The 56,922-nt window shown below is 41.9% G+C and carries 45 protein-coding genes (1 of these 45 cut by a window edge); 18 read left to right on the forward strand and 27 right to left on the reverse strand.

Annotated elements, in window-relative coordinates; translation table 11 throughout:
• The 3 genes in view from EZV76_RS13050 to EZV76_RS13060 are tightly spaced (at most 11 nt apart) and all read left to right on the forward strand, a layout consistent with a single transcriptional unit that may run on beyond the window.
• Positions 1-929 carry the 3' portion of a hypothetical protein gene (locus tag EZV76_RS13050; protein ID WP_136567005.1) on the forward strand. 100 nt of this gene lie to the left of the window's left edge, so the window shows 929 of its 1,029 coding nt (coding positions 101-1,029); its start codon lies off the left edge, out of view; the stop codon is at positions 927-929.
• An 11-nt stretch (positions 930-940) separates the two neighbouring features.
• A complete protein-coding gene (locus tag EZV76_RS13055) occupies positions 941-2,137 on the forward strand; it encodes a hypothetical protein (protein WP_136567006.1) in 1,197 nt (398 codons plus the stop codon).
• 5 nt (positions 2,138-2,142) lie between these two features.
• Positions 2,143-3,378 (forward strand): hypothetical protein, encoded by a 1,236-nt coding sequence (locus EZV76_RS13060; protein WP_136567007.1) that lies wholly within the window; start codon positions 2,143-2,145, stop codon positions 3,376-3,378.
• A gap of 8 nt (positions 3,379-3,386) precedes the next feature.
• Here EZV76_RS13060 and EZV76_RS13065 read toward each other — a convergent pair whose 3' ends face one another.
• Positions 3,387-5,561, reverse strand: coding sequence for an outer membrane protein assembly factor BamB family protein (locus tag EZV76_RS13065; protein WP_201741863.1), 2,175 nt, complete (start codon positions 5,559-5,561; stop codon positions 3,387-3,389).
• Between the two features lie 265 nt (positions 5,562-5,826).
• Between EZV76_RS13065 and EZV76_RS13070 the strand changes: the two genes are divergently transcribed.
• Together EZV76_RS13070 and EZV76_RS13075 are read left to right on the forward strand one after the other, a co-directional pair.
• Positions 5,827-7,092 carry an amidohydrolase/deacetylase family metallohydrolase gene (locus EZV76_RS13070; RefSeq protein WP_136567009.1) on the forward strand — a complete coding sequence of 422 codons (1,266 nt, stop codon included), beginning with the start codon at positions 5,827-5,829 and terminating at the stop codon, positions 7,090-7,092.
• Positions 7,093-7,095: 3 nt separating this feature from the next.
• Positions 7,096-8,328 carry an amidohydrolase/deacetylase family metallohydrolase gene (locus tag EZV76_RS13075; protein WP_136567010.1) on the forward strand — a complete coding sequence of 411 codons (1,233 nt, stop codon included), beginning with the start codon at positions 7,096-7,098 and terminating at the stop codon, positions 8,326-8,328.
• Between the two features lie 27 nt (positions 8,329-8,355).
• Here the strand turns inward: EZV76_RS13075 and EZV76_RS13080 are convergent, their stop codons facing one another.
• The 6 genes from EZV76_RS13080 to EZV76_RS13105 form a co-directional block, all read right to left on the reverse strand.
• Positions 8,356-9,195, reverse strand: coding sequence for an endonuclease/exonuclease/phosphatase family protein (locus tag EZV76_RS13080; protein ID WP_136567011.1), 840 nt, complete (start codon positions 9,193-9,195; stop codon positions 8,356-8,358).
• Positions 9,196-9,291: 96 nt separating this feature from the next.
• Positions 9,292-10,767, reverse strand: a complete 1,476-nt coding sequence (locus EZV76_RS13085; RefSeq protein WP_136567012.1) for a potassium/proton antiporter — start codon at positions 10,765-10,767, stop codon at positions 9,292-9,294.
• Between the two features lie 69 nt (positions 10,768-10,836).
• Entirely contained in the window at positions 10,837-12,249 is a 1,413-nt protein-coding gene (locus tag EZV76_RS13090; RefSeq protein WP_136567013.1) for a TolC family protein, read from the reverse strand.
• Positions 12,233-13,585, reverse strand: a complete 1,353-nt coding sequence (locus EZV76_RS13095) for an HlyD family secretion protein (RefSeq protein WP_136567014.1) — start codon at positions 13,583-13,585, stop codon at positions 12,233-12,235. The genes EZV76_RS13090 and EZV76_RS13095 overlap by 17 nt, the downstream gene beginning before the upstream one ends.
• A 5-nt stretch (positions 13,586-13,590) precedes the next feature.
• Positions 13,591-15,258 (reverse strand): peptidase domain-containing ABC transporter, encoded by a 1,668-nt coding sequence (locus tag EZV76_RS13100; protein ID WP_136567015.1) that lies wholly within the window; start codon positions 15,256-15,258, stop codon positions 13,591-13,593.
• Positions 15,251-15,937, reverse strand: a complete 687-nt coding sequence (locus EZV76_RS13105; protein WP_136567016.1) for a TetR/AcrR family transcriptional regulator — start codon at positions 15,935-15,937, stop codon at positions 15,251-15,253. Before EZV76_RS13105 ends, EZV76_RS13100 begins: the two co-directional genes overlap by 8 nt.
• Positions 15,938-16,227: 290 nt before the next feature.
• Here EZV76_RS13105 and EZV76_RS13110 point away from each other — a divergent pair, with 290 nt between their 5' ends.
• The 3 genes from EZV76_RS13110 (at position 16,228) to EZV76_RS13120 (ending at position 20,328) form a co-directional block, all read left to right on the forward strand.
• Positions 16,228-17,025: a ThuA domain-containing protein gene (locus tag EZV76_RS13110; RefSeq protein ID WP_136567017.1), complete on the forward strand. Its 798-nt coding sequence runs from the start codon at positions 16,228-16,230 to the stop codon at positions 17,023-17,025.
• Positions 17,026-17,038: 13 nt separating this feature from the next.
• Positions 17,039-18,823: a PQQ-dependent sugar dehydrogenase gene (locus EZV76_RS13115; protein ID WP_136567018.1), complete on the forward strand. Its 1,785-nt coding sequence runs from the start codon at positions 17,039-17,041 to the stop codon at positions 18,821-18,823.
• A 293-nt stretch (positions 18,824-19,116) separates the two neighbouring features.
• On the forward strand, positions 19,117-20,328 hold the full coding sequence (locus EZV76_RS13120) for an Nramp family divalent metal transporter (protein ID WP_262709764.1): 1,212 nt from the start codon (positions 19,117-19,119) through the stop codon (positions 20,326-20,328).
• Between the two features lie 6 nt (positions 20,329-20,334).
• Here EZV76_RS13120 and EZV76_RS13125 read toward each other — a convergent pair whose 3' ends face one another.
• The 3 genes from EZV76_RS13125 to EZV76_RS13135 form a co-directional block, all read right to left on the reverse strand.
• Positions 20,335-20,967: a bifunctional 4-hydroxy-2-oxoglutarate aldolase/2-dehydro-3-deoxy-phosphogluconate aldolase gene (locus tag EZV76_RS13125; RefSeq protein WP_136567020.1), complete on the reverse strand. Its 633-nt coding sequence runs from the start codon at positions 20,965-20,967 to the stop codon at positions 20,335-20,337.
• A complete protein-coding gene (locus tag EZV76_RS13130) occupies positions 20,964-21,974 on the reverse strand; it encodes a sugar kinase (protein ID WP_136567021.1) in 1,011 nt (336 codons plus the stop codon). The genes EZV76_RS13125 and EZV76_RS13130 overlap by 4 nt, the downstream gene beginning before the upstream one ends.
• Before the next feature lie 161 nt (positions 21,975-22,135).
• Entirely contained in the window at positions 22,136-22,597 is a 462-nt protein-coding gene (locus EZV76_RS13135) for an Lrp/AsnC family transcriptional regulator (protein ID WP_136567022.1), read from the reverse strand.
• Positions 22,598-22,761: 164 nt separating this feature from the next.
• On the opposite strand from EZV76_RS13135, the gene EZV76_RS13140 reads away from it, so the two are divergent.
• The gene (locus tag EZV76_RS13140; RefSeq protein ID WP_136567023.1) at positions 22,762-23,730 is read left to right on the forward strand and encodes an NAD-dependent epimerase/dehydratase family protein; all 969 of its coding nucleotides are present in this window, start codon (positions 22,762-22,764) and stop codon (positions 23,728-23,730) included.
• Between the two features lie 138 nt (positions 23,731-23,868).
• Here EZV76_RS13140 and EZV76_RS13145 read toward each other — a convergent pair whose 3' ends face one another.
• The 5 genes from EZV76_RS13145 to EZV76_RS13165 form a co-directional block, all read right to left on the reverse strand.
• Positions 23,869-26,136, reverse strand: a complete 2,268-nt coding sequence (locus EZV76_RS13145; RefSeq protein WP_136567024.1) for a xanthine dehydrogenase family protein molybdopterin-binding subunit — start codon at positions 26,134-26,136, stop codon at positions 23,869-23,871.
• A 24-nt stretch (positions 26,137-26,160) separates the two neighbouring features.
• Entirely contained in the window at positions 26,161-28,431 is a 2,271-nt protein-coding gene (locus EZV76_RS13150; RefSeq protein ID WP_136567025.1) for a xanthine dehydrogenase family protein molybdopterin-binding subunit, read from the reverse strand.
• Positions 28,432-28,451: 20 nt separating this feature from the next.
• Complete coding sequence (locus EZV76_RS13155; RefSeq protein ID WP_136567026.1) at positions 28,452-28,913, reverse strand: (2Fe-2S)-binding protein; 462 nt, start codon at positions 28,911-28,913, stop codon at positions 28,452-28,454.
• A gap of 78 nt (positions 28,914-28,991) precedes the next feature.
• A complete protein-coding gene (locus EZV76_RS13160; protein WP_201741865.1) occupies positions 28,992-29,768 on the reverse strand; it encodes a hypothetical protein in 777 nt (258 codons plus the stop codon).
• 57 nt (positions 29,769-29,825) lie between these two features.
• The gene (locus EZV76_RS13165) at positions 29,826-30,299 is read right to left on the reverse strand and encodes a cupin domain-containing protein (RefSeq protein WP_136567027.1); all 474 of its coding nucleotides are present in this window, start codon (positions 30,297-30,299) and stop codon (positions 29,826-29,828) included.
• 163 nt (positions 30,300-30,462) lie between these two features.
• On the opposite strand from EZV76_RS13165, the gene EZV76_RS13170 reads away from it, so the two are divergent.
• The 3 genes from EZV76_RS13170 to EZV76_RS13180 are packed head-to-tail and all read left to right on the forward strand — an operon-like array spanning position 30,463 to position 32,384.
• The gene (locus tag EZV76_RS13170) at positions 30,463-31,365 is read left to right on the forward strand and encodes a helix-turn-helix domain-containing protein (RefSeq protein ID WP_136567028.1); all 903 of its coding nucleotides are present in this window, start codon (positions 30,463-30,465) and stop codon (positions 31,363-31,365) included.
• A gap of 10 nt (positions 31,366-31,375) precedes the next feature.
• Positions 31,376-31,951, forward strand: coding sequence for a DapH/DapD/GlmU-related protein (locus EZV76_RS13175; RefSeq protein WP_136567029.1), 576 nt, complete (start codon positions 31,376-31,378; stop codon positions 31,949-31,951).
• Positions 31,952-31,961: 10 nt separating this feature from the next.
• Positions 31,962-32,384 (forward strand): putative quinol monooxygenase, encoded by a 423-nt coding sequence (locus EZV76_RS13180; protein ID WP_201741866.1) that lies wholly within the window; start codon positions 31,962-31,964, stop codon positions 32,382-32,384.
• A gap of 115 nt (positions 32,385-32,499) precedes the next feature.
• Here EZV76_RS13180 and EZV76_RS13185 read toward each other — a convergent pair whose 3' ends face one another.
• Positions 32,500-33,816: a PQQ-dependent sugar dehydrogenase gene (locus EZV76_RS13185; RefSeq protein WP_236640924.1), complete on the reverse strand. Its 1,317-nt coding sequence runs from the start codon at positions 33,814-33,816 to the stop codon at positions 32,500-32,502.
• Positions 33,817-33,933: 117 nt separating this feature from the next.
• Complete coding sequence (locus tag EZV76_RS17085; RefSeq protein ID WP_161594420.1) at positions 33,934-34,095, reverse strand: hypothetical protein; 162 nt, start codon at positions 34,093-34,095, stop codon at positions 33,934-33,936.
• Between the two features lie 87 nt (positions 34,096-34,182).
• On the opposite strand from EZV76_RS17085, the gene cls reads away from it, so the two are divergent.
• From cls to deoD, 4 genes are all read left to right on the forward strand, one after another.
• Positions 34,183-35,589, forward strand: a complete 1,407-nt coding sequence (gene cls, locus EZV76_RS13190; protein ID WP_136567030.1) for a cardiolipin synthase — start codon at positions 34,183-34,185, stop codon at positions 35,587-35,589.
• Positions 35,590-35,767: 178 nt separating this feature from the next.
• Positions 35,768-36,172 (forward strand): hypothetical protein, encoded by a 405-nt coding sequence (locus EZV76_RS13195; RefSeq protein ID WP_136567031.1) that lies wholly within the window; start codon positions 35,768-35,770, stop codon positions 36,170-36,172.
• 1 nt (position 36,173) lies between these two features.
• A complete protein-coding gene (gene deoC, locus EZV76_RS13200) occupies positions 36,174-36,812 on the forward strand; it encodes a deoxyribose-phosphate aldolase (RefSeq protein ID WP_136567032.1) in 639 nt (212 codons plus the stop codon).
• A gap of 8 nt (positions 36,813-36,820) precedes the next feature.
• Positions 36,821-37,525 (forward strand): purine-nucleoside phosphorylase, encoded by a 705-nt coding sequence (deoD, locus tag EZV76_RS13205; RefSeq protein WP_136567033.1) that lies wholly within the window; start codon positions 36,821-36,823, stop codon positions 37,523-37,525.
• A 54-nt stretch (positions 37,526-37,579) separates the two neighbouring features.
• Here deoD and EZV76_RS13210 read toward each other — a convergent pair whose 3' ends face one another.
• From EZV76_RS13210 to EZV76_RS13235, 6 genes are all read right to left on the reverse strand, one after another.
• A complete protein-coding gene (locus EZV76_RS13210; protein WP_136567034.1) occupies positions 37,580-38,680 on the reverse strand; it encodes an SGNH/GDSL hydrolase family protein in 1,101 nt (366 codons plus the stop codon).
• A 79-nt stretch (positions 38,681-38,759) separates the two neighbouring features.
• Positions 38,760-40,262, reverse strand: a complete 1,503-nt coding sequence (locus tag EZV76_RS13215; RefSeq protein WP_136567035.1) for a sialate O-acetylesterase — start codon at positions 40,260-40,262, stop codon at positions 38,760-38,762.
• 3 nt (positions 40,263-40,265) lie between these two features.
• Positions 40,266-42,875, reverse strand: coding sequence for a sodium:solute symporter family protein (locus EZV76_RS13220; protein WP_136567036.1), 2,610 nt, complete (start codon positions 42,873-42,875; stop codon positions 40,266-40,268).
• A complete protein-coding gene (locus tag EZV76_RS13225; protein ID WP_136567037.1) occupies positions 42,872-44,872 on the reverse strand; it encodes a family 20 glycosylhydrolase in 2,001 nt (666 codons plus the stop codon). Before EZV76_RS13225 ends, EZV76_RS13220 begins: the two co-directional genes overlap by 4 nt.
• 3 nt (positions 44,873-44,875) lie before the next feature.
• On the reverse strand, positions 44,876-46,444 hold the full coding sequence (locus EZV76_RS13230) for a sialidase family protein (protein WP_236640925.1): 1,569 nt from the start codon (positions 46,442-46,444) through the stop codon (positions 44,876-44,878).
• Between the two features lie 30 nt (positions 46,445-46,474).
• Entirely contained in the window at positions 46,475-47,641 is a 1,167-nt protein-coding gene (locus tag EZV76_RS13235) for a n-acyl-d-glucosamine 2-epimerase (RefSeq protein WP_136567038.1), read from the reverse strand.
• Between the two features lie 144 nt (positions 47,642-47,785).
• Between EZV76_RS13235 and EZV76_RS13240 the strand changes: the two genes are divergently transcribed.
• Positions 47,786-48,514, forward strand: a complete 729-nt coding sequence (locus tag EZV76_RS13240) for a FadR/GntR family transcriptional regulator (RefSeq protein ID WP_136567039.1) — start codon at positions 47,786-47,788, stop codon at positions 48,512-48,514.
• A gap of 147 nt (positions 48,515-48,661) precedes the next feature.
• Here EZV76_RS13240 and EZV76_RS13245 read toward each other — a convergent pair whose 3' ends face one another.
• From EZV76_RS13245 to EZV76_RS13255, 3 genes are all read right to left on the reverse strand, one after another.
• Positions 48,662-50,167, reverse strand: coding sequence for a RagB/SusD family nutrient uptake outer membrane protein (locus EZV76_RS13245; protein WP_136567040.1), 1,506 nt, complete (start codon positions 50,165-50,167; stop codon positions 48,662-48,664).
• An 11-nt stretch (positions 50,168-50,178) separates the two neighbouring features.
• Complete coding sequence (locus tag EZV76_RS13250; RefSeq protein WP_136567041.1) at positions 50,179-53,511, reverse strand: SusC/RagA family TonB-linked outer membrane protein; 3,333 nt, start codon at positions 53,509-53,511, stop codon at positions 50,179-50,181.
• Between the two features lie 87 nt (positions 53,512-53,598).
• Positions 53,599-54,522 carry a dihydrodipicolinate synthase family protein gene (locus EZV76_RS13255; RefSeq protein WP_136567042.1) on the reverse strand — a complete coding sequence of 308 codons (924 nt, stop codon included), beginning with the start codon at positions 54,520-54,522 and terminating at the stop codon, positions 53,599-53,601.
• A 495-nt stretch (positions 54,523-55,017) separates the two neighbouring features.
• Here EZV76_RS13255 and EZV76_RS13260 point away from each other — a divergent pair, with 495 nt between their 5' ends.
• A complete protein-coding gene (locus EZV76_RS13260; RefSeq protein WP_136567043.1) occupies positions 55,018-56,073 on the forward strand; it encodes a PAS domain-containing sensor histidine kinase in 1,056 nt (351 codons plus the stop codon).
• Between the two features lie 127 nt (positions 56,074-56,200).
• On the opposite strand, the gene EZV76_RS13265 is transcribed toward EZV76_RS13260, so the two are convergent.
• Positions 56,201-56,719: a DUF5004 domain-containing protein gene (locus EZV76_RS13265; RefSeq protein WP_136567044.1), complete on the reverse strand. Its 519-nt coding sequence runs from the start codon at positions 56,717-56,719 to the stop codon at positions 56,201-56,203.
• Between the last annotated feature and the right edge of the window lie 203 nt (positions 56,720-56,922).

Below are 56,922 nucleotides of genomic sequence, written 5' to 3' on the forward strand. Positions count from 1 at the left end.
CCCTTTCATTGCAGACCCATAACAACAAGCTTCGCTTTGGGATACAGGACGAGTATTTTGTAAAAGCCGATGGTACCTATGTAAGTTCCAAAGCTGAAAATTACTTTGAGGTGGACAAAAAATCCAGCCACAACCGGGCCAGTAGACACGCTTTGCTGGAACTTTTGAAAATCCGTTTTAAAGCGGACATGTTCAGTGCCATGGATCGTAATCTTTTTACGGAACGCACCCAATCCATGTTTGAAAAGGATTTGAAATCCTACACGGCCCAACAACATGTGCTGGCCTTGGCCAATGCCCTATCCTCGAAGAGTGAATTAAAACGGTTTTTCTGCAATGAAAAAGAAGAAGATTGTGCTTCCATCTTTAAAGAAGATGGGTACTACAACGAACCGAGGAACATCCGCTCCTGGGGTGGTCGGGGAGCTTCCGAGTTTCAGCAGTTAAGGGCCTACACGGCTTTTGTGAACGAACTGTTACCAAAATTGGAAAAATGGGGCAACTCACTATACCCCAACAACACCATTGACGGGTATTATGTGGCAAAGACCCAGCTTGGCACCTACAGCTTTAAGGATGGCGGATATTGGTTACACACCCACCAAATGCACCAAAACGATTTTTTATTGCGATGGTGGGAGCTACAACCCTCCAATTCCGCAGAGCGAAAACTGGTGCATCCCAACGGCTCATCAATCTTGCTTAAAATGTCACCGGAAAAAGCCGAGGCCTTTTCGGAAAACCATCAAACCATATTTCTGGTGCTTGACATCACTGCATTTATCAACGGATTGGAAAACTATAGGGCGGACCAATTGAAAACCACATTTACCTTGAACAGCCCCACGATCATGATCTATTCCGATGACAGTCTCACCCAAAAAGTAGGTGAAATCGATATCAACACCATGGTATCCAAAACCAGATAATCCAAAAAAGCATGAAAAAGATGAACATCAAAATACACTATATCCTGTTCGTTATCCTGTTGGGGATGGCTGCCCCTACCCATGTGCAGGGACAGTTCCTGAAAAAATTAAAGAAAAGTGTTGAGGAAAAGATTGCCCAAAAAGCGGACGAAAAGACCGATGAGATCCTAAATGGCACAAACGGGAATACCTCCTCAACCAAAAAAGAAACGGAAAAGTCCACCAATACCCAAAGTGAAACAAAGACACCGTCATCGGTACCCAATCAAAAGAAAACCTCCACAACCTATCCTGTTGGCACGGAAGGTTCCGTAATCACCTATACATCGCCCAGTTCGGATTTTATTGATATCACCATACAGTCCCATAAGGGACTTCCTAGGTATGGTGCGCTTTATTTTGTGCGGGGGACTACAAAGCCTACCGACAACAAAGCGTATGAAAAACTCATGGAACTCCAATTTTTAAAGGAAACCTATGCGGATATCAATCGCTCCAAATTGACAAAGTCCAACTCTTCCCAACAAGAAAAGGGGCAGGAATTCAAAAATTCCGAGTTTGCCCAACACCATTTACTACAACTTGCCGGATATGTTTCTTCGGATAAGGTGCTCATGGAATATTTTTGCGACCCAGAGGCAAAATCGCCATGCAATTTCTATACTCCTGCCGGGGAAAGAAAACACGTAGCCTATTGGGGCGGGGCCGGAAAAAATGAATTTGCCCAAAACCGTAGCTATACAAGTTTCGTCAAGAACTATTTGGAGCCTTTACAAGAATGGAGCCGAACGTTTTATGCCAACGGCAGTGAAACGGTCTATTATGTGAACAGGGCACTCGTTTCGGAGAAATACGATTTTAAAAACAAGGGGTACTGGATAAACAACATTTTCTCCTTGGTGGGTAGCAGTTTTATGCTCCACCATTCCGAGTTTTTACCCTTCACTGAAAATGAAAAGACATTGGCCAACAACGCCAAGAAACACTTTGTACCCATTGATCCTTCCATGGCGAAGACCTTGAACCTTCAACAACGGTCCCCTGTATTTGCCGTTCTTAAAGTAAAGGTATCCCCAAAGCTCAGCAATCCAACCCATGTGGCTTGGGAGTATGAACTGGAAGATTCGATCATTGAAATTTATCGTGATGTGGCCCTTACCAATAAAATGGGGGAAATCGACCTAAAGACATTGCAATCCAAATACTAGAAACCATGCGAACCACATATATTTTTCTTGTAATAATTCTCTGTTTCTTTTCCCAGACCACGGATGCAAATGCCCAATTTTTAAAAAAATTGAAGCAAAAAGCCGAAGAAAAACTATTGAAAAAGGCCGATGAGCAAGTGGATGCTGTTTTTGAGGGCACAGATCCACAACCCGAAAAACCCAAGAAAGAAAAAAGTCCTACAACTGGAAAAGAACACTCCCAACCACAAAAGAAACAGGAAAAACAGACATCTCCTTCTCCTGACATTTCTGAATTTATGGTATTGCCGTCCCCAAACCCTGCATTCAAGGATATTGTCCTCCAAAAGCATAAAAATCTTCCCAGATTTGGGGCCATAGATTCTTATATGATGCGCGACAATCCAAAAAAAGTGGACCTTTCCAAAGAGGCAGCCGAGAAACGAAATTTGACTGGTTTGGGATATACGGGTTTTATACATCTGGCCCGAATCCATATTTTAAAGGACCATTTTAAAGTGATGGACAGAACTGCTCTTACCCAAAGAACCAAAGGAGCCATTGTGGAAGAGGAAGCCAAATCGAGCCTCGCCCAAAAAACCTTGTTGGAATTTGCATTCAGCATGGGGACCGATGCTTTGAAAAAAGAGTATTTTATGAACGATTGGAGTGGTGACGGTAAAAGCCCATTTGTTAGAAAATGGGGTGGACACCAATCTGATGACTTCACTGAAAATGAGCGATACGTGTCTTTTGTTGAGAAATACTTGGATATCATCTTAAAATGGAGCGAAGACTTTTTTGCTGATGGCACCCATGATTTCCAACTCGTGTACGCCATTAAATTTCAAGGTCAATATGATTTTGACCATGGAGGTTTTTGGTTACGACTTCCCATAAAGAGACCTCCTTTAGGGGTTTCAGCTTTGGAATACTTCAACACCTTTTCACCAGAAACAACGTATGGGAATCAATTCTATGGTAAAACGGAGCAAGTGGACTACATCAATGCCGAAGTACTCTTCAAAATGAATCCGGAAAAGGCTGAAGCCCTTATCAATGACAAAAGTGTTCTACTACAACTGACCATGAAGGTAAAGTCTGTTTTCAAGGACTTTGATACCGCCAACCCTTTTGTTTACAGTCCTAACTTTACCTTTCATTTCTTGGACCCCGTGATGGAACTTTATGCAGACGCCCAACTGACCAGAAAACTGGGTGAAATCCGTTTGGACCAACTGATCTACAAGGGACCCCAATAAAAACCATCTTATTCAGGAAGGGCAAAGGCCATAATATATCCACCAGGTTCTTGTTCGTTTCCGGCCATGGCAACGGCCAAATATTGTTTGCCTCCACTCATATAAGTGCTGGGCGTAGCAGTCCCCGATGTTGGTAACAGCGTTTCCCAAAGCAGTTGTCCATTATCCTTGTCAAAAGCAAAGAGTTTATCATCATGGGTCCCTGTTAAAAAAACAATTCCACCAGCAGTCACAATGGGTCCGGCCGAACCTCCCGTTCCGGTTATGGGCATTCCTTCTTCCTGTAGATCAGGATAATTTCCCACAGGAACTTTCCATTCATATTCCCCAGTATTCAGGTTGATGGCATTCAAAGTACCCCATGGCGGCTTAATTCCCGGTCTGCCCTTACTGTCCCTAAAATACCCATAAGCCCTTATGTTCAAAAACCTTGGCAAGGTATCCTGCTGTGTTTCCGTATTGGCTTGTTCATTGGCCTGAACTTCCTTGAGCCAACGGTCCTCTCGCCTAGACCTTGTATTTCTTTGTTCGAACAAGTATGCCAAAATAGCTTCTTCCTCCCCCGGAAGTACACTGGAAAATGAAGGCATCTTTCCTACACCATCCGCTATTTTCTTCAAGATTTCCTTTCCATCCATCTGGGCTTCCAATCCCAAAAGTGAAGGATAATCTGGTTCCTGACCATTCTTATCAGCACCATGACAGCTTGCACAAAAGTTTTTATAAAATTGTTCTCCTTGCTCATACAAAGAGGTATTCCCTCCATGGTTTTTATTGTTGTTGACTTTTTTCAGCAAACTGATTTCGGGAGAGTCATTCGATTTCACATATAGTACCCCTGTATTGGGGTCATAAGCACCTCCACCCCAACTAGAGCCTCCCCTGCTTCCCGGAAACATAAAGGTCCCAATAGTATCGGGGGGTGTAAACACCCCTTCGTAACGATACGAATTAAACGCTTTCAACAAGGAGTCATGGGATTCTTGGGAGTAAAAACTCAAATCATCCGCAGTGATGGATTGTCTAGCATATGGAGCTGGTTTAAGAGGGAAGGGTTGTGTAGGCCAAGCATGTTCCCCGGGGGTGTTGGATGCAGGTACTGGCCTTTCTTCCACAGGGAACAAAGGCTCCCCAGTTTCCCTATCCAATACATACAAAAACCCTACCTTGGATGTTTGGGCAACCGCATCCACTTTTTGCCCATCCCGTTCCAAGGTCACCAAATTTGGAGGTGCAGCCAAATCGTAATCCCATAAATCGTGATGCACAGTCTGAAAGTGCCATATATATTTGCCTGTTCCTGCATCAAGGGCCACAACACAGTTTCCAAACAGGTTCATGCCTTCTCTATCGGCGCCATAATAATCATAAGTCGGGGACCCCAATGAAACAAAGACCATTCCCCGTTCTTCGTCAATACTCATTCCTGCCCAATTATTGGCTCCTCCCGCATATTTCCATGCGTCTTTGGGCCAAGTGTCATACCCAACTTCCCCGGGTTTGGGAATGGTATGAAACTTCCACTTAAGTTCTCCTGTCCTAATATCATATGCCCTGATATATCCCGGTTCGGCCCCATAAAGTTCGGAAACTTCGGTCCCCATGATCAACAAATCATTATAAACAATCCCAGGGGATGTTGGGATGACCGAAATGGCGTCGGGGTTTCCCCTAAGCCCTACATTCATGCTTGCCCTACCGCTTACGCCAAAGGAAAGTATGGGTTTCCCGGTAAGGGCTTCCACTGCAAAAAGTTCATCACCGGCCGTAAACAATATTCTTTTATCATCCCCATCCTCCCAATAGGTCACTCCCCTACTAACTCCTCCCCCGGTTCCTCCATCGAAAGGGTCAAAGGACCATACTAACTTTCCAGTACTTGCTTCCAGCGCATATAATCTGTGTCTAGCCGAAGTAGTGTACATTACCCCATCCACTACGATTGGGTTGGACTCATTTCTGGAAAATCTGGTGCCCTCTCGGGCATCGTTGGGCCTAAAGGTCCATGCAGGCTGTAGTTTGGCAACGTTTTCCTTACTTATCTGCTTTAAAGGAGAAAAACTACTGCTATGCTTATCCGCTTTGTAAATGCTCCATGTTCGTTCCATGTGAGTATTTTCCCCACATCCCACACTCAACAATTGTGCGCAAAGGATAAATCCAATGATTCTCTTAGTTTTCAATTTAGCTCTTTTTAAAAATGGTCGCTTAAATATAAAGCTCATATCCTGAACATTAATTTAAATTTTGTATGCTGATATCACAAATCGAATCATCAAATATGTATCTTGTTTCCAACGATATAGCATGGTAAGAGTATAGGGTTATTACTTCCTTAAGTGTATTTATATATGAGCCGTTAGAACAAATGAGCCATTTATTGTTTCTCAAACATTTTTTCGGTCCAAAAGCCATAAATTAAATATATCCACTAAACCAACTAAACCGATGGACATCCGCACCAACCTAAACCGACTACGCTTCTCAGTTCTAATTGTTTTATTAACCCTTGGTTTGGGGTTACATGCCCAAGAATATGATCTTGTTCTAAAGGGAGGTCACCTTATTGATACGAAAAATAATATCAATACCCCTATGGATATAGGCATTAAGGATGGAAAAATAAAAACCGTATCCAAGAGCATTTCTGTGAAAAAAACTGAAAAATCCATCGATATTTCCGGGTATTTTGTAACACCTGGCCTTATAGATATGCACGTTCATGTGTTTATGGGCAACGAGTTGGATGACTATATTGCCAATGCCCAGACCAGTGTAATGCCGGATGGGTTTACCTTTAGGTCCGGGGTAACCACGGTTGTGGATGCAGGTTCATCCGGTTGGAGGAATTTTCCCTTGTTCAAAGAGCAAACCATTGACAAGGCCAAAACGCGGGTGTTGGCAATGCTCAATATCGTGGGTCATGGCATGAAAAGTAGGTTCGATGAGCAAAATTTAAGCGACATGAACCCCGAAATGACGGCTTACTCCATCACAAAACTCTATCCCGAAGTTTTAGTGGGAATAAAGGCGGCCCACTATTGGGGCGGTTTTGATCAAGTGGATTTAGCGGTTGAAGCCGGTAAAAGGGCCAACGTCCCCGTAATGGTGGATTTTGGCGAACATGATCCACCCAACTCCATAGAATCGCTTTTTATGGAACATCTTCGTCCCGGGGATATCTTTACCCATACCTATTCCTATGGACCAACACAACGTGAAACCATCGTAGATGAAAACGACAAAGTGAAGCCCTTTGTCTTCAAGGCTCAGGAAAGAGGTATTGTTTTTGACGTGGGCCACGGGGGTGGTGCATTTTCTTGGCGTCAGGCCGTACCAGCTTCGGAACAAGGATTTAAAGCCAATGTAATCAGTACAGATCTGCACACCCAAAGTATGAATGCCGGAATGAAGGATTTAAGCAATGTTCTTTCTAAATTTATGGCTATGGGATTTTCCTTGGAAGATGTTATTGCCAGGGCAACTTGGGGCCCTGCAAAGGTCATTGGCAGGACGGACTTGGGACATTTGGACGTTGGGGCCGAAGCGGATATCGCCGTATTCAGCCTACGTGAAGGAGATTTTGGTTTTTTGGATGTGCGAAGGAACACCCTTAAAGGAAAAAAGAAGCTGGAGACCCAACTCACTCTTAGAGCCGGAAAAGTCGTCTGGGACCTGAACGGATTGGCTGGAACTGAGTTCAACAATAAATAACATATGCAAAAAGTCCATTACAATTTATTAATTGGGCTATTCACAGCTCTTCTCAGCTCTGGCATCTATGCCCAAGAGATAGATTTACTCCTCAAAAATGGTCATGTGTTCGACCCAGCAAACCAAGTGGACACCATTGTCGATGTATCCATTATTGATGGAAAAATAGCGGAAGTTTCCCAAAATATTTCCAGTGAAACGGCCAAAGTGGTCGTCGATGCAACGGGATTATATGTGGTACCAGGCTTGATCGATACGCATACCCATGTATTTGTTGGTCCTGAAGCGAAAAAATTTGCCAATGGGATAAACAGCCTATCCCCTGATGATTTCAGTTTTAAGGCAGGAGTCACTACAGTAGTGGATGCCGGAACCTCAGGTTGGCGAAATTTTCCCCAATTCAAGGAACAGGTCATTGACCAGTCAAAAACGCGTATACTGGCCTTTCTCAATATTGCAGGTCATGGTATGACCGGCGATGAACTTGAAGGCGACATCAGTGAAATGAATGTGGCCAAGACCGTGGAAATGATCAACCAATATCCCAACACTATTGTTGGTATCAAAATTGGGCATTACAATGGTAAGGATTGGACACCATTCAATCGCACTATTGAAGCTGGAGAAAAAACCAATCGACCTATTTTTGTGGAATGCCATCTCCCCGAATATACCTTGGAAGATCAGTTGGCCCATATGCGGCCCGGGGATATCATCACCCATACTTTTGAACACATCTCGGAACGTAAGCCCGTTGTAGATCAAAATGGTACCGTTTTGCCTGTGGTAATGGAAGCCAAGGAACGTGGTATTCTCTTTGATGTGGGACACGGAGGTGCCGGCTTTTGGTTTGATCAAGGTATTCCAGCCATTGAACAGGGATTTTGGCCCAATTCGTTTGGTACGGACCTACACAGGTTCAGCATGAATGCCGGCATGAAGGATTTCCTCAACGTCATGTCCAAGTTCCTGAATATGGGCATTCCTTTAAAAGAAGTGTTCAAACGTGGTTCTTGGTACCCTGCCAAAGCCATGGGGCGTAATGACTTGGGCCATTTGGGTGTGGGTGCCGTCGCCGATATAGCCGTACTCCGACTTAGAAAAGGCTCGTTTGGCTATATCGATGCCCGCAACAATTTGCTCAAGGGCGACCAAAAACTGGAAGCGGAACTCACTATAAAAAACGGTAAAATTGTGTGGGACTTAAATGGACTGTCCGCAAATCCTATTGATTAGCATACCTATACCTCCCTAAAGACCAATCTATTCATTATTAAACTCCAATCGCGAAAATACCGGTAAGTGGTCGGATGGATACCTAAGGTCTTTTGAATCGCTTAGGATAGCACTCTTAAGGACTTTAAGCCCATTGGAAACAAAAATGTAATCGATTCTTTTGTCCACAGGTTTGCTAAAATCAAACCCATTGAAGGTTCCGTTTGGACCAAAGGCATTGGAACCCGCCTCAACATGAGTGTCCTTCATCTGCTGAACAATCAGTTGGATGCCTTTACTATCGCTTTCCAGATTAAAATCGCCCATCAATACTGTTGGATGATTATCAGGATTCAACTCTTTAATCTTTTGTAGGATGAGTTGGGCACTTTCTTCCCGCGCCTGCATACCTACATGATCAAAATGGGTGTTGAACACGAAAAACCGGGCTCCATTCTCTTTATCCTTAAAAAACCCGTAGGTGCAGATTCTGGGCAATGCGGCATCCCAATCCTTGGAAGGGACTTCCGGTGTAGTGGACAACCAAAATGTGCCTTCTTTGAGCAATTCCATATTCCCTTGATTGTAAAAAATGGCAGTAAACTCCCCTCTTTCGTCCCCATGGTCACGCCCTATTCCAAAATAGGTGTAATCTTCAAGACCATTGTCCATATCCTTAAGTTGATTGATAAGCCCCTCTTGTATCCCAAAAACATCAGGTGCATAGAAATTCAATTGGGAAATGAGAAAATCTTTTCGATTGTCCCAGTGGTTAGGGTTGTCATTAGGATTATCGTAGCGGATGTTATAAGTCATCACATCTATAGTTTGTGCTTGGATCCCGTAAAGGACTCCTAGCATAAAGACAAGGCCAATGTACTTTTTCATAGTTTGGTTATCTGTTCTATTGTTTTGCGGTCTCAAATGAAATGGCAAGCTACTTTTTTCTGGGTAATTGCCACATTATTCCATGTTATTAAAAAATTAGGTGTGCTCTTGCTCCCCTTTTAAGGTTTTGTCCACTTCATTAAAAATTTCAGGTCTATCGGCCAGGACAACCAATTTGTCCCAAGCCTCTATTACCGTTGAACCGTGTGGGGTAACGTAGCCGTCATCCCTTTTGATCATGGCAATAATAGCGTTCTTGGGAAAACCCAATTCCACTATTTTTTTATCTGCAGCGAAGCAATTCGGGGACACTAAAATCTCTTTCATTTCCGCTTTTGGGTTTTCCGCCAACAATAAATCGGTTGGGCTGGCTCTTTTTACTTTTTCCGGCAATGCTACATGCAACCATTTTGCTACAATGGAAAGTGTGGTTCCTTGTATAAGTATTGAAGTCACCGAAATAAAGAATACAATATTGAAGATCATATTGGCCTTATCGATTCCCGCCAACAAAGGATAGGTTGCAAATACAATAGGTACTGCCCCCCTAAGACCTACCCAAGAAATATAGAACCGCCTTCTGAGCTTCATTCTGTAGGGCAAAAGGCTCAGGAAAACACCCACAGGGCGAGCTACCATAATCAAGAAAAGTGAAATGAGCAGACCTATACCCATAAAAGGAATCACCTGTTTTGGGAAAACAAGCAACCCCAAAGTCAAGAAGAGTACAATTTCCATTAACCACGCCAAACCATCATACATTTTTAAAATGGTCTTTTTGTGGATCAAGTCTTGGTTACCCAAGTACACGGCACATATATAAATAGCCAAAAACCCATTTCCGCCCACAAAATCTGTAGCCGAAAAAGTGGTAAACATCAAAGCAATGACCAAAACAGGGTAAAGTCCTTCAAAATCCAGTTTAATCTTATTGATGATAAACTTACTGAGCTTTCCAAAGGCAAAACCACTAAGTCCACCCAAAACCATTTGCAGGAAAAACATGGGAACAATCGACATAAAACTCTGGTCTTGATTGACCACCAAGGTCAAAAAAGCGATGGTAAGGACATAGGCCATTGGATCATTACTACCACTTTCCAACTCCAATGTAGGCCTAAGGTTAGCCTTTAGTGCCAAACTCTTTGACCTTAAAATGGAGAATACCGCAGCCGCATCCGTGGAGGACACAATGGAACCCAGCAACATACTTTCATAAAACGTAAAATCCGTAATATACCATACAAACAATCCCAAGGTCAACGCAGTGAGCAAAACTCCCAAGGTAGATAGTGTCACCCCTTCCTTGAGTATGGGTTTTACAGCTTTCCAGTTGGTATCGAGACCACCTGAGAAAAGAATAAAATTTAGGGACACTATGCCTATGAACTGAGCAATCTTGGGGTCGTCAAAATGAATTCCCCCAATCCCATCCGAACCGGCCAACATGCCTATGGCCAAGAAAAGCAACAAGGTTGGCACTCCAAACCTATACGAAGTCTTTCCCGCAAATATGCTCAATAGAAGTAATAGGGAGCCTACCAGCAAAATGTTCTCAATGGTCAAGTTCATTAGTGATTATTCAAAAAATACTGCGTCTAACAAATGTATTGCTTCCTAAAATGAAAATACGCAAAAGGCCTACAATATTTTAGGGTTGATAGCCAAGCTCTTGAACAATTTTGCCTTTGTATGGAAAAACTTGTTCTCCATTTCGTTACGCTTTAAGTAGGTATCTATAAGTCTGCTCTCTCTGGAATTGATCAAGAAAAGAGAACTTTCCCCAAAACTGAATTTTCGTTCTTCAGCTTTTAACAATGTGGTATAATCCGTTACAATATCTGCGATCAATTGGTTTTGGACTTCATAGGATTCCAATTCCCCATAAATGGCAATTACCTTGTTTTGTAGTGACACCTGTGCATTGTCCCGCTCAAACTCGGCATCCATAAGTTTAAATTTGGCCAATTTTAAATCACCTCTTTCTTTTCTTAAAAAAAGTGGGAACTGAAACGTAACGCCGCCTTTAAAATTATCCACGAGAAGGGAGTTTATCCTATCCGGTGTTTCAGTAATGAAATTATACTCTACATCCAGTTTGGGGAGCAGTTTGTTGGCTTTTAGCCGTTTATCCACTAAAAGCTGTTCTATTTTAAATTCCAAGGAACGTAGCTTGGGATGGTTTTCCATACTGAAACTGTCCAAGGGTTTGCCCAAAATCTCCAATACATCATCTATCTGGCTTGCGGTTTCCAAGTCTGGTCCCACTTCGGGTTGTAATTCCACAGGAACCTCGTTTATCCATAAAAAATTAGAGAGTTCAAGCGATTTTTTCAATAACTCCACCTTACTCTGCTCATATCCCAAAGCGCGGTTTCTTACCGCTATTTTGGCTTCCACAGTATCTATCATAGCCACATCGCCAGCCAAGGCACTTTGGCGAACGCCTTGAAACCGGGTTTGGGCGTTGCCCAAAAAATCCTTGAAAACCAATGCATCCCGATATGCCTTCAACCAATCAAAATAAGCAGCTGACGCATGGTAGAGTACCTCATTGACCATAATATCCTGATCTGCCTTGGTCTGCTCCCTATACAGTTTGGCCTTTCGCAAGGTGGCCATACGTTCGTTGATCCAAAATCCTTTTCCCAAAGACATGGATATACCCGCACTGTACAAGCCATCTTCGGGAAGGGTTTCATCAGGGTTTAGGTAAGCCCCTTCGCGTTGATCAAAACTTCCTTTTAACTCAATGCCAAACCATGTAGGTATCTTGAAAGTTGTGTTGAGACGGTCCCAATATTCGGTTCCCTTGAACTCTTTCCGGTCATAATCCACTTCAATCTTTGGGTCAAAGCCTCCCCTAGCCTTCATTAAATTGGCCTGACCTACGTTTAATGTCAATTGGGCTTGTTTTGCAATGGGGTGGTACTTTTTAACATACCCTAAATATTCTTTGAACCCTAACACCAAGCTATCCTGCTGTGCAGAAGCTCCAAAAACCATGAAGAAACAAATACCTATAAAAATCCGTATTTTACTTCTTTTCTCCATCCTTGTTTGTGTTTTGGGGTTGATAGTAATTTGGCGGGAAGCCGTTGAGCTGCCTCCACAGTTCAAACCAAATGGGGACATCTTCCAAAAGAGCCATGGTCATGGCGCCCGACCCTACCCTAATATCCTTGGGCCATGGAACATCTTCCTCATCCGGCGCCAACAACACACGATATTTTCCATTGGTACTTATAAAAGTCTCTATGGCCACTATCTTTCCACCGAAAGTACCATAGGAGACATTGGGCCAACCACTGAAAACCAAGGCAGGCCACCCATCAAACTGAATACGCACCTTTTCTCCCAAGTTGACAAGCGGTAGGTCTATGGGATTCACATAGGTTTCAACCGCCAGATCGTATTCCGAAGGCATAATTCCCACCAAACGGTCACCTTCCTTAAAAGTTTCCCCTATTCCGGATTGGATGGCTTTATTGATATAGCCATTTTGTGGGGCCCTTATATAAAGTAGGCTGTTCCGCATTTCGTAGTTGGTGTACTCATTTTCCAATTTCGTCACTTGGGCCTCGGAGTCAAATTGGTTGGATTGGGCCGTGAACAGATCGCTCTGCGCCTTGGAAATCTTATCGGTATATTCTGCCTGTACCCTGTTGATTTCGACCTGGGCATTAATGACCTCATTCTTGCTGGCCAACCATTTATTTTCCTGTGAAACCAACTTTGCTTGTGTTTCTTGGAGCTTCAACCGCTTTTCTTCCAAATCGGTCACTGCTTTCAACCCTTCATTTTCCAACTGTACCACCCGATCATATTGTCTTTGGGCAATAGCGATATTGGTCTTGGCTGCTTCAAGGTCAATACTATCGCTTTTTACCTTTAATTTAGATTGTTCCCATTTGTTCTTTGCCTGCTCCAGTTTTAATCCGCGCTCTTGGGTCAAGGCCCTGATCTGTGTTTCTAAAGCCTTTACCTTTTCTTGGTACGAGGTCACGGCCATTGACTTTGCCTTGATCTGTTTTCCGGTGCGCTCTACCAAACTGGGGTCAAAGTATTCACTCTTTACTTCGGAGATGTGGAGAATCGTGTCTCCTTTTTCCACATAGTCCCCTTCCCGAACATACCATTTTTCTATACGCCCCGGGATTGGAGATTGAATGGTCTGCGGTCGTTGATCTGGGGTCAATGTGGTTAGATAGCCCCGACCAGATATCGTCTGGGTCCATGGGAGAAAAAGAATCCCCAAAAGGATTATGGAAAATACAGCCAAAAACCTATTGAACTGCTTGTAATGTCGTTTGTGGATAACCTTGGCACCTGCCCGGAATCTGGATAAGTCCACTTTTTGATTCAACTTGTTATGTGAAATGTTCAGCATGGTCCTTAACTTGGATTGATCAATTTTCCATTTTCTATGGTCAATATCCTATTGCATCGACCTACCCATTTTGGGTTCTCACTTACAACCACCAAGGCCCATCCATTCGAAGGATCAGTCAGGAAATCCATTACTTGTTCTGCTTCTTTTTCTTCAAATTGGTCCAATGGGTCCTTAAGGATCAAGAGCTTTGGTCGGTGCACTACACTACGGGCCAAAACAATTTTCTTTGAAATGGTGTGGGGAATCTTTTTCCCTTCGGGATAAAGCATGGTCTGGAGTCCATGGGGTTGTTCCTTTACAAATTGTGTAAGGCCTGTTTTCTCCAATACCCAGTATACATCTTCCATGGGAATACTCTTGTTGTCAAAAGTGATATTCTCCAAAATGGTACCTTCAAACGGATATTCTTCTGTTAACGATTGCCCTAAAAGTGAGCGATATTCGTTAAGATATATCCCTTGGAGCGCTACATTGTTCACATAAATCTTGCCTTCATTGGGTTCATGAATCCCCGCAATTAATCGAAGTAGTGTAGATCGCCCCGATCCGCTGGTGCCTTTTAGCAAAATAGCACATTGGGGAGTTATGGTAAACGATATGCCGTTCAAGATTTTCTTGTCCCTTCCCGGAACTCTGAAGGTCACATCCTGAAGTTCTACCGTGAGCCCATTAGTACCATCAAAGGGTGTTTCGCCCTGTTGCGGTTCCATTTCCTTGTCCACTACCTGTCCCATTTTTTCAAGGGAGGTCAATAGATCATAAAAGGTCTCCAGTCCTAAAATGAGTTTCTCAACCGAGCCAATTACCAACAGAATGATAATCTCTGCCGCTACAAACTGACCTATGTTCATTTGTTGGTCCAATACCAAAAGTCCTCCAATCAACAGCAAACCTGCCGTAACCAGCACTTTAAATCCTATCATCTGGATGAATTGCAGCACCAATATCCTAAAGTGACTTTCCCGTGCATCCAAATAATGAGCCACTAGATGATCATTCCTGTCCATGGCGTGCGACGTCTTCCCGGAAAGTTTAAAGCTGATGATCGATCGGGAAATTTCCTGGATCCAATGGGCCACTCTATACTTATGTTGGGACTCCTCCAAACTGGTCTCCAAACCCTTTTGGGCCGTAAACTTGAGCACCACATATATTAAGAGTACCAAGAGTAATCCATATAGAATAAAAAATGGGTGGTAAAAAGACAGTAACAAAAGACCAAATACAATTTGTAACAATGCAGCGGGAAAATCAATCAGTATTTTGGAGAGTGATTTTTGAATCGTGAGCGTATCAAAAAAACGATTGGCCAATTCTGGCGGATAATGGTTGCTGAATTCGCTCATCTTGATTTTCGGAAACCGATAGGCAAACTCAAATGAAGACCTAGTAAATATCTTTTGTTGAACGTTTTCTATGATTCTGATCTGCATTAGTTGCAAGGCGCCGACAAAGGCTACCCCAACGGTCACCAAAACTACAAGAACCACCCATGAGGTACTTATCTGAGCACCTTGTATGAGATTGATGATTGCTTGAATTCCCAATGGAAGGGAAAGATTGACCAATCCAGCAAAAATTGCATAGTAAAATACCTGAAAGATATCCTTCTTATCCAAGGTAAGCATGCCCATCAGTCGTTGCCATGCCGTTAGAATGTTCTTAGCCATTGGGCTTTGCTTTTAAAGTTCTAAAAATCAAGTCTGTAAAATATTCGGTTGGGGTTACCGTTTCGTTGCAATTGGTAAGTGCAGGGAAGTGTTCTTTCAAAAAAAACTGGTGCAAGGTTCCTTCCATGACCATACTGGCCAAACTGGATGGATATGGGTATTCTGAATCTACAGCAATAATCATCTCACTGAGCCTATCCACCAATCGTTTATAAATGGCAAAATACCCTTGTTTGTTTTCATTGTCTACCTCTTTGGTAAGATATGATTTGGAGTACTCATTAATTACGATTTTGTTCAATATCACTTCATTGATGTGGGTAAATGATTCATCTTCCTCAACAGTCTGGGCAAGTATTTCCATAGCTTTTTGCAATTTTTCAACACTATCCGAAATACCATGCGTTGCAAATACCAACTTATATTCTGTCCAACCCCAATACCATGAAGCCAAATAGAGCAACAACTTGTGTTTGTTCTCAAAATAACGATAAATGGAGCTTTCATTGGAGCCAATCTTTGTTCCCAACTTTTTAAAGGTGAAACTTTCAAAACCAACTTCATCTATCATGAGAATACCCTGTTCAATGATTTTTTTTCCCAAGGAAGATGATTCAGGGTCCTTCACATAGAGTTTTTCATTGATTCCCATCTTAAGCGACTGCATCAACCTATCCATACTTCATATTTTAAACCTAATAATCGCAAATATAATAGTATTACTATCATAATATAATAGTTTAACTTTCAATTAACTTTATGTAGTGAGTACAATAAGAATCCCATGTGATAACCTAATACCCAAATAAGGGTAGTGAAAATAGAACGCGTTTTAAAACACCTTTTTAATCAGTTTTGGTTATCCATAGCCTATCAGAAAAAAGCATTGAAGTGTCAATATTTTTTTAAAGGGAAAGTTCGTATAATTGTATTTGTGTATTTTTAACACAAAAAGTCAAGCTGAACAATATGCGCACAAATAGACCAACTGATAAAACCCTTGTAGACGCTTTCAAATCTACCTCCCATGAACCAAAAAGAGCCCTATTGTTGCTCTGCATGCTTTGTTTTGTGCCATTTTTGGTATGGTGCCAAGATGCTCCTACCAAAAAGTTACTTGTTTTTTCCAAAACCAAAGGCTTTCGCCATGAATCCATTGAGGTGGGCATTGATGCCTTACAAAAACTGGGGAGTGAGAATGGCATCAAGGTTGAAGTGACTGAAAAATCCAAATGGTTCAACTCCAAAAAACTCAAGGAGTATGATGCCGTCCTCTTTCTAAGCACTAGTGGAAATGTATTTAACCGAAAGCAAGAGACCGCTTTCAAGAACTTCATACAATCTGGTGGAGGTTTTATGGGAATCCACGGGGCATCCACAACAGAATATGAATGGGATTGGTATGGCAAACTGATCGGTGGTTATTTTGATGGGCATCCAGAACCCCAGGAAGCCACACTCATTGTGCATGACAACACGCATTTGTCTACCCAACATTTATCCGAAACCTGGGAACGTTTTGACGAATGGTACAATTTTAGGTGGATGGATGAGAATTTCAATCTCCTTATTTCTGTGGATGAGTCCACCTATACAGGCGGAAAGCACAAAAACGTGCATCCCATATCATGGTACAAGCCCTTTGAAGGTGGACGAATGTTTTATACCGCTTTGGGCCACACCAAGGAATCCTATTCTGATGAACGTTTTTTAAATCATGTTTTAGGAGGTATCCTTTACGTTATGGGCAAATCCGAAAGTGAATAAAACTCCTCCCAGTATGTCGACCCAAATGCAACCAATCCCTGCAAAAGATAACTCTGTCTATCCATGGATGACTTTTGTGTTGCTCATTGGAATTATTTTTGCCTCAGGATGCAAATCTGAAAAGGAACCTAAATGGAACGGAGACATCATCCAGGGTAAAGCCTTATTTAATCAATATTGCGCTTCTTGCCATGATTTGAGGATGAATGGCATGGGACCAAAGTTGGGAGGAATAACCGCAGTAGTTGAAAAAGATTGGCTTCTGCAGTTTGTACAGAATCCCGAAAAACTTATTAAAGACAAGGATGAACGGGCAACAAAGCTGTTCGATGAGTATAAAAGTTATATGCCATCCTTTTCCTTTCTGCCGCAAGAAGAGGTGGAATCCATACTTACCTATATCCATAAAACATCGGATAGTTTGGGATTAACCTTTGACAGCAGTGAAGCAGAGATTTCAAAAAGTGAAGATTCCTCCCAAAGAACCGAACCGGACTTAAGTACGATTCCAAAAGTACAACACTCCAACTTATCCATTGTGCTGGAGGATTTCATGAAAATGCCCAAAACTGGGGAAAACCCACCTTCCAGATTGGCCAGTATGCGCTCCGTTCCCTTGGAGAATGGAGAGTCACTGCTTTTTCTCCATGATCAAAGAGGAAGTATCTACCAATTGCAAAACGGAAAGGCCACCGTTTTTCTCAACCTAAAGGATAGAACAGACAACTTTATAGATGGTCCGGGGCTTGCATCGGGGCTTGGCAACTTTACCTTCCACCCAGAGTATTTAAAAAATGGGAAGATCTATACCATACATACTGAAAAACCGCAAGGTATTGCACCTGACTTTCCATTGGGAGAAGGAATGGAAGTGGCCATGCAATGGATTCTTACCGAATGGGTGAACAGTGATCCCGCACAACCCATTTTCCAAGGAAGCAGGAAAGAACTGCTCCGAATTGATGTACCCACCCGATTGCATGGTATGCAGGACATTATTTTTTCAAACGTCACTGATCAAAACGACCCAGATTATGGTATGTTATATCTGGGCATTGGAGATGGGGGTGCTACTATTGCAGGCTATCCAGAGTTATGTCATAGCATCCACTCCCCTCTTGGTACCATCCTTAGAATAGACCCCAAAGGGAACAATTCCAGAAACGGAAAATATGGAATCCCAAAGGATAATCCTTATGCCAACAGTAACGACGGTGAAGTATGGAAAGAAATATATGCTTACGGGTTTAGAAATCCGCATCGGATTACCTGGATCGGGAAGGGAGAAAACGCTCGCCTTGTCGCAGCAGATGTGGGAGAATTGACCGTGGAAGAAATCAATGTGGTAAAGCCGGGCAGTGATTATGGATGGAACGAACGTGAGGGGTATTTTGGAATCAATCCGAAAAAAATGAAAGAACTTTATACCCTTTCCCAAAGCGATATGAGGTATGAACTTCCTTATGCACTCTTTGGCCATGAAACCGGGAATGCCATTTCTGGAGGTTATGTCTATGAAGGTCCCATCAAAGAACTAAACAATCACTACATTTTTGGGGATATTGTCCAAGGAAAAGTCTTTTTTCTCAATGCGGTTTCAACGCAGCCACAACCTGTTCCCATCAAAGAACTTGGCGTGTTTTATAATGGGAAACATACCAATTTTAAAAAAATCGTTGGAAACTCTCGGACAGATCTTCGCATAGGAAAGGATGGGAAAGGAAATTTCTACACGATGAACAAAGCAGATGGCACTATCCGAAAAATTACAGGAGTAGTACCCCATAAGACTCCATAACTCCTAGCTGGAAAGAACATAGAAATAAGCTTTGCACTTCAAATTTTAAGCAAGAATCCATAATTCTCTGGTGTACATCGATGTGCCATCCTTTTATCAAGCAAGCATCCAACCAAAACATTGATTTACAGATAAAAATGTGCCCTGAACGACATAAATTCTTTTGCGCATATTAAATGTCACTATATTTATGACCACATAAAAATAACAACATTTTGAAACCTAATAAATCAGAAAAAGGAACAACTCAAAAATTTTCTATCTTACATAAGCTTTGGGCTATACTATTATCTGTGGGTCCAGGTATTTTTTGTATCGGGTACACTATAGGGACTGGAAGCGTAACAGCAATGATAAAAGCGGGGAGCATGTATGGCATGCAATTGCTGTGGGTCTTATGTTTAAGTGCCTTTTTCTCATGGATTTTAATGGATGCCTATGGTCGTTTTGCCGTGGTGACAGGCAAAACTGCCATGAATGCTTTTAAGAGCCATCTTAAGTGGGGGAAAATCCTAGCCGTTTTCACTATTGCAGGTGTTGTCATGGGACAATGGAGCTCACTTTCCGGTATATTGGGTTTGACAAGCAATGCTCTTTATGAATTCATGCGTATGTTTTTTCCAAGCTTGAATGAAAATAATTATTGGGCCGTATTGGCAATATCCATTCTGCTCATTGCCATCATGTACATTTTTTTATTAGTGGGCAAGTATTCATTCTTCGAGAAAATTTTGGTTGTTTTTGTGACACTCATGGGATTATCTTTTATTCTTTCCATGTTTATGGTTTTGCCTTCTACTGAAGATATTGTAAAGGGTTTGATTCCTCGGATTCCTCCTGGTGGCAACTTAATGGTTGCTGCATTTGTGGGAACTACCATGGCAGCCCCAACCTTTGTGGTACGTCCCATTTTATTGAAGGAAAAGGGATGGGGCACTTCCAATTTAAGCGATCAACGAAAAGATGCCTTGGTTTCTGCATTTTTTCTTTTGACCATTTCCGCAACCATAATGATTGCTGCCACCGGGGCCTTGTTTTATGATGGAAAAGTTGTTACCAACGTACTGGATATGGTTCAGGCTTTGGAGCCAGTAGCTGGTAAAATGGCTGTAGCCGTATTTATGATGGGCGCCATGAGTGCTGGAATATCATCCATATTCCCTATTCTTATGGTGCTACCTTTGCTGATCAGTGATTATAAAAGCGGGAAAATGGAGACCAAAACCCCTACCTTCAAAATTTTAGTGGCCATAGCCTGTTTGGTTGGACTAATTGTCCCTATACTGGGTGCCAACCCCATCGTTGCCCAAATAGCCACTCAAGTTGCCAATGTTTTTGTACTTCCATTGGTCATCGGTGGGATAATTGTATTGATCAACAGTAAAAAACTCATGGGTACACAAAGTGCAAACCTGTTCATGAACATAAGTTTGGTAACTGCATTCTGCTTTTCACTGATCATATCCTATAAGGCCGTGATTGCACTGACGGACTTTTTAAACTGATACCAATTATTTGCTTCCCTTAATCTGCTTTATAAAACTTCTCGCTTTTTCCGTTACTACATTCGGCCTGTCAGTTTCGTCCATTTTGGTAAGTTCACTACCAATGCCAAAACCATCGGCTCCCGCCAGCATCCACTCCTTTATATTTCCTGTATTTATTCCCCCCACAACAAAAAATTTGAGATTACTTAGCGGCCCTTTTATGGCTTTGAAATAATCCATCCCAAAGATTCCTGCCGGGAATAATTTAATAATGTCCGCACCATGTTCATTGGCCACACATATCTCAGAAGGGGTCAATGCACCCATTATTACTGGAATACCATGTGAGTGCGCCACTGGAATAATGGAGACATCTACGTTTGGTGTGACCAAAAATTGAGCTCCTGCAGCTACAGCTTCTGCAGCCAAGTTCTTATTGGTAATCGTTCCGGCTCCAACCAAAATATTGGGATACAAGTTTCTAGCATTCCTGATTTCCTCTAAAAATCCTGGGGTATTGGATGTGATTTCCAAGACCTTTATACCGCCATCGACCAACGCGCTTATTATAGGTTGGATTTTTTGCCGATCTTTTTGTCTGATTATGGCAACCAACTTCTCTTCTTCAAGAAAAGAGATGATTTCGTTTTTATTCATCGTAGTACGTATCCTTGAGTATTTCCGTTCATTATAGAGGTTATTTCCTCCTCACTGCTGGTATGCTGATCACCCTTTACGGTATGTTTAAGTGCAAAGGCCGCCGTGGCAAAATCGAGTGCTTTTTTAGTATCCCATTGATTTCCCAAACCATGCAGAAGTCCAGCCGCAAACGCATCACCAGTACCAAAGCGATCAGTGATGTTAACCTCATAACTCCCTCTGGATACTATATTTTCATTATCCACACGCAGCAATCCGGATAATTGGTTTTGACTTGCGGAAAAATGATCGCGAACGGTAAAGGCTATTTTGGAGATGCCCAACAAACCTTCTGCTTCTTCTATGGCATTTATGGATTTTTCCATTGAATCTTTCCCTTTTGGCTGATACCCAAATACATCTTGCAACATTCCGTAGTTGCCCAAAAGCAAATCGGTATTCTCAAGTATGGGCAGGTATACTTTTCTGGCTTTAGAGGAAGACTCCCAAAGAGTTCTTCTAAAATTGGGGTCGAAAGCAACCTTTACTCCAAGTTTTTTGGCTACTTGAGCAACTTTAAGGGTTTCCTTTGCACAGTTCTCTGAAAGCGCAGGTGTAATTCCAGAAATGAAAAGCCAATCTTGTTTTGCCAAGATTTGGTTCCAATCAAATTCTTGCTCGGATATATCACAGATTGCCGAACCCTTTCTATCGTAAATAACTTTGGAAGGTCTTATGGAGCTGCCCGGTTCTATAAAATAGATTCCAATCCTATTTCCTCCAAACTGTATATTATCGGTTCCAATACCATAAGACAAAAGAGACCCACATGCAGCCCGCCCCAAATCATTATTGGGAAGTTTTGTTACAAATTGGACCGAGTTTCCTAAAATTGCCAATGAGGATGCAACATTGGACTCTGAGCCTGCAAAATTCGTCTCCATGTACTTGGAAGAATAAAGTTTTGACCCATTCTCATAAGGTGTAAATCGCATTAGTATTTCCCCAAATGCCACAAAGCTCATAATCTTATTTTAATGGTTAGTCCTTAAACGAAAGTGGAATTTTCATTGTACTCAAATTTAAAAAATTGAAGAGTGATATGGGAAATAGCAGTAAACTAATTTTAGAATTAAAACTTGGCTCCTTTAGCTTACTTTATCCCACAATTCGCACCTCGACAATTTCAGAAGTAAAACTCTGTGGTATCAATAATGTCTTTAAGGACAAAATAACTTTCCAAGACACCTATATTGTCAATCTTGGATAGTTTTGTCCGGACAAAATCATGGTACTCATCAAGACCCGAAACATTTATTTTTAGGAAGAAATCCACCTTTCCGGCCATGTGATAGCATTCTTGGACTTCACTGAGCTTTCTGATTTGGGAATCAAACTTATCTATGAACCCTTCATTATGATACCTTAAAGACACCATACAAATAGCCGTGACAGGTTTGTTTATCCGCTTTTTATTTAAAAGTGCCACATATTTTTTGATGTATCCTTCCTTTTCCAGCTTTCTGATCCGTTCGTAAACGGGCGAAGCAGTTAGGTTCAAAGCACTTGCAATTTTCTTTGTGGACATGCTTGAATCCTTTTGAAGAATTCTTAGAATCTTGAGATCATACTCATCCAGTCTTTCCATGGGAAGATAAAATTACTTGTATCAATTACATATCAAACATAATAAAATACTTTTTATGGTAAAATACATAAATGAACATAATATTTACTGATTTTAACCCAGAACGTAGATAATAACACTATCGATACCTAAAATGTTATACTTTCATACTTTAAAATCACACAATGAAAAGGGAGGAAAAAATCTTGATAACTGGTTCTGGAGGACAACTGGGAACCACCTTGGCTAAAGCTTTGATAGACCGGTATGGAATTGAAAATGTTACGGCAACCGACCTTCATCCCAAAACAATGGATGCATGGGATATTGGTTTTTTGGACACCACGGATGCTGCCAGTGTGGAAGCGATTGTAAAAAAGAACAAAATCTCGCAGATATACCATCTTGCCGCCATATTGTCGGCCAATGGGGAGTCCAATCCAATCCAAACATGGGACATCAACATAAAAAGCTGGCTCAATGTGTTGGAAGCTGCAAGAAAATATCAAGTCACCAAAGTTTTTTTCCCTAGCTCAATAGCAGTCTTCGGACCATCAGCAAGTAAAGCAAACACTTCCCAGACAGATTTTTTGGACCCTTTGACAGTTTATGGAATAAGTAAAGCGGCAGGGGAACAATGGGGACACTACTTTTTTTCAAAATACGGATTGGATGTTCGTTCCCTGCGTTATCCGGGTGTTATTAGTCATGGCACATTGCCTGGCGGGGGCACTACGGATTATGCCGTGGATATTTACCATAAAGCTGTACAAAACATACCCTATACCTGTTATCTTACAGAGGATACTGCACTGCCCATGATTTATATGGATGATGCGGTAAGGGCCACGTTAGAATTAATGGATGCCCCGAAGGACAAAATACGGACCAGGACATCATATAACTTGAACGGTCTAACCATTACTCCAAAACAAATGGTTGATTCCATACGGCAATGGTTTCCACAATTTGAAATTGCCTACACTCCAGATTTTAGACAGTCCATTGCCAATGCATGGCCCTCTTCCATTGATGGGCTCCATGCCAAAAACGATTGGAATTGGTCGCCCAAATATTCGTTGGATGACATCTCCAATGAAATGATTTCCCAATTGTCCAAAACATACAACATGGAGAAAGACAGTGTCTTCTAAAATCTTTTTATTGGAACGGGATTCCTAGCCAAATAAAATCAGGAAGATATAACAATCCGCTTTCTTGAATTAATTTTAAAGACAGCGCATTTTCAAGACAAAAGCTCTCTTATCAATTATGCTTGTTGGGTAACGCTTTTACCCATTTGCCAAAGAAGGCAGTTTGGACATGAAGGGTTGTTGGTAATATCTTTCGCCCGTTGCTTTGTACAGGGCATTGGCCAATGCGGCAAAAATTGGTGGAAAGGTGGGTTCGCCCAATCCAGTTGGGTCGATCTTATTTTCCACAAAATGTACTTCAATTTCCTTAGGGCTTTCTTGCATCCGGATCATCCGATAGGAATCAAAATTATTTTTGGAGGGTATCCCGTCTTCAAATCTTAACTCTCCAAAAAAGGCATTGCCAATACCGTCCACAATTCCCCCTTCTGCCATATTCTTGGCCCCATCTGGGTTGACTACCATACCGCAGTCCAAAACACAAGTTACTTTTTCCACTCTGGGTTTTCCATCTTCCATAACCAAATCCAATACTTGGGCTGCATAAGAGTTATGACAAAAATAAGCGGCTACGCCACGGCTTAGGTTTGGCTGTTGGTCTTCCCAATTTGACTTCTCCTTGACCTTTTTCAAAACTCCCGCATAGCGAGTGGGGTCATAGTCATTTGTTGTGCCCTCCAAGGGGCTATTGATGGCCTTCTCCAAGAGTTCCAAACGAAAATCTATAGGGTCTTTCTCAGCTAGTTCGGCCACTTCATCCAAAAAGGATTGTTCTGCACTTGCCATAAAATTGGAGCTCGGCGCCCTAAAAGAGCCTACCGTAATATTGCTATCTATTGTCCAGCTTTCTGCCAAATAGTTGTCCACAGCTCCAGCAGGGAATCTATTCTCATGCAAAGGGCTTTCGGGGATACCACCTGCGTTGACATGATAGGCAATTAGATTATTATTGGCATCCAAACCTGCTTTTAGTTTTATAAGATAGGTTGGCCGATAGACCCCATCCGTCATATCATCCTCCCGAGTATAGATCAATTTAACCGGAGCCTTCATACGCTCGGAAATCAAGGCAGCTTCCACAGCCCAATGGGCGTAAGAGCGTCTACCATACCCTCCACCTAAACGAGTCATTTTAATATCAATTTTTTCCAATGGAATTCCCATACGTGCCGATAACGTCTGTTCCGTAAATTCTGGCTTTTGTAATGGTCCTATCAATTCTGCCTTTCCGTCCTTCACATCGGCAAAAAAGTTCATAGGCTCCATGCAGTTGTGCGCCAAAAATGGCGCTGTATAGGTACGCTCTATTATTTTGACCGCTTGTTTGAATGCAGCTTCGGGATTACCATCCTTGCGACGGACCTCCCCTCCTTTGGCCGCTCTATCTTCCATATTGGCCAAATGATTTTCTGTACTTTCAAGCCCGGCAGGTGTATGCTGTTTCCATGCATTCCCAAACCTATCTCTAGTATCGGTTGAACTTTCAATAGGTTCACATGCTATCTTGATTGCTTTCTTGGCCTGCATCACCTCCCATGTGGAATCACCCACAATGACCACTACCTCATTATAGGTCCGGGTATCAAAAAAAGTCTTGACGTAATCATCGTTAAAGACTTTAATTTTAAAAATATCCCTAATGCCCGGCATGTTTCTGGCTTGGCTGTCATCTATTGATTTAAGTTTCAAACCGAAAGCTGGGGGATGCACAATCATGGCAATGAGCATACCTTCCTTTTGGGTATCCATTCCAAAAAGAGGCTTGCCAGTAACAATATCAGGTCCGTCTACATTTTTACGGGAAGTACCAATAATGTTGAACTCATTGTATTCCTTTAGTTGAACCTCCTCAGGAACTTTAAACTTTGCTGCGACAGAAGCCACCTCCCCATATCCTAAGGAGTTTCCGGAATCTTCGTGAGTTAGTCTGCCCTTTGCTGTTTTTATCTCACTCACTGGAACCTTCCAAGCATCAGCCGCAGCCATCTTCAGCATGTGTCGTGCCGATGCTCCCGCCATTCGTAATCCGGGCCATCCTCTTCTAATGGCTTGGCTACCCCCAATAAATTGAAAACTGAAAGCATCCGTGTCCAAAGGGGCCTGTTCAACAATGACATCTTTCCAGTCCACATCCAATTCATCAGCCACAATCATGGGCATGGAAGTCTTAACGTTCTGACCTCCTTCAGGATTAGGGGAAAAAATGGTTACTAGACCATTTTCACCAATCTTTATATACCCATTCATTTGGAACCATTCCTTGGGCATTTCTTTGCCTGTCAAACTTCCAGTGTCTTTTGGTCTACAAGAATTTAGCCAGCTAAATCCCAAAACCAGCCCACCACTGGCCAAACTGGTATTTTTGATAAAAGTCCGTCTACCTATTTTGGTTTTTACAAGTGTCATATTTGCCAATTGGCCAATCGTATTTTAACCTATTAAAGGAGGTTTGTCCGTTATAAAAGGTTGATGGTAATACCTCCTACCTGTAGCTTTGTACAGAGCGTTTGCCAAAGCACCCATAATGGGTGGAAAAGGGGGTTCGCCCATTCCTGTAGGGTCTATATCACTTTCTACAAAATGGGTTTCAACGGCTTTTGGCGCCTCACGATGTCGTATCAAGCGATAGCGGTCAAAATTGATTTGTTCCGGTGCACCATCTTTAAAGGTAAGTCCACTGTACATGGCATGCCCAATTCCATCAACAGCACCACCTTCAGATAAGTTTGATGCAGCATCAGGGTTTACCACGATACCACAATCTATGGCGGCAGTGACTTTTTGAACCACAGGAGTATCATTCTCCATAACAACATCCAAAACTTGGGCCACATAACTTTGATGACAGAAATAAGCCGAAACACCTCTGTGCACGCCGGCTTCATTTTGACCCCAATTTGCCTTTTCCCGAACCAATTTTAACACTCCCGCATATCGTGAAGCATCATAATCGTTGGATTCTGGACTACCCACAGGATTTTCTTCTGCCCTTTTCAAAAGCTCCAATCTAAAATCGATGGGGTCTTTGCCCATTTCCTCTGCCAATTCGTCTAAAAAGGATTGCTCCGCCCCGGCAATAAAATTAGAACGTGGAGCCCGGAATGCCCCTGTGGTTATGTTTGTGTCAACGGTGAAATCTTCTGCTAAATAATTATCAATGGAACCTGCTGGAAAGCGATTCGCAAAGAGCGGACTCTCAGGGATGCCTCCTGCCTTGACATGGAAACCAATCAAATTATTATCCGCATCCAACGCAGCACGGTAAGTGGCATAATACGATGGGCGATAAATACCTTGGGACATATCATCTTCACGAGTATACACCAGCTTCACAGGTGCACTCATCCTTTGCGAGATAACTGCAACTTCTACCATAAAATGGCCGTATAATCTACGTCCAAAACCACCCCCTTGGCGGGTCATCTGAATATCTACTTTTTCCAATGGAAGACCCAAACGTTCAGCAACGGCCACCTCCATCCATTCCGGGGTTTGTGTTGGCCCCAATAGTTCGGCATGGTCTTCGGTTACATTGGCAAAGAAATTCATGGGTTCCATAGTGTTATGGGCCAAAAACGGACAACTGTAGCTTCGTTCTATAACCTTGGCCGCATTCTTAAAGGCCTGCTCTGGGTTCCCATCCCTTCGGGCCACTTTTGCAGTACTGGCAATCAGTTCTTTCAACCTCTTGGTATGACTTTCCGAATCTTCCATACCGGCAGGATGTTTCACCTTCATCTCGTTTCCGAACAAGGTAAGATTTTGTGTGACCTCCGGGGCATCTTCCCATTCTACATTCAATGCTTTCTTAGCTTGGAATACTTGCCAAGTGGTTTCCCCAACCACTACGACAACTTCATTAAAGGCCGTAAAATGGAATGCCATTTTATCAAAATCGTCATCATATAATTTTACGGAAAAAACATCTCGAATACCGGGCATTTTTTTGACCTCCTCCGCATCAAAGGATTTCAATTGCTTTCCAAACGCCGGTGGGTGGACCAAAGAAGCAATCAACATACCTTCCCGCATCACATCGATACCAAATAGCGGTTTTCCAGTCACTATTTTTTTACCATCCACATTTTTACGGGATGTTCCAATAATGGAGAATTCTGAATTTTTCTTTAATTCGACCTCCTCGGGCACTTCTATTTGTGCAGCTGCTGAAACCATTTCTCCATAACCAGCAGAATTGCCACTGGCTTCATGCGTCAAAACCCCAGCTATTGCGGTAATCTCGCTAGCAGGAACCTGCCAAGCTTGGGCGGCAGCCTCTTTCAGCATATGGCGTGCTGTTGCACCTGCCATACGTAGGTTCTGCCAAGAACTGCTTATAGATCTACTACCTCCAGCAACTTGCCAACTATATAAATTGGTGTTGAGGGGTGCTTGCTCCACAACCACATTTTTCCAATCAATTTCCAATTCGTCCGCCACGATCATGGGCATGGAAGTTCTAACGTTCTGGCCAATTTCAGGATTGGGGGACATGATCGTTACTACGCCATTGTCTCCAATTTTTAGATATCCGTTGATTTCATACCACGTTTCGGGCATTTCCAACTCCATGGCAACGGCTTCGGCAACCTTAGGCTTGCAAGCATTAAAAAAGCTAAACCCAAGTACCAATCCACCCCCAGCCATGCCGGTATTTTTTATAAAGGCCCTGCGACCCAATTGTGTTCTTACTAGTGTCATTTTTTAAGGATTAGGGTGAATTAAGAGTTGTTTTCCGCAGCCAACTTAACGGCTTTTTTTATACGGGTATAGGTTCCGCAACGACAAATATTGCCATTCATGGCCGTAGCAATTTCATCATCCGTTGGGGATGAATTTCTTTTTAAAAGGGCTGAAGCGCTCATGATCTGCCCTGCTTGGCAATAACCGCATTGTGGGACATCAATCTCCAACCAAGCTTTTTGAACAGGATGGTCGCCGTGTTCCGATAAACCTTCTATGGTGGTAATTTCCTCATCGCCTACGGCGGATACCGGTAATTGGCAGGAACGTACCGCATTGTCTCCCAAATGAATGGTACAAGCACCGCACTGTGCAATCCCACAGCCAAATTTTGTGCCCACCATCTGTAAGTGGTCACGTAATACCCAAAGCATTGGAGTAGCGCCATCTACATCTACTGTTTGGGTTTTTCCATTGATTTTTAGATTATATGTTGCCATAATGAAAGCGTTTGCTTTAAAATACTAAATTATGTGTTTGGATTCTATCTAAATTATTGATTTATTATCGAGTAAACGTTAATTTTTCTTCTTCTTTCCAATTCGTTTGTTGGCACTTCCAAAACTATAGTTCAAGGATATGTTCCATGTAAAATCATCTTCCGGAACAATCTCTGTATCAATTGCTTTGTTAAAAATAGCCGAGATGGATACGGGAAAATCCCTTTTGGCCAGAGTCACAAAACCTACCGCATAGAATCCCTCCTTGTCATCCATTCTCAAATAATAGGTTTGAGGGGATATATTAAAATGGAGGTCTTTGGTTATGTTGAGGTTGTTGAAATAGGAATTCAGCACAAGAAAATTAGTCTGCTTTACGCCCTCGTCGAAACCTCTGCCATGTAGATAGTAGATACCAATTCCTGTATTTTCTCCCAATTTATAACTCGGAGCAATTTCTGCGGCCAGATAACGTCTAGACTCCAGTATCTCCTCGGACTGTCCGTCACGAATTACACTAACGGTCCTGAAATTCAACGCCGGGTGTGCCCCCACTCGAAGCGAAAATCGCTCTTTTTGAACGGCTTTATAGCGGAACCAAAACAAAAATGACCATGGTTTACCCTCTAGGGCAAAACGCATATCAGGTTCAAAGCTTAGTTTTCCCTTGGTAAATTTTAAATCGAACAACAAAGCCGGGTCTCCCAATGAAAAGGATGGGACCAATGAAATTCCGTTGTGCGTTACACTGGCCGAACCCCTGAAATCATCCAAAAATTTGCGCTCATCCTCTTGAGAATACCCCTGGTAAAATAAGGTTACAAAAAGTACGAGTAAAAGATTGGCGCTTTTCATTTTCGACTTAACTATAAATTCATTGTATGTTTTGCTTTACTAGCTTTTAAAGGGGCATTACTCACTCAACTTTTTTGCTACGCTGTCATAATATTCCTGGGTAACCACTTTTGTCCAGACAGTAGGTGTTTCTCCACCATAGATAGCGAGATAAGTCACATCACTATTCTTGGAAGACGAATGCCAATGTTCTGTGTCTTTTTCGCATCTGATTACATCACCCTCTTTCAGAACCGTTGGTTCCTTTCCTTTTTCTTGATAGTAGCATTCACCATCAACGATAATCAATACTTGTACAGACTCATGTTTATGCCAGTCCAAGGTGGAGTTCGCCTTAAATGTTGCCTTGGTAATGTTGTACGTTAAATCCCCATCTGCCTGCAAGACAGGATTTAACCAAGCTTCACCAATATAATGTGTGTTTGGTGCTTTGATACCTTCGGTGAAATAGGAAGAAACAGTGTATGCTGAATTTTGGGCAGAAATGCTTGCAGATATGACAAACACGATGAAGCAAATTATTTTTTTCATGATATTATTTTTTAAAGATTTTCCATCAAACCAAAAATATTCATCTATGTAAGTGGAAGTAATACCCAGATCACGGATGTTTATACCATTATTACGGATTTTAGGTGTTTGGGTTGATTAACTGACAATCAATCTCTTATCTTTAAATAAAATTTAACGATTAATGGAAAACGTGTATCACATAAAATCTGTAGCCGATTATTTTGCCTGGCGCAATTCTAAACCTGAACATCCGCTGGTGGGTATTTTGGATTATGAGCGTACAACCGCATATCCTGATTATTCGTATGACGGGCTACAGTTTGATTGTTTTGCCGTTTTCTTGAAAGATGCCAAGAATTGCAAGTTAAAATATGGTGGAGGGGAATATGATTTTGACGAAGGCTCCATGGTGTTTGTTGGTCCCGGGCAAAAAGTGGGAATCAGCTATGACCCAGATTATAAGCCAAAGGGCTATGCCTTGATTTTTCACCCAGATTTGTTGTTAGGGAGTGATTTGGGACAAAAAATCAGTAGCTATTCTTTCTTTTCCTACTCGGTCAAAGAAGCCTTGCACCTATCAGCAAGGGAGCGTGGGCTAATCTTAAGTGTTATCGATAAAATTCAATATGAATTGGAGCAAAATCTGGACAAGCACAGTAAAAAATTGATTGTAAGCAATATAGAACTCTTGTTGGATTACTGTCTTCGTTTTTATGACCGACAGTTTTTGACCCGTGAGATTCCCCATCAAGGAGCCTTGGAAAAATTTGATGCGCTACTCTGTGATTACCTGTCTTCGGAAAAACCCCAAAAGCATGGTTTGCCATCCGTAGGTTATTTTGCGGACCAGCTCAATCTGTCTCCCAATTACTTTGGGGATTTGGTGAAAAAGGAAATGGGCTATTCGGCACAAGAATACATTCAAAACAAACTTATTGATGTAGCCAAGGAAAAGGTGTTCAATCCCAATAAATCTGTAAGTGAGATTGCGTATGAGCTTGGGTTTAAATATCCTCAGCACTTTAGTAGATTGTTCAAAAAGCAAGTGGGGCATTCGCCCAAAGAGTTTAGAAGCCTTAATTGATCTAGAAGCAATGGCCAAAGAAAAAAATAACATTTTTGAGCTTATGCTTATTGGCGGCATTGTTCCCAAGGATCATTCCGGTTGGCCAAAGGCATGGAAGTTGGTGGATCGCGCCATAAAGCTTTCGGCAGATTTAAATACTTCTACAAGTGTTGACCAAATTCGAGAAAGACTTTCGGAACTTATTGGCAATCCTGTCGATAGCAGTACAATGGTATTTATTCCTTTCTATACCAATTTTGGTCGGCATATCAAACTTGGTAAAAATGTTTTTGTCAATCATGCTTGTACTTTTCTCGATTTGGGAGGAATTACTATTGAAGACGACGTACAAATCGGGCCAAAGGTAAATTTGATTACAGAAAACCACCCACTTGCTCCTTTGAACCGAAAATCCTTGGATTTGGGTTCTATTCTGATAAAAAGGAATGCTTGGTTGGGGGCGGCCTGCACTATTTTGCCAGGGGTAACTGTTGGAGAAAATTCGGTGGTCGCTGCCGGGGCTGTAGTAACCAAGGATGTACCTGACAATACGGTGGTAGCGGGAATACCAGCGAAGGTGGTAAAGCATTTGGATGCAAATTAATAGAACAGATATGAAAAAAAGTAACTTAATTACCATACTGATTGTTCTATTATTAGGTTCATGTAATAAGAGCGATATAAATAAGACTACGGTAGATCATGATAGTATGATGGTACGTATTGCCGAGATTGAAATTGAGCCAGAATCCCTAGATGGCTATTTGACAATTTTAAAAGAAGAAGCGGAAGCTTCAGTACGGTTGGAACCTGGAGTTATTTGTATCTATCCGATGTACCAAAACGACAACCCTAACCAAATCAGGCTACTGGAAATTTATGCCAATAAGGAAGCTTACCAATCGCATTTACAAACCCCATATTTCAAACATTATAAAACAGCTACTTTGCCCATGGTTAAATCGTTAAGATTGATAGATATGACAGCAATTGACCCAGAAACCATGTCTCAAATATTTTCAAAAATCAGCCATTGATTTTTCTTCGAACACCTAAGTAAGCATTTTTGGTTGCTTTTGAAGCTTCTCCTATTTACACACTATTTTTTTGGTTCAATTTCACAATTGACAGCATCATCTATACATCAGGGTATCATGGCCCAATACGATATATTACTGCATTATCTCCATCTGTAAGCGCATAAAGAGCACCGTCCGCTCCATCCAAAATGTCTCTAAACCTTCGCCCCTCACTTTCCAATAACCTTTCTTCTCCCACAACCACATTATCCTCGATGACCAGCCTTACGATGTGCTGACCACTCAATGCGCCCAAAAATAAGTTGTTGGTCCATTCTGGAATCAAATTGCCTGAATAGAAGTCTATGCCACTGGGTGATACAGCAGGATCCCAATAATAGACAGGTTGTTCCATTCCAGCTTCTTGTGTAATACCTGCCCCGATTGGATTACCGCTATATTCCAAACCATATGAAATAGTTGGCCAGCCATAGTCTGCCCCAGCTTCGATAAGGTTAACTTCATCTCCTCCCAGTGGACCAAATTCGGCCTCCCAAAGGTCACCGGTAACGGGATGAATTGCCAATCCTTGTACATTTCTATGCCCGTACGAGTATATTTCTGGTAACGCATCAGCATTTGATTCAAATGGATTTCCAGAAGCGGGATCCCCATTTTTGGTTATTCGCAATACCTTGCCCAAAGCAGCATCCAATTCCTGAGCTTCTGGTCGAGTTACCGAGCTAGATCTATCCCCTGTACTCACAAATAGATTTCCCTGTCCATCCCAAGCCAAACGAGACCCATAATGTGCGGTACTATTAAACTCTGGAATGGCCGTGTAAATCACGGTAGCATCCTCCATCTGATCTTCGCTATCGGACAACCTTCCTTTGGCCACGGCAGTAGCTGTTCCATCGGGTCCATTTTGGGAAAATGACCAGTATAACATCCTGTTTTCCTCAAAATTGGGGTCTACGGCCACATCCAAAAGCCCTCCCTGTCCAGAACTGTTTACCGATGGAATGCCGGTAATGGGTGACCCTAAAACTCCTGAAACCGAGACCAAGCGCATTGATCCAGCCTTTTCAGTCACTATAATCCTGCCATCTGGCAAGTTGGCCATTCCCCAGGGACTTGAAAGACCGGTTGCAAACACCGATGCGGTATATTCTGTTTGTGTTTGAACGCCTTCAATTCTTGTTTGTCCTTCAAAAGCAGGTGAATAATCGCTATTAGGGTCTTGTGTTTCCACTGGGTCCAAAGGTTCATCAGGAGTTGATGTATCATCGTCGTTGGTTGATGCATCGTCATCATTATTGTCACCAGAGCCATCAGGTTCTTCAACATCTGGAGTTTTTTTATCGTCACTTGAACTGCATGAAAGTTCCATACCCCCTACCAATGCCAAAAAAGCCAAAACTATAATATTCCTTATCCAAAAATTCATAATAAAATGTTTTTAAGTAAGTTACAATCCATTTGTTAACAAGACTATATTTTTAACTTTTATGTTAATCCGGAGTAGTTGCCTTCCCATCACCTATCGTACCCTGAAGTCAAAACATTAGCTATGTTCAACAACTATGGAAAAGAGATAGCTCTTGGAATAGGGCACTTTGCCAGCTGCAAAGTTGAAGTATCCCCACAAATCGGTTATGGGTAAATACGAAAGTCCAGCGTCATGGTCCACATCCTTATCCCTTAAACGGTATCGGACTATTTTCATGACTACACCCATTGCTACGAATTAAGATTGTACATACCGACCACAAGTACTCTATATTTGTAATAGTCAGGAAGTTTCAATACTCATATGTTAGCGACCATACTCATAATCGTTTACATTATCATTGGACTGATCATAGTAGTCAGTCTACTTCTTAATGGTGTACGACCCAGTAAAACATTGGCTTGGCTCCTAGCAATCTTCACCATTCCCATAGGAGGTGTTTTACTCTATCTTTTACTTGGTAGAAATCGAAGAAAGAGCAAGCTATTTTCATTACAAAGAGACTTATGGGAAAGAAACTATCCTCCAGATGGTACCGATACGGTCAAGATTTCTGAGTACAACAAGAAAATCTCCAATCTTATCTACAAGACTTCAAAATGCCCAGTTACCGAGCATAATAAACTTACCGTCTTAAAAGATGGCAGAAATACCTTTGAAAGCATTTTTGAAGCCTTGGAAAGTGCCAAGGAGCATATTCATTTACAATACTATATCTATGAAGATGGCATCTTGGCGGAAAAGCTATTGGAAATATTTGAACGCAAGGTAGCGGAAAACGTTACCATTAGGGTTTTATATGATGGTATTGGTAGCTATTCGCTCAGCAGGGAATACCTGAATAGACTTCGGAAATGCAATGTCGAGGTAGCACAGTTCCTCCCATTTAGATTTGGGAAATTTCTATCCTCATTAAACTATAGAAACCATAGAAAAATCATTGTTGTCGATAATAAAATAGGCTTTATCGGAGGTATCAACATCTCGGATAAATACCTTAAGGGAGACCCTCATTTGGGAAAATGGCACGATACACATTTAAGGATTGAAGGGGAGGCTGTAGACTATTTAAATGGACTTTTTATTACCGATTGGTATTTGGCCAGTAATAAAAAAGTGGATACCGCACCATTCCAAATAAAAAAGACGGAGAAAAAAGAAACTCCCATGCAAATAGTCCCAAGCGGTCCAGATGATGATTTTGCTGCCATAGAGCAGGTATATTTCTCCATCATGAACAACGCAAAAGAATATGTTTATATTACAAACCCTTATGTAATTCCAAACCACGCCATTCTCCAAAGTATGCAAACGGCTGCATTGAGTGGGGTTGATGTAAGGCTGTTGATGTCCTCTAGTACCGATATTAAATTGGTGGATTGGTGTGTCCGCTCCTACTATGAGTCATACCTAAAGGCAGGCATTAAAGTTTACCTATATCCGGACGGGTTTCTTCATAGTAAGGTAATGCTCTGTGATGACAAAATCGCCAGCATTGGAACCGCCAACTTGGACAACCGTAGCCTACAACAAAACTACGAGGCCAATGCCATTGTTTATGATGCCACACTTTGCAAGCAAATGAAAACCGACTTCTTACAGGACTGTTCCAAATCGATCATGCTAGATGATTATCAAATTTTCAGCAATCGCCCATGGACCCATAAATTAATAGAGGGCACTGCCAAGCTTTTAAGCCCAATCCTATAAAAAGTCCCTATCTACCCCAAATATGACCACTTCACAAAAATCAGGTTGCGCTGTTGTCCTAAACCAAAAAGGGAACTTTGCACTACAACCCAATATTTCTTGAGACAATACCATGACCTTTGTCATAAAAAAACAGGCATAATTGGTACTACCTTTATCTAAATTTAAATCCTTGGATATGCTCAATTCAGAAAAAATAGGGAACGAATTCTATCAAAATCTGGGAATGCTTTTTTACGCCGTGGCCATGGCCGATAATAATGTGAGGCCCATTGAAACAAAAAGACTACGGAAATATGTACGCCAACATTGGTTGGACGTAGATGACATTGAGGATGAGTTTCATACAGATGCTGCCTATCAGATTGAAATTGTTTTTGATTGGCTGGAAAGTGAGGAAAAAGATGGTGATGACTATTTTGATACGTTCAAAGAGTTCTACAAGGAGCATCCAGAAAAGTTCGCCCCAAAAGTTAAGACGCTCATCGTAGAAACCTCAGAAAGTATTGCCAATGCATTTGCAGGGAAAAACAAATCGGAGATGTTGGCTATCTTTAAGCTGAAACAGCTCTTTAACCATTGATATGATTTTATCCAATTTTATTGACCATACCAATTTAAAACCTATGGCGTCCTTATCAGAAATCCAAAAACTGTGCGGAGAGGCCAAAAATTATGGGTTTTATGCGGTATGTGTTAACGGTTGCCATGTTTCCCTAGCAGCTGAAGAGTTAAAAAACACCAAGGTGAAAATTGCGGCGGTCGTGGGCTTTCCACTGGGGGCAATGTCTACTGAGGCAAAAATCTTTGAAGCAAGGGAGTGTGTAAAAAATGGGGCGGATGAAATAGACATGGTCATCAATATAGGTTGGTTAAAATCCAATGAGGATTCCAAGGTCCGCAATGAAATTAAATCCATAAAACGGGTCATCGGGGATAAGATATTGAAGGTAATCCTAGAAAACTGTTACCTGACGACATCCGAAAAGGAAAAAGCTTGTACTTTGGCAGTTGAAGCAGGGGCCGATTTTGTAAAAACCTCAACCGGATTTGGAAGTGGCGGAGCCACTTTTGAAGATGTTATCCTAATGAAAAAAATAGTTGGGGATAAATTAGGTGTCAAGGCATCAGGTGGAATAAAGGATAAAGAGACCGCATTGAAATATATTGATTTGGGAGTCTCTAGAATTGGGACATCTTCGGGAATCATATTGTTGAACTGATCCATACCATGAGCATACACATAGAAGCCAAAAAAGGAGATATTGCAGATACCGTGCTTATGCCGGGAGATCCCCTGCGGGCCAAATGGATAGCGGAATCGTTTTTGGAGAACCCCATCTGCTATAACAAAATCCGAGGTATGCTAGGGTATACGGGAACCTATCAAGGAAAGAAGGTTTCCGTACAGGGAAGCGGTATGGGAATGCCATCTTCCATGATCTATTTTCATGAGCTCATTAAAGATTATGGGGTAAAGAACATTATTCGTGTAGGTTCCGCAGGGTCATACCAAAAAGAAGTGGAATTGAACGATGTGGTATTGGCAATGGCTGCTTCCACTACCTCGGGCATAAACAACTCAAGATTTATTAATTCCGACTATTCCCCCACCGCCAATTTTGAACTTTTCCAAAAAGCGGTGAACTATGCCCAACAACAAAATATTCCCATAAAAGCGGGCAATGTACTTTCCTCAGATGAATTCTATGTAGATGACCCCGAAGAATACAAGCTATGGGCCGAGTATGGAATTTTATGTGTGGAAATGGAAACAGCCGGTTTGTACACCATTGCTGCCAAATACAATGTGCGTGCGCTTTCTATTTTGACCATCTCTGACTCCTTGGTCACCGGGAAATCCCTTTCCGCCCTTAAACGTGAAACTTCCTTCAGGGATATGGTGGAAATTGCCTTGGCAGCATCCGTATCCTAGAAAGAACTTGTAGATGCAAGTCCAGCCCATTATTCGCCGAAATTTTTAAAAAAATTAATCCAAGATTTCCTTTTCGGTAAGAGCTTTGGATATGGCCATAGCGTAACCCACCATTCCATGATCATTTGGGTGTGTTCCATCCACAAAACTTTCCTTGCCCAAATTAATATCTTCCTTTTTCACCAAATGAAGAAAATTTATCCCTTGGGATTTAAGATAGGTAAAGGCCCTTTGGGTCGCCTTATTTAAATTTTCATAGATCTCAAGTCTTTCGTTTTGGACGAAACCATCTGAATATCCAGCATGCTCAATCAATAAAATGGGAACAGTATCGTTCGCAGCCCTGATCCGTTCAATAGATTTAATGATACTTTCCTCTGCCTTTTGGGAATCTCTAAAATTGGGCATACAATCCAAAACTATTATTGAAGGACTCGCTCTTAAAATAAAATCAATGACTTCCGGTTCCAGCTTTCCATTTCCCGAAAAACCCAAGTTCACAACCGGCTTGTCAATATATCTTCCCAAAATGGAGGTCCAGGCCAACCCTGGGCGTGAAGCACATGCTCCTTGAACAATGGAAGTGCCATAAACTACAATTGGGTTTTGCTCTTTGGTCTTGATGGGTTTAAAGATTGAATTTTCAGCTACTCCAATTCTTAACGATCTCACCGTATTGTATAAAGGAAGATATAGTCTAAAAGTTCTCAAACTTCCTTTTATGGCAGGCTTTATGCCATTATACCGGTAAGAAATTGTGTCTTTAAAACTATAGATGCCTCTAACCCATTGCCAGCCACTATTTTCGTCCATGGCATACAAATCCAATCCACTAACCCCTGTGGCAGGCATATGAGGGAATGAAAATTGATCTTCCACATCGTATTCCACAATTATGTCTGAAGCATCTGATTCGAAGTCGATATACAATCCTGCCGAATTTCTGGACAGTTGCCAAACAGGTTCCCTAACCTCTTTTTGCAATTCTTGGGGGAATCGTTGAAAAGAAGCCGTCCCTTGCGGCTCTAATCTCCCTTGAACAATCTCTTCAGGCACGTTCTCCCATTGCATGGCCAATTTTTCCTGACCAATAGAAACTATTGGAACATGCACCATTACTAAAATTGAAAAAAGTAAAATCTTGTTCCAATCCATACTTCAGATATTTATATCGTCAAAAAACTTTAAGACCATATTACAACCTTTTCCCTTCTTAATTCTTTTTTACACAATATTATTCAATCTTAATCCTAAACGTTGAGGCTGGCAATTTCTCTGAATTGATCAGATTAGCTTCCGTCCATGGCTGCCATCCATAGTATAAAAAATCAGGTCTTTTGGAAACTGGTATCACAATGTTATCATCCACAACAAAAGCTTCTATCGGGCTTTTTCCATCTACTGAAAAGCCTTTAATGGTTTGCCCGCCGCTTACAGAAAGTCCATGGCCATATTTGAACGACAGGATAACCTGGCCACTTTTATAAATGGCTTTTTTGGGAAGCGGTCCCGAAGGTATTACATCATGGCCATACACATCTTTTAAGGCCCATCTGGCCAAACGTTCCCCCACATCTTTCTTATTGGTGGGATGAACATCGTTCCTAGCCCCAATGTCACTTGACACAGCCATTCCACCATGCTTAATTCGGGCCAATAGGTTACGTTGTGCGTCCCGAAAAAGAGGCCAGTATTGTGACTTATATTGTATTGAGTCAATAGATGATAGTTGGACCCAATAAAAGGGCAAATCGGGTGTTTTCCATTTTTTCCTATAATCCAAGATCATTAGTTCTTGCAGGTCGGCGTATTCTTGAACCCGCTCAATTTCTTGGGCATTACTTTCTCCTTGATACCAAATTATGCCCTTTACGGGCATGTGTAACATGGGCTCTATTCCTGCGGAATAGACAAACCCAGGCTTATAGGCATGGTTTGGTCCCAAACTATCGGAAGGTATATTTGCTGCGGTCTTGGTATTTTGAGTTGCCCTTTCCCGCACCCAAATAGGTAGGTTGTCATTATGTATCCAATCTTTTCTGGCCTTCCCGGAAAAGCGAACATCATTTTTTAAGGTCGTTAGGCTGATGAAGGTTTCCAAAGGGGCTCCCCCAATGGACAAATTGATCAACCCAATGGGTATTTTTTCTTCTTCAACTATCTTTTTTCCAAAATAATAGCCCACCGCGGTCATTGTTTTTATAGTGCTGCTGTCATTCAATTGCCAGTTGCCCTCAAAAAACCTATCAACCTGTAACCTTTTTCCAATGGAATCGCTAAAAACCCTACCATAAACATTCTTGCCCGCATACGTAGGATTGTAGAACCGTAACGAAGTTTGGCCAACATTTTCGAGTTCCTCCTCAAAGTGCATCTCCTTTTCCATGGGCCATTCCATATTGGATTGCCCTATGCAAAGCCACACATCACCAATCAACATATTGGATAGAACAATTTTCTCCTGTCCTTGGGAAAAATGAACGGTACCAGGTGTATTGATTGCATCCCTTGCCTTAAAATGGACACTCCATGTTGAGTCCTTGGCCACTCGTACTTGTTTCACTTCACCGAAGAACTTTACACTCACCAACCTATCGGGTTCGCCCTTGCCCCAAAAATGAACGGGTTTATCCCTTTGAAGGACCATTTGGTCACTAAAGAAATGTGGTAAACTCAATTGGGCAGCAATCAGGTTGATTCCAAAAAGACAATACACAAATGCCAACCAAACCTTCATCCTTCAATTCTTTTCTTTGAACACCAAACTAAAAATGTAGCCCAAAACGAAACAGGATACCATACCAAAAAAAGCATACATTAAGAAACTGATTTCGGTATACGCGCTTATGTACCAAATCAATACCGCGCTGGATACCAATCCAAGAAGGGTACCAACACCATTGGCCCTTTTGGTAAGAATCCCCAAGAGAAACATCCCCCCTAGACCTCCAGTAAACAATCCTAGATAGCGATAGAATTCATCCCAAAGGGATTTAATATTGGAATTGGCCATCCAAAGTGCCAATACCATCCCCACAAGACCGGTGAGCACGGTTGCAATACGTGCAATCTTCAACAGTTTTCTGTCAGGAATGTCATTGTTGAAACGCTTATAGAAATCATTACAAAAAGCGGTGGAAACTGAATTAAGACTACTGCTTATGCTGCTCATTGCTGCTGAAAAAATACCTGCCACCAACAGCCCTGAAACCCCAACGGGAAGTTCCCTGACAATATACCATGGAAAAATGGAGTCATTGTTTGAAATGCTAGGAGACAATCGTTCCGGGGCTTCCGAGTAAAAAATGAACAACAAGGTTCCCAATCCAAAGAAAATAATGGTTGCCGGAAGTGTTAATACCGCATTGGTATACAGGGTTTTCTTGGAATTTTTCACATCACTACTGGTCAAATAGCGTTGTACTATGGTCTGATCCGTTCCTTGGGTGACCAAAGCCGACGCCAATCCACCAATGGTAACGACCCAAAAGGTAGCGGTCGTAAAATCAAAATCCATATTGGCTATATTGAACTTGTTCCTTTCCGAAGCATAGGAAACCATCTCCCCAAAAGAAGCTTCGGTATTCAGCAGTATCCAGACCACAGCCAAAATACTTCCTCCCAAAAGAACAATGACCTGCATCACATCGGTCCAAATCACAGCTTCAATACCACCAAAGGCCGTATACACAATACAAAGCAAACTCATGATGAGAATACAGGTTTCCACAGGAATTCCCGTTACAATGGTTATCGCCAACGAAGGCAATAAAAGTACAATCCCTATTCTCCCAAACTGGAATAGAATGAACGATAGACTACCAAAGGCCCTTGCCAAGTAGTTAAAACGCTCTTCCAGAAATTCATAGGCCGTGGTAATCTTAAGTCGATTGAAAAAGGGAATGAACACCATTGCTATTACCGGTGTGATGATGATTGCCGTCATATTCAGCATAAAAAATGACCAATCCGTGACAAAAGCTTTTGCCGGTATGGCCATAAATGTAATGGCACTCAACAGCGTTCCAAAGACACTGAGTCCACTGGCCCACCAAGGAATACGCCCCCCTCCAATGAAGTAATCGTTGGTTGACTTTTGTTTATAGGAAAAATACACTCCTATCAATAAGGATAACAATAAATAGGCTATCAGTACTATATAATTTGTGGTCCCAAATGGATTGGCAGCTTCTCCCAAAATCAGGGTTTGCACCATTGGTGTCCTGATGCCCGGGGAAATCTCGCCGGAAACAATTCTAAGCCCCTGATTTTCGGTCATTGGGAAAGAAAGGGCCGTTACAGGAAGGGGTCGGGGCAACGTATCGTACACAAACCACGTTTGGGTGATGGTGTTATAGGCCAATATCTCTCTTGAAAATCCAGGGTGGTTGTTCAAGATGGAGTCTCTTTTTCGAATCATTCCTCCAACAATGGAATCGTTTTGTTCCGATGGAACCTGCAAGGCAATCTCTTCCAACTTGTTGAACAGGATTTCATCCGATCCCCCATAAATCAAAAGATGCATGGAACCCATTGCTTGCCCTGATGCGCCCATGATAACCCTTGGCTTTCCATCAATGGCAATATTGCCTTCTTCCTGCCAAGTACCATTACCAAGATCATAAGAGACAAAAGAGGTCAATGGTGTTGATCTTTGACCTGAAATTTGGTTTCGGCCTCCAATGAGAAAGAGTTTTCGGGAGTGCTGGGTTTCTTGAGCCAATGCCACATGCAGTGCGCGTGGTTCTCCCGGAAAGTCAGGCAGTTTTTCCCACTTTTCTGATTCCAATGACATTCGGTAAAAAGCATTGGTACTTCTGTCATCGTTTTTCCCTCCAGCTACATACACATATCCTCCTTCAAGAACTGCTGTGGTATAGGCCAGGGGTTCAGGAAGAGATGGATAATCCGTAAAAGTGACTTTTCCGCTATCTGGGTCATATCCCATCAGAAAAACCAAATTACTGGTATTACTTGCATTTTCACCGCCAATGCATAAGATACCACTGGGTAATTGTACCGATGCCCCGTATGCCAATGGTTTTGGCAATTTCTCTTCAGCAATATGCCAAACTCCATTTTCAAAAAGGTAGATGTCATCGCTCCATACTTTCTCACCTCCCTCCCACGGTCGTCCATTGGGAAAATTGGCCCCACCAGCTGCCAAAATCACATCATCCAGTTGGCCTCCCAGCATTCCAGCGTATCCCAAAGCGGTTTCACCTTGCAATGTTGAGGGCAATGCAACTCCTTCTTCAATTTTAACCTTATCCGCTAACTGCTGTGCCCTGACATTACATCCAAACAATACGACAGTTGCAATCAATATATGGCCGACTATTTTTTTCATTCAGTAACCGGTTTAGTGGAAAATTCGATGCCTTGCTGCCCTATGGCAAAAGTGAACATCCAGTTTTGATATGAATTGGTCCCAGGCACTTTTATCTCTACTTCGTTCCATCCTTTTTTTAAAAACAATTTGGTGGGCTCCCTAGTCCAATACAGTTCTTCTTTTTCCCATGGTGTTTCCTGATCTTGGAATGTGCCCCAACCTTCCGTTTTTGTGGGTTTCCATCCGGGTTTCTTCCATTCTGGTGATGGCAGAGGCTGTCCATTTAACAAAACTGTACCTCCATTCGCATCCCATTTTCCCCTTTGGGGAATACCCGAATATACCCTATTGGCCCTGTATGGTGTTTCAAAACTTATCCAAGCATCTACTTCCTGTTCTTTACTGGAGTGAACATATGTTTTTGCAATATAAGTTTCTCCGGGTTGGGCCTCTGGAAATTGGCCTCCCTGTTTAAAACGATCGCGGATATAGACCGTATTACCGGATGCCATCTTCTTGACCATACTTTTTTGGGGCATCCCCACGGGGCCCGATAGTTCCCAAACTGTATTGGCCTGTGCTACATAGGGAAAGGGCTTATTCTTAAAATAAGCTTCCTTGTGGTGCATCAAGAATTTCTCGAACGCATCAAAATACCCATTTTCAACCGTTCCTTTTGGAGGTACCATCGTGAGATAATCTTTGGATGCCTTTTGCACATCGGCAGTCCAGGTGGTCCATGCGTAGGTGAGCAAGGAAGGATACAACGGATTGGTGGTGATGGCCTCTTGCTCTTCATTGAGATTGACATCGGGCCACAAGCAAATGATTCCCCCCAAGATTTTATTTTTTGAACCATTTCCAATAGGCTTAAAGAAAAGTTTTGGGATATGGATGAACGGATCGCCATTATTGATGTAGTTGTTCCAAGAGTCCACCTCCCTGTACCCTTTTTGGTCCACATAATCAGGTTTCCAAGTTTGACGGATAACGTCATCATCGGCTTCAAGTCCCGGGTTCCAAACCATGACCTCCCTGTCATGGTTCCGAACAAAGTTCACCATGTGATCCATAAATCCTTTGGGGTCCTCTATCTCAACTTCATCAGAACCAATGTGTAGGGTTGGACAGTAGCTTTTGGGAACCCCATTAAAAAACTCCTCCAAAATCCTTTCAAGAATTTTAATCCCTTCCCTTGACTCCATTTTATGTCCGGTAGCCGTTGTGAAGGCATCACTATGCCCTGGCATATCTATTTCTGGTATTACCTGTATCTGTCGTTCAGCGGCATATTCAATAAGATCTCGTATTTCAACATAGGTATAGAACATGCCAGGGTCTCGCGAAGGCCTATGGTTTTTGGGATCATTGAGTTCTGGATGGACCTTACTTTCAATACGCCATGCCGGTCTATCGGTCAAATGCCATTGGAAGGTATTCAGTTTGTACCTCGACATCACATCCAATTGTTCCTTGAGCGATTGGATACTTTGAAAATTTCTACCCACATCCAACATATAGCCCCTTATGGAAAAGGCAGGCCAATCTGAGATTGTGCATTGCTGTAGCAAAATGACATCCTCCTGATGGAAAATTAATTGTCTTAAGGTCTGTAGGGCATAAAATTGACCTTTCTCTGTAGCAGCGGTAATATGAATTGCCTTTTCCGTAACATTCAAATGATACCCTTCATCTGGAAGGGAAGGGTCTTTCTGGAAATGCATCAAATCCGTGGCTTTGTCATCCCTTAAGATTCCTGTGTCATGACAAATGGATTCCAATTCGTACTGAATTGACAAAGGCAAAGTTGAATCCGTCTCCACTCGAAAAGATGAAATCATTCGTACCGCTTTACCCCATTCCACCTTCTGCGGAAAGGGAATCAATTTTACAGGAGCATTATTCAGTGTTTCAACGGTGAACTTAGACTGAAAACTCTGTGAGCATACTACGTTGGTGGTCAATAAGGAAGTTAATATCCAACACAGGGCATAACCTTTTTTTAATCGCTCCATGGTTTATTGTATCAAATCCGAAATCGGAATCTTTTGGAAATACAGCTCCTTGACTCCTTCATAAAGAATTCCGATATGGTCTTCATCAACCATGGTAAGACAGGAATAACCATACGTTCCCTCTTCATAAAGTTCTAGCTGGTTCTTCTCGGGCCAGCTCATTCCTCCATCGAAACTGGTCTTTATGGTGATATGGTTCCGTTTGGTCTTTGAATTGGGGTTTGAAAAGAACAGGATTTTTCCCCGTTCAGGATGTTCGTATGCCAGGATACTTGCCATACAATTGGGTTCGATCAATGCTTTTCGGGAAGTGGGGTGTTCTTCCCATGTTTTACCCATGTCAGTACTTATGGCCACGGAACGGCCATTGATGGAATCGTTTCGATTGGCCCGATTTCTATCGTCCCTCATGTTCAGCATGAGAACCCCATTGGAGATTTCCACCACTTGCGCTTCGGTAGTTTCTGATTTTGCTCCTGTTCCAACGACCCAAGATTGACCACCATCTTCACTGTAGATGATAGTGGAATGCGGTATCCTATCCTTGTCCTTGTACTGTGCGGCAAAGACCAACGTCCCGTTCTCCATCGTTATACCAGAGCCCGGCCCGTTGAAAAACAATTGCCATTCTGGTTTCTTGGTCATGGATGTGATATTGATGGGCTTGGACCAAGTAACCCCATCATCTTCACTTTTTACCAAAATCAATTGGCCTGTCTCCTTTGGTGACATTCCAGGCTGGGAAGCATTCCACGCACGCTCTCCTGGATGACCATGGAGCCAAAGGGCCGCCACCCAAATGGTATTTGTGTTTTTGTCGACAAGCACTGCAGGATCTCCAATACCGTTCTGATCTTCGGACAGACCTCCGTACTCCCCCATATCCATGATAACTTTCATAGGTTCCCACGTTTGACCTCCATCCGTGCTTCGGCTCATACCAACATCAATATCTTCTTGAAGATCCACCGGGTCATTATACCTATTATCGTACACCGCAATCAAGGTTCCCTTATTCGTGGTGGCCAGACCTGGTATGCGATAGGTGTCAATATTATCCTCACCTGCTTGCTTAAGGGCGATTCCTATACGTTGGGGACTCATCCCTGAAGTAATTTTAGGGCTTACCTCTGTTCCGCCTGCAAGCTTAATAGATATAAGCTCAGCATTTATTTTATGGGTCAATTCCGGGGTGTCCTTCAATTCAACAGATAGCCAAAAATTATGTTCCCCGGACCGTATGGGACTACTCCCTATGATGGTAAATGTTGCTGTTGGTTTTGTGATTGTACCAAAAGCAGTTTCCTCTTCCATGGTGCCGGTTTCACTGTATAAAACTGTTGCCTGGGCAATATCATTGATATCCGTGGTACCTTCCAATGAAAATGTAAAGGCTTCCAGCTGCCTACTTTCCAAAGTATCGGTCAAGCTTATGCCCATATGTAAAACCGCATTCCGTTCCTTCTTGGCCAAGATTGGCATAGTTGGTTGCTGTGTTTCTATTTGGATTCCGTAATCCATTTTTTGTCCACATGATATAATCCCTGCCAATACAAAGGCCGTAACTGTCATCCCGAGTTTATTCTTCACCAATCCCATTGATTATTTATTTTCTTTGTTTTCTATTCTTTCAAATGTTTTCCAGCATTGATACAGGGCCCTTGGAACATGAAAACAACCTTTCCACTTCCCTCCTTTGAGCGTTATATGAGGTTCTCCCTGACGGTTTAAATATCCGAACCACTCCCCATTTTCCGGGTCGGGGAAATGTGACCAGGCGTATTCATGGACTTTTTCATACCATTGCCAAATTTTATCGCATCCTGTTTGTTCATAAGCCTTTACCAAGGCTACTAAGGCTTCCAAATGAACCCACCAGAGTTTTTGATCGTGTTCCAATTGTTGTGGTGGGTGGCCCACGGCATCCTTAAAGTAAAAAATTCCGCCGTATTGTTGATCCCATCCAAAGTCCAACAAACTGAGTATGGTCTGCTTTGCTTTTTGAATCAATCCCAAATCATTACGCCGCACCCCTATGTCCATCATAAACCACATGGCCTCCAGACCATGGCCCGGATTGATGAGTCGGCCTTCAAAAGAATTGTTCAGCGACCCATCTGGATTGACATACTCGTATATGAGGTTTGAATCTTCCCTAAGAAATACCCTCATAACCTCATCCACACAAATGTCAATGGTTTTCTCAACTTCCTTAGAATCGAGCACGTGTTCCAGTTCCAAAACCAAATTGGAAAGTATCATGGGCAAGGCAAATCCTTTTAAAGGCCTGTTGCCCGTGGATTTTTCATAGGATCCCTTAGGTGTTTCCTTTCTGCTCAAAATATTGGTATAGATCAGCCTTGCCATATTTCCCACTTCTTGATTACCGGTGGCCCTGGCATATTGTGAAAAAGCCATTGCTGCAAAACAATCTGAAAATATATTATAAGGTTGCACCAATGGTCTGCCATCACAGGTCAGTGAAAAATAGAAATTACCCTGGGTATCCCTTCCATATTTTTCCAAAAAATCGATGCCAGTCTTGGCCATTTCCAACCAATCCGACCTTTTCTCTACAGTATTGTAAAGCATTGAGAACAACCAAGCCTGTCTACCTTGCAGCCAAACAAATTTATCTTCATCATAAACACGGCCCTTCCTGTCTAAACATGTAAAATACCCACCATTTTCTGTATCCAATGAGTGGGTTTCCCAAAATGGCAGCACATCATCAAAGAGTGCATTTTTATAAGTCTTTGAATATTTCATATTATGTATGACATAATACAAATATACAATATATTTTAAATATCTTTGCCACTGTAGACTTAAAAGATGTTATGTTTATATCACGGTGAGTTATAGCAATTCGCCATCAGCTTGAATTTCCATTTATAGTTAACCAAAAGCTTTATGAAGCAATTAAAAAAGTTAAAGCCAGTTGACACCCTTTCACTAGTTGATAAAGTAGAACTAAGGCTATTGGAATTTTTTAAGGAAAATAATCTTGGACCTGGCGATCCCATCCCAAAAGAATTGGATTTTGCCACCAACCTTGGAGTCAGCAGAACTGTTGTTCGTGAAGCTCTATTGCGGTTGCGAACCTTGGGACTCATTGAATCCAAAAAACACAGGGGGATGATATTGAAACAACCTGATATCATCAACAATTTTGAGCGGATAATGGACCCCACCCTATTGGGCACGAAGACCTTAAAAAATCTGTTTGAGCTTCGGATGATCCTCGAAATGGGTATGGCCGATTTTCTTTTTGAACACAAAACCCAGAAAGAACTTGATGAACTGGAGGAAATAGTGGAAGCGGAAGAAGCTACCAGTACGGGCAAGGCCAGATTTTCTTTGGACAAGGAAGTTGCCTTTCATGGAAAACTTTATCAGATTTCCAAGAATGATACCCTACAGAGATTCCAAGGGTTGCTCTTGCCTGTTTTTGAATATGTTTATTTGAAAGAGACCAAGAACCGTAATTTGGATGATTATCATTATACAAAAGGGACATTTGTTACCCATAGAATGCTTTTGGACAATCTAAAAGTAGGCACTCCCGAGACGTTTAGAAATGCTATGCGAAGACATTTAGAACCGCATTTTGACCATATTTTCAAAAACGGAAAAAAGTAACCCTTATCTTAAAAAAAGAGGACCAAGGAAATTGGAAATCATTAATTTCCCATTGGGATTTACATCATAAAACACAAAAAGGCCCGACTACTATCGGGCCCTTTCTCTTGAACTAAACTAAACTAACTCAAAACAATCAATCAGATTTTACTGCCATCCGGGCGTTTGCTCCAACAATGGGTTTCTTCCTATCATATCTTCCGTAATGGGCAATATTAATTTATACTCATCGCCAGAGTTAAGAAAACTTACATTATCTATCACAAAGCTGTCTCCGGCACGTCTTAAATCCCACCAACGTTTTCCCTCACCCACAAACTCCTTGTAGCGTTCATTTAAGATGGCGTTGGCATTATCGGTTTGGGAGCCATTCACATAGGCATGGGTCGCAGGTACATAATTGGCACCATAGGCCCTTTGACGTATTTGGTTGATTTCCCCAGAGGGATCTTCCCCGAGAAGATTCTTGGCTTCGGCCAATAATAAGAGTACATCTGCATATCTGTACAATGGCACATCATTTTCAAAAATTCGTTCAGAGCCATCTACTTGACCTAAAAACTTTTTGAATATGGACCCAAAATATGTTGGTTCGCTGTAGGTGGGATAACCGGCACCGCCATTGTCATCTGTATACAATCTTATGAATGTTGCATCTTTACGGGCATCGTCATTATCATCCAACAACAAAATGGTTTTTTCAGATTGTCCATATCTATTGGCCCCTGCAATAATAAAATTGGCCATGGATTCTCCCGCAGCGTTGAACTGGGGATTGATTTCCGTACTTCTTCCTGTAAAACTGTTATAAATGTTCGAGGCTTCATCACGCTGGTACTGAACAGCAAAAATAAACTCACTATTTCCTTCGTTTGGCACTCCCCACAAATTATCGATGCTGGGTTCCAGACTTATCCCAAAAGAGGCGATTTGCTGCAAAGCCGTTTTGGCCTCGGTAAGGTCGGCATTTCCACCTCCCATTAAATTCCCGGACCATATATAGACATCGCCTTTGAGCGCCAAGGTGGCTGCCTTGCTCCAAAAATTCTTGTTGCCTGCCCAAAAACTATTGTCCGAACCAAAAGCGTTCAGCGAAGCGTCAATATCCGATTTTATAAGGGCCATAACATCACTTTGAGACGACCTTTCCCTACTTAATCCGGCTGGGTCAACGGTTGCCAAAGGTTCCAAGATGATAGGTACATCACCCCAGGTTTTCAATAAAGTGTAGTAATATAATGCCCTTAATCCGTAGGCTTGACCAATTAGATGATCTTTATCGGATTCATTGACAAAATCTATTCCTGGCACATTGACCAGAAAGTCATTGATCCGATGAATCTGGGTGTAAAGCCCCGTCCAACCTCCAAAAGGAGCGGTTGAGACTGTAAAGCTCGATTCTATCAATGATACATTTGCCGGTGACTCATAGGTCCTACCGCCCCAGACATCGCTTCGTATTTCTCCAAGCAACCATAGCGTTCCGGTCGCATCCCTTAAATCTGCAAACATTCCCGTATGGGCCGTTCTAGCACCTTCCTCGGTATCCCAAAATCCAGCCACTGTCAGTTCACTTGGTGCTACCAGTTCCAATTCGCTTTCACAAGCAAAGAGGCCCAACACCACTGTTAATATTATGATATACTTTTTCATTTCTGTATTTTTTAAAATGTTACGTTAAGTCCAATGGTAATGGTTTTGGGTACTGGAAATTCACCGTACTGCACGCCACCAACCTCAGGGGTATCCCCGCTCATACTCTTGAAATAATGTAGGTTGGTCCCTGTTACGTTGATGCTCAACCTTTTGATCACATCATTAAAATACTCAGTAGGGACATTGTACGTCAACGTTACCTCCCTCAAGGCCAAATAATCTCCTTTTTCCCAAAACTTTTCGTTGCCTTCGGTCTGTAAACTTCCAACACTTTCACTTCCCCTCCAGACGTTCTTGGTTCCGTTTACGAACACAAAACGAGGCCAGTCGGTATCGGTGTTGTCAGGTGTCCATGAATCCAAGACCTCGATGGGTTGTTCCAAATTACCCTGTGTCTGGGCATATCCTTTGTTCCTGATATGGTTCCATACCAAGTGTCCTGTGGCAAAATCCGTTTGCACGAACAGGCTAAAGTTTTTGTAAGTAAGACTTGTATTGAATCCTCCGATAAAATCTGGTGTGGTACGCCCTATTACCTTTCTGTCAAGGTTATTGATTATACCATCCCCATTTTGATCGACCCATTTTACATCACCTGCCCATCTTTGGTTACGGCTGGCCCCGGGCACATATTCGTCGGTAATGCCATTATCGGCATCAGCCTCGGCCTGATTGGCATAAATGGACTCTTGTTCAAAGGCCACCACCAAATCACCTCCATAGCGTTGTCCTTCCTGGAGTCCTCCGACCCACTCTTCTTGGCCCGTAGCAGGATTCCAAATCAAGGTTCCGCCCTGTCTGTTCAAATCATTGTCATTCTCAGGTAACTCCACCACATAATTTTTGTTGGAAGTGATGGTAGCTCCTAAATTCCAAGTAAAATCATCTTTTCTGATGACATCACCATTTATCTGAAGCTCTATCCCTTTGTTTCTATATGTCCCGTTGTTGGTTCTTATGGAACTGAAACCTGTATAATAGGGCAAGGTCAAGTTTGCAATCTTATCCTTGATATCCCTGGAATAGACATCCATGATCAAGTTTAAACGACTGTTGAACAAGGATAAATCCAAACCTGCGTTTAAAGTAGTGGAACGCTCCCAAGCTAAATCGAGGGTCGGTAAACTTGAATTGGCATAACCTGTCTGTCCATTGTAGACGCCTTGGCCACTATACGATCCAAAAACCACGTAGTTCCCTAAATAATCAGGTGCCCCAGGAGGGGTCAGGGAGCTCACATTTCCATTGACACCATAACTCAATCTAGGCTTTAATACGGATATGGTCTTCTCTAATCCTGAAGCTTGAAAGAAATCTTCATTGTGTACATTCCAACCAAGGGATGCTCCAGGGAAGAACCCAAATTTATTGTTACCCAATCTTGAGGCCCCATCATTTCTGAATGTAAAGCCGACCAAGTATTTATTGTCGTAATCATACAACAACCTTCCAAAGGTTGAGGTAATCACCTGTTCCGATTCGAAAGTTGAAGGTATTCCATTCGCCTCTGCCCCTGCATTGAGTGTTTGGATCAAATCCGTTGGGGAATTCCTTGTCCCCGCCCCGGAAAGGAAAATATTGTCCTTATAATATTCCGCCCCAACCAAAGCATTTACATTATGGTTCCCAAAGCTTTCGATATAGTTCAAGGTACCTGTCAGCTGATTCCTCAAGGTCCTATTCAAACTAACGCTGGCTTCTCTACCAGTACGTAAAGGTCCTGTGTTGCTACCAACCCTGTAGGCCTTGTTAAAACTCTCGTTATGGTTATTGATGGTGAAATGGCTTCCGTTCAAAGAGAGCTTCAATTCATCCATAGGATTCCAATCGAGGCCTACTGAAGCTGTTAAACGCTGTTCCAAGTTCTTTCTGACAAACTTATCCTGATAATACAGAGGGTTTCCAAAGCCTTGGTTCTGACCTGGCGCATATTGATCGGACCAAGTTCCATCGGGGTTACTATCATAGGTTCTGGAAGTTGCAGCCTGTCCTTGGAACCTTCTGAACACGGTATCTTCATTACCCAATCCACCTAGGCTTAAATTGGAATGGGAATATAAAATGTTGGAGTTTACCTTTACCCTATCACTGATCTTATAAGACCCACTAAACTTTCCGGAGTACCTTTTAAAACCTGTACCCAAGGTAAGTCCATCGTTGTCCAAAAGACCCAATCCTAAGTAGTACGTACCTTTTTCGTTGCCTCCATCAAAGGATATATAATGATCCTTGGATTCACTGGTTTGATAAATTCGGTCCCCTACATCCTTATTGTCATAAAACAGAATCTGTTGACTAGGATTTAAAATATCTGGAATGGATTGCCATCCTGGCTGATTAAGGAGGTATTGATTATCTGATGTCAACAATTGTGTGGTAAAGGGGTCATTTGTAGCATTGTTCCCTGTGGCCGCACTATGGTTACCGTCCAAAAAGGCACTGAATGCCCCGGGATCGCCCGTCGCCTCCCTATACCAGGCCACTGATTGCCTGTTGTAATTGATATGATCTGCCGCACCAATATATTTTTGGTCGTTCCGCTCATTGTTTATACTGTATCTGTACTTATAATTAATGGAAGACTTACCTGATTTACCCGATTTGGTCGTAATCAGAATAACCCCATTGGCCGATCGTGCACCATAAATGGCCGTGGCCGCCGCATCTTTTAATACCTCTATTGATTCAATATCATCTGAGTTTAAGGCATAAAAAGAACTGGGCACTCCATCGACCAAAATCAATGGCGAGTCACTACCACTAAAATTGGTTCCTCCACGCAGTACAATTTCTGGTGTAGAGCCAGGTTGCCCCGTGGTATTGGTTACCCGCAAACCGGCAATAGTTCCTTGTAAGGCAGTGGCGGGATTGGAACGTGTGGCACTTTCCAAAACTTGAGTGTCCAACTTTGCCACCGATGAAGTTAGGGTTGCCCTTGACTGACTACCGTATCCCGTTACCACCACTTCATCAAGCATGGCTGTGTTCTCGGCTAAAATCACATCGATGCTGGTTTGGTTGGCAACCGAAATTTCTTGGGTAGTAAACCCAATATAACTGAACACCAAAATGTCGCCGGAACTTGCTTCAATGACGTAATTTCCATCGAAGTCTGTTTGGGTACCATTTGAAGTGTTCTTCACCAAAATGGTGGCTCCAGGCAAGGGAACACCATCCGTACCTGTTACATTACCAGTTACCCGTAATTCCTGACCGTACATAGTGGCCGAAAACAGGCTTAACAAAGCAAAGAGGAAAAAATGAGTAAGTCTTCCCTTTTTCCAAGGGCACTCCCACAAATTGCTCCTTGTGCATTTTTCTACATAGTTTGAGAGTTTCATAGATTTTAAAGTTTGATTATCTAAGTGTTACGAAGCGAATATATTAATTTTTGTATTATGTATAACATAATTCATTAAATTTTTTTGCTATTGTGCTGTATCTTGATAAAATGGCTTGGACATACATTCCGATATTTCTTCCTTTTCAAAAAGTAGTTTTGCCTTGTTCATCTTTTCGTCATCAAAAGCCTTATGCGGAAAGCGACTGGGTCCCATATCCAATCCAAATGATTTCATTAAGCTTTTACTACCCCCATGAAATCCACCCAAAGACTCTAAAATGTTAACAAAAGAAATAGCCTTAGCCTGAAGTAGCTTTGCCTTTTCCATTTCACCTTGAGATACGTAGGAGGCAATATCAATATACAATGGAGCCAAATGGTTATAGGTACTACCCACCCACCCTGTGGCTCCAGCTATCAGACTATCCAAAAATTTTTCATCTATCCCAAAGAAGAGTTTCATTTTTTGGGAATCATACTTTAAGCATTTGCCGAAATCTTGCATATGATCATTGGTGTACTTGATTCCTGCAAAATTTGGGATGTTGGTCGAGGCCTTTTCCAAAAAATCGGCCATCAAAAAATCTACCCTTGTCAATACCGGTATGTGATAGTAGTAGAAAGGAATATTGGGAGCAGATAGTGCTACTTCTTTGCAATAATGGAGCAAATCATCCATTGTTCTAGGCTTAAAGTAAAAAGGAGGTAAAGCCGCGATGGCATCCACCATTTCAGCTGAATGTTCTGCCAGTTCCTTGGATTCACGCAAATTGGTATGCCCCACATGGTTGATCAGGTAAAATTCTTCGGGTTTATTTTTAGCCCAAACCTCTATTAATTGTTTGCGCTCCGTGGTGCTCAATGATGTAAAATCACCTGTTGAACCGTTCACAAATGCTCCACTTACCCCATTATCAGTTAAAAACCCTGCATAATCTTTGATAATAGATAGATTCAAGGATGCGTCTGTCTGCATTGGAGCATATGTGGCTGCTATTAAATTTTTCATATGTATTATGTATTACATATTGCTAAATAAAGCAATTTCTATAATTTATCAAACAAAATTTTAGAATATCTGAATACTCTACCGTTCGCCAGCATTCCTGGACTTTAGTTTTCATTGATATTTTGGCTTGGACCATATTGTTTACTAAAAGTAAAAACTAAGTAAATAAATTCCCTACTACTCGGTTTGTTATCAGCAACTGAATTGAGCATGAAAATTCATCTCAGTAAGCGTACTCATCAAGGTACAGGATAAGTTGGAGCACAATACCTATCCAAATCGTTAAATCTTTCTAGAGATACCTCAGCTCAAGTTGGTTTTGCATAATTTTAGTTTCGATAAAATAAATTGAATGCCAATCTGTTTTATCCATACGGCCAATATTTTTCGAGTTAGAGCATTTGGCATCACTCATGACATCATCCAATGAATCCTAAAGATTTGTTTGGTCAACTTTTAAAGTAATACCACATAGGAACAAGTAAACAGTTATCAATGAACCCAACACTAGAACCATTCTTCAACCAGTCTTTGGATGGTCTTTGCATTGCCGATTATGAAGGGTATTTTGTAAAAGTAAACCCTTCATTAAAATCACTTTTGGGATATTCGGAAAAGGAGTTAAAATCAAGATTGATTTCCAGCTTTATCCATCCAATGGATCGGGAAATGACCGCTAACCACCGTGGAAAGTTGTTGAAAAACAAGCCTTTGGTCAACTTTGAAAACAGATATATCACCAAATCAGGTGAGCATGTTTGGCTGCATTGGACTGCCATTCCCATATCTAAAAAGGGTCTCATTTATGCCATTGCAAAGGATATTACCCATACTAAAAAATTGGAACAGGATCGCATAACCCATTTAGACCAACTTTCTAAGGTCAATGAAACCCTTAGACAACAAAATTATGCCACCCCTCATGATCTAAGATCCCCTCTCAATAATTTACTTTCCCTGCTCAATTTAATTGACCTTTCCAAAATTGATGACAAGGATACCCTCGAAATACTAGGCTTGATATCGCTTTCTGCGGAGGGTTTAAAGAGTTCTCTCAACACCTACTTAGATTCGCTGAAGCAACGTGAAGTATCCACAGAAAAATTGGAAAAAGTCAACTTTGACCAAGTGTTCCGGAAAGTCAAAAATTCTATTGGCGCATTGATTCAAAAAGAGGGTGTTGTGTTCATTACGGATTTTTCAGAAATGGAAGACATCGTCTTCAAACAACAGTTCATGGAAAGTATTTTTTTAAATCTTATCACAAATTCCATAAAATATGCGCAACCGGGTGTTCCCCCCATCATTTCTATTGCCACTGGGGACACTAATGGAAAAAAAACACTCGTCTATGAAGATAATGGTGCAGGAATGGATTTGAACAAAATGGGCAGTTCAATTTTTGAGATACAAGATAGGGACAGCGGAAACCAAGAGAGTAAAGGTGTGGGGCTATATTTGATAAAAAGCCAAATAACCAGCCTTGGGGGAAGTATTGAGGTGAAAAGTACCCTAAACAAAGGCACTAGGTTCAACCTAATTTTTAAATAATCGTTTTAACTTGAACAAAGACCACCAAACCAACATGTTTGGTGGTCTTTGTACTTTCAAACCAATCTGGGAGGAAGGTGAATAGAGGCTACAAATTGCCAAAAACTGTATCCCTTCCAAGCAAGGTTTAAGGGTTTAAGCTATATGTAAAGGTAATTACGGTCTGTACGGAATTCCCATTTATCTCAGTCACAGTATAGTTATCCGAAAAGCTAAAGGTAGTTTCATCTGCGCTGAAGGAAGTGGTAATATTTTGAAGCGTACAGCTCCTTACCAGACTCAAGGTCTGTGAAACTAATTGCCAGTTCCCCTCGGTTGTAACCGCATTTTCACACCCTTCAAAATTTCCCTCTTGGCCAATTTGGTATGATCTATCGGCATTAAACGTATAGAAAGTGCTCTTTTGACAATCCGAATATTGGGCATATATATCATTGCTGGGATTATCTTCTCCATCATCCGTGATATCTACGTCTTCCACCGAAATTATGGCAGAGAGAGACCATGTTCCAACCAATTTTTGCTCATTTGCGGTGAGAGCCCCGGTAAAATCTTCCGGACAATCCGCTCCATCATCAGAATTGCAAGCAGTCATTAAAACTCCCATTGCCAGTGCTGCAAGGGCCATTAAAGCATTTTTTCTCATAAAGTATGTTTCTGTTATATATAGATGGATGATATAAATGCATTAAGGTTGCATGTATGGATAAGCCGGGTAAACTGACCCACCTTCGCCGGATAAAACTGACCATAGCAAACGAACTGCCCAGATTTGATCTATCCTTGGGTTAAACTTAGTTTTTATTTTTTAATTTTCTTCTCATCGATTCTCCTTTTATATCTATTCTG

It is taken from the genome of Flagellimonas alvinocaridis (genome assembly GCF_004916895.1).
GTDB classification, from domain to species: Bacteria; Bacteroidota; Bacteroidia; order Flavobacteriales; family Flavobacteriaceae; genus Flagellimonas; species Flagellimonas alvinocaridis.

Coding starts and splice junctions, on each gene's coding strand:
- EZV76_RS13115 (WP_136567018.1), top strand. CDS start 17,039: ATGTCGACCCAAATGCAACCAATCCCTGCAAAAGATAACTCTGTCTAT.
- EZV76_RS13105 (WP_136567016.1), bottom strand. CDS start 15,937: ATGGATAGGTTGATGCAGTCGCTTAAGATGGGAATCAATGAAAAACTC.
- EZV76_RS13185 (WP_236640924.1), bottom strand. CDS start 33,816: ATGAATTTTTGGATAAGGAATATTATAGTTTTGGCTTTTTTGGCATTG.
- EZV76_RS13235 (WP_136567038.1), bottom strand. CDS start 47,641: ATGAAATATTCAAAGACTTATAAAAATGCACTCTTTGATGATGTGCTG.
- EZV76_RS13260 (WP_136567043.1), top strand. CDS start 55,018: ATGAACCCAACACTAGAACCATTCTTCAACCAGTCTTTGGATGGTCTT.
- deoD (WP_136567033.1), top strand. CDS start 36,821: ATGAGCATACACATAGAAGCCAAAAAAGGAGATATTGCAGATACCGTG.
- EZV76_RS13090 (WP_136567013.1), bottom strand. CDS start 12,249: ATGGAGAAAAGAAGTAAAATACGGATTTTTATAGGTATTTGTTTCTTC.
- EZV76_RS13220 (WP_136567036.1), bottom strand. CDS start 42,875: ATGAAAAAAATAGTCGGCCATATATTGATTGCAACTGTCGTATTGTTT.
- EZV76_RS13125 (WP_136567020.1), bottom strand. CDS start 20,967: ATGAATAAAAACGAAATCATCTCTTTTCTTGAAGAAGAGAAGTTGGTT.
- cls (WP_136567030.1), top strand. CDS start 34,183: ATGTTAGCGACCATACTCATAATCGTTTACATTATCATTGGACTGATC.
- EZV76_RS13225 (WP_136567037.1), bottom strand. CDS start 44,872: ATGGAGCGATTAAAAAAAGGTTATGCCCTGTGTTGGATATTAACTTCC.
- EZV76_RS13075 (WP_136567010.1), top strand. CDS start 7,096: ATGCAAAAAGTCCATTACAATTTATTAATTGGGCTATTCACAGCTCTT.
- EZV76_RS13195 (WP_136567031.1), top strand. CDS start 35,768: ATGCTCAATTCAGAAAAAATAGGGAACGAATTCTATCAAAATCTGGGA.
- EZV76_RS13175 (WP_136567029.1), top strand. CDS start 31,376: ATGGCCAAAGAAAAAAATAACATTTTTGAGCTTATGCTTATTGGCGGC.
- EZV76_RS13255 (WP_136567042.1), bottom strand. CDS start 54,522: ATGAAAAATTTAATAGCAGCCACATATGCTCCAATGCAGACAGACGCA.
- EZV76_RS13250 (WP_136567041.1), bottom strand. CDS start 53,511: ATGAAACTCTCAAACTATGTAGAAAAATGCACAAGGAGCAATTTGTGG.
- EZV76_RS13135 (WP_136567022.1), bottom strand. CDS start 22,597: ATGGAAAGACTGGATGAGTATGATCTCAAGATTCTAAGAATTCTTCAA.
- EZV76_RS13180 (WP_201741866.1), top strand. CDS start 31,962: ATGAAAAAAAGTAACTTAATTACCATACTGATTGTTCTATTATTAGGT.
- EZV76_RS13070 (WP_136567009.1), top strand. CDS start 5,827: ATGGACATCCGCACCAACCTAAACCGACTACGCTTCTCAGTTCTAATT.
- EZV76_RS13145 (WP_136567024.1), bottom strand. CDS start 26,136: ATGACACTTGTAAAAACCAAAATAGGTAGACGGACTTTTATCAAAAAT.
- EZV76_RS13055 (WP_136567006.1), top strand. CDS start 941: ATGAAAAAGATGAACATCAAAATACACTATATCCTGTTCGTTATCCTG.
- EZV76_RS13150 (WP_136567025.1), bottom strand. CDS start 28,431: ATGACACTAGTAAGAACACAATTGGGTCGCAGGGCCTTTATAAAAAAT.
- EZV76_RS13140 (WP_136567023.1), top strand. CDS start 22,762: ATGAAAAGGGAGGAAAAAATCTTGATAACTGGTTCTGGAGGACAACTG.
- EZV76_RS13230 (WP_236640925.1), bottom strand. CDS start 46,444: ATGACAGTTACGGCCTTTGTATTGGCAGGGATTATATCATGTGGACAA.
- EZV76_RS13160 (WP_201741865.1), bottom strand. CDS start 29,768: ATGAAAAGCGCCAATCTTTTACTCGTACTTTTTGTAACCTTATTTTAC.
- EZV76_RS13170 (WP_136567028.1), top strand. CDS start 30,463: ATGGAAAACGTGTATCACATAAAATCTGTAGCCGATTATTTTGCCTGG.
- EZV76_RS13060 (WP_136567007.1), top strand. CDS start 2,143: ATGCGAACCACATATATTTTTCTTGTAATAATTCTCTGTTTCTTTTCC.
- EZV76_RS13240 (WP_136567039.1), top strand. CDS start 47,786: ATGAAGCAATTAAAAAAGTTAAAGCCAGTTGACACCCTTTCACTAGTT.
- EZV76_RS13095 (WP_136567014.1), bottom strand. CDS start 13,585: ATGCTGAACATTTCACATAACAAGTTGAATCAAAAAGTGGACTTATCC.
- EZV76_RS13085 (WP_136567012.1), bottom strand. CDS start 10,767: ATGAACTTGACCATTGAGAACATTTTGCTGGTAGGCTCCCTATTACTT.
- EZV76_RS13080 (WP_136567011.1), bottom strand. CDS start 9,195: ATGAAAAAGTACATTGGCCTTGTCTTTATGCTAGGAGTCCTTTACGGG.
- EZV76_RS13155 (WP_136567026.1), bottom strand. CDS start 28,913: ATGGCAACATATAATCTAAAAATCAATGGAAAAACCCAAACAGTAGAT.
- EZV76_RS13100 (WP_136567015.1), bottom strand. CDS start 15,258: ATGGCTAAGAACATTCTAACGGCATGGCAACGACTGATGGGCATGCTT.
- EZV76_RS13215 (WP_136567035.1), bottom strand. CDS start 40,262: ATGAAGGTTTGGTTGGCATTTGTGTATTGTCTTTTTGGAATCAACCTG.
- EZV76_RS17085 (WP_161594420.1), bottom strand. CDS start 34,095: ATGAAAATAGTCCGATACCGTTTAAGGGATAAGGATGTGGACCATGAC.
- EZV76_RS13110 (WP_136567017.1), top strand. CDS start 16,228: ATGCGCACAAATAGACCAACTGATAAAACCCTTGTAGACGCTTTCAAA.
- EZV76_RS13265 (WP_136567044.1), bottom strand. CDS start 56,719: ATGAGAAAAAATGCTTTAATGGCCCTTGCAGCACTGGCAATGGGAGTT.
- EZV76_RS13130 (WP_136567021.1), bottom strand. CDS start 21,974: ATGAGCTTTGTGGCATTTGGGGAAATACTAATGCGATTTACACCTTAT.
- EZV76_RS13165 (WP_136567027.1), bottom strand. CDS start 30,299: ATGAAAAAAATAATTTGCTTCATCGTGTTTGTCATATCTGCAAGCATT.
- deoC (WP_136567032.1), top strand. CDS start 36,174: ATGATTTTATCCAATTTTATTGACCATACCAATTTAAAACCTATGGCG.
- EZV76_RS13245 (WP_136567040.1), bottom strand. CDS start 50,167: ATGAAAAAGTATATCATAATATTAACAGTGGTGTTGGGCCTCTTTGCT.
- EZV76_RS13210 (WP_136567034.1), bottom strand. CDS start 38,680: ATGGATTGGAACAAGATTTTACTTTTTTCAATTTTAGTAATGGTGCAT.